Consider the following 55,484-nt stretch of genomic DNA (forward strand, 5'->3'; position numbering starts at 1 on the left):
GGCCCCCGAACGCCCCGTACGGGGCCCTCTCGGCGTCTTCGGGTGCTCAGGCGCGGCTGCGTGCCGACGTGACCCGGTACACGTCGTAGACGCCCTCCACGCCGCGGACGGCGCGCAGGACGTGGCCGAGGTGCTTGGGGTCGCCCATCTCGAAGGTGAAGCGGGAGGTGGCGACGCGGTCGCGGGAGGTCTGGACGGCCGCGGAGAGGATGTTGACGTGCTGGTCGGACAGCACCCGGGTGACGTCCGAGAGCAGCCGGGACCGGTCCAGCGCCTCGACCTGGATGGCGACCAGGAAGACCGAGGACTGGGTGGGCGCCCACTCGACGTCGAGGATGCGCTCGGGTTCACGGGAGAGCGACTCCACGTTGACGCAGTCGCTGCGGTGGACCGAGACGCCGCTGCCGCGCGTGACGAAGCCGATGATCGGGTCGCCGGGGACGGGCGTGCAGCAGCGGGCCAGTTTGACCCACACGTCGTCGACGCCTTTGACGACGACGCCCGGGTCGGCGCTGGAGCGGCGCTTGCGGCCCCGCCCGCGCGCGGGCGGCACGCTCTCGTCGATCTCCTCGGTGGCCGCCTCCTCGCCGCCGAGCGCCTGGACGAGTTTCTGCACGATGTTCTGCGCCGAGACGTGGCCCTCGCCGATCGCCGCGTACAGCGCGGAGATGTCCGAGTAGCGCATCTCGTGCGCGAGCGTGACGAGCGAGTCGCCGGTCAGGATGCGCTGGATCGGCAGGTTCTGCTTGCGCATGGCGCGGACGATGGCGTCCTTGCCCTGCTCGATCGCCTCGTCGCGGCGCTCCTTGGAGAACCAGGCCCGGATCTTGTTGCGGGCGCGCGGCGACTTGACGAAGCCGAGCCAGTCGCGGGAGGGGGCGGCGCCCGCCGCCTTGGAGGTGAAGACCTCCACCAGGTCGCCGTTGTCCAGGGTGGACTCCAGCGGCACGAGGCGGCCGTTGACCCGGGCACCTATGGTGCGGTGGCCGACCTCGGTGTGGACGGCGTAGGCGAAGTCCACGGGGGTGGCGCCGGCCGGAAGCGCTATGACGTCGCCCTTGGGCGTGAAGACGAAGACCTCGTTGCGGGAGAGGTCGAAGCGCAGCGACTCCAGGAACTCGCTGGGGTCCTCGGTCTCCTTCTGCCAGTCGAGGAGCTGACGCAGCCACGCCATGTCGTTGATGGCGGCGTCCTTGCCGGCCTTGCCGGTGGAGCGGGGCGCGTCGGTGCGGACCTTGGAGGCGCCGGCGACGGCCTCCTGCTTGTACTTCCAGTGCGCGGCGATGCCGTACTCGGCGCGGCGGTGCATGTCGAACGTGCGGATCTGCAGCTCGACGGGCTTGCCGTTGGGGCCGATGACCGTCGTGTGCAGCGACTGGTACATGTTGAACTTGGGCATCGCGATGTAGTCCTTGAACCGGCCGGGGACCGGGTTCCATCGCGCGTGCACGGTACCGAGGGCCGCGTAGCAGTCGCGGACCGTGTCGACGAGGACACGGATGCCCACCAGGTCGTAGATCTCCGCGAAGTCGCGGCCGCGGACGATCATCTTCTGGTAGACGCTGTAGTAGTGCTTGGGGCGGCCGGTGACGGTCGCCTTGATGCGGGCGGCGCGCAGGTCGGACTGGACCTCGTCGGTGACGATGGCCAGGTACTCGTCCCGCTTGGGTGCGCGCTCGGCGACCAGGCGCACGATCTCGTCGTACATCTTGGGGTAGAGGATCGCGAAGGCGAGATCCTCCAGCTCCCACTTGATGGTGTTCATGCCCAGGCGGTGGGCGAGCGGCGCGTAGATCTCCAGGGTCTCGCGCGCCTTCTTCTCCTGCTTCTCGCGCTTGAGGTAGCGCATGGTGCGCATGTTGTGCAGGCGGTCGGCGAGCTTGATGACCAGGACGCGCGGGTCCTTGGCCATGGCGACGACCATCTTGCGCACGGTCTCGGCCTGCGCGGCCTCGCCGAACTTGACCTTGTCCAGCTTGGTGACGCCGTCCACGAGCAGGGCGACGACGTCGCCGAAGTCGCGGCGCAGGTCCTCCAGGCCGTACTCGGTGTCCTCGACGGTGTCGTGCAGCAGGCCGGCCATGAGGGTGGCCGGGTCCATGCCCAGCTCGGCGAGGATGGTGGTGACGGCGAGCGGGTGCGTGATGTACGGGTCGCCGCTCTTGCGCTTCTGGCCGCGGTGCCAGCGCTCGGCGACCTGGTAGGCGCGCTCGATCTGGCGCAGCGTGGCCGTCTCGATCTTCGGGTCGTTGCTGCGCACTATCCGCAGCAGCGGCTCCAGGACCGGGTTGTACGGGTTGGCGCGCTGGACGCCGAGCCGGGCGAGGCGGGCGCGGACGCGGTTGGAGGAGCCGGAGCGGGCGCTCTGGCCGGTGGCCGGGCGCACGGGAGGGGCCGGCTTGGGGCGCACGGACTCGGCACTCTTCTCGACGGGGGCGGAGGAGGCGCGCTCGACCGGCCCGCGGGCGTCGTTCGTCGCGTTCTTCGCGTTCGGCGCGGGCTTCGCCGCGGCTGCCGAGGCGGACTCGGGCTTGGCGGCGGTCAGTGGCTGGGCCTCGTCTGGCAAGAGGACTCCTCGTGCGCGGTCCGGGTCCCCCGGTCAGGCTCCGGAGGTCCCATGGTAGCGATCCCGGGCTGCCGGATCGCCTCCAGCCCGCTGTGCGGGCCGTTCACCTGTGAAACGCGGGAGACGGGCACCGGATTCCTCCGGGCCCGTCTCGTCCGCCGTGCCGTGGGTGTGCGCGGCCGGGTGCGCAGGGTGCTCAGACCCGCAGCAGCGCCTCCAGCGGGGCGCCGTCCAGGACTGCTTCCAGGCGGGCACGCCCGGCCAGGAACCCCAGCTCCATCAGGACCGCGACGCCGGCGACATCGGCGCCGGCGCGGCGGATCAGCTGGAGGGACGCCTCGGCGGTGCCGCCGGTGGCGAGGACGTCGTCAACGACCAGGATCCGGTCGGCGGCGGTCAGGTCCTCGGCGTGCACCTCGATCTCGGCGGAGCCGTACTCCAGGTCGTAGGCCTGGCGGAGCGTCGCGCCGGGGAGCTTGCCGGCCTTGCGCACGGGGATGAAGCCGAGCCCCGCGCGCAGGGCGACCGGTGCGCCGAGGATGAAGCCGCGGGCCTCCAGGCCGACGATCTTCGTCGCGCCGGTCCGCTGGGCGATCTCCGCGAGGGCGTCGGTGAGGACGGTGAACGCCGCCGGGTCCGCCAGGAGCGGGGTGATGTCCTTGAACATCACCCCGGGCTCCGGGTAGTCGTCCACGTCGCGGATGCGGCTGAGCAGGAGTTCCTCGATGCCGGTCATCGCGGTCACCTGCGCTTGCCGGAGGGGCGGCCACGGCCGCGGCCGCGGGAGGCGGGCTGGTTGCGCGGGCCGACCACGGCGGCTGCGGCGTCCTCGGGCTCGTCGTCGAAGTCCGGGGCGTCCTCGGGCGCGCCGGCCACCGGGGCGCCTTCGGTGCCGGCCTGCGCCCGCTTGGCCAGAACGCGCTTCTTGAGGGCCTTCATCTGCGGCTCGCGCTCCTTGAGGTCGGCGACGAGCGGCGTGGCGATGAAGATCGAGGAGTACGCACCGGCGGCCAGACCGACGAACAGGGAGAGCGAGATGTCATTGAGCATGCCCGCGCCGAGCGCGCCGCCGCCGATGAACAGCAGGCCCGCCACCGGCAGCAGCGCGACCACGGTGGTGTTGATGGAGCGCATCAGGGTGCCGTTGATGGAGCGGTTGGCCAGGTCGCTGTAGGTCCAGCGGCTCTGCTTGGTGATGTCCTTCGTCTGCTCCTTGAGGCTGTCGAAGACGACGACCGTGTCGTAGAGCGAGTAACCGAGGATCGTCAGCAGACCGATCACCGTGCCGGGTGTGACCTCGAAGCCGACGAGGGCGTAGATGCCGGTGGTGATCGTGATGTCGTGGATCAGGGCGACCAGGGCGGCCACGGCCATGCGCCACTCGAAGGCGATGGCCAGGTAGATCACGACGAGGACCATGAAGATCGCCAGGCCCTCCCAGGCCTTGCTGGCGATCTGCTCACCCCAGCTGGGGCCGACCAGGTCGGCGTTGATCTGCTCGGCGTTGACCTTCAGGTCCTTGGAGAGCGCGTCCTTGATCTGGTCGGACTTGCCGGTGTCGATGCCGGCGATCTGGATGCGCAGGCTGCCGTCGCCGAGCTTCTGCACGATCGCGTCGTGGCCGGATGCGTCCTGCGCGAACGTCTCGGTGTCGGCGACCGAGGCGCTCATGTGCTTCGGCGTGGTGAAGACCGCTCCGCCCTGGAACTCGATGCCCATGTTCAGGCCGCGCACCGCCAGGCCGAGGATGGCCGTGATGGTGATCAGGATGGAGATGCCGTACCAGATCTTGCGGTTCTTGACGAAGTCGTAGCCGACCTCGCCACGGTGGAGTCGGGCGCCGATGCTGCCGATCTTCGACATCTCACGCCTCCTTCGGGTCGACGGGGCCGGTGGGACGGTTGGGGCGGCGGGTGCGGCGCAGCGGAGGCTTGGCACCCAGGGCCTTGGGGTCGAGGCCGGACCACTTGTGGCCGTTCGCGAAGAACTTCCTGCGGGCGAGGATCGTCATCAGCGGCTTGGTGAACAGGAACACGACCACCACGTCGAGCACGGTGGTGAGCCCGAGGGTGAACGCGAAGCCCTGCACCTTGCCGACGGTGACGATGAAGAGCACCGCGGCGGCGAGGAAGGACACGAAGTCGGAGACGAGGATGGTGCGGCGGGCGCGCGGCCAGGCGCGCTCCACGGAGGGCCGCAGCGACCGGCCCTCGCGGATCTCGTCCCGGATGCGTTCGAAGAACACGATGAACGAGTCCGCCGTGATGCCGATCGCCACGATGGCACCGCACACGGCCGGCAGGTTCAGCGCGAAGCCGATGGCCGGGCCGAGCAGCGCCATGATCACGTAGGTGAGGATCGCCGAGACCAGCAGCGAGGGGATCGCGATGACCGACAGGCCGCGGTAGAAGATCAGCAGGTAGATGACGACCAGGGCGAGGCCGATGGCGCCCGCGATGAGGCCGGCGTGCAGCTGGTCTCCGCCGAGCGCGGCGGTGACGGTGGTGACGCTGTCCTCCTTGAAGGTCAGCGGCAGCGCACCGTAGGACAGCATGTTGGACAGGCCCTGGGCCTCGGACTGGGTGAAGCGGCCCGAGATCTCCGCGTTGCCGCCGGTCAGCGCCTGCTGGACGTACGGGTTGGAGACGACGTTGCCGTCCAGGACGATGGCGAACTCGTTCTGCGGCGTCTGGTTCTGGGCCAGCTTGCCGGTGACGTCCGCGAACTTCTTGGCGCCCTTGGAGGTGAACTCCATGGTGACGGTCCAGCCCGAGCCGTTCTGCGTGTTGAAGACGGCCTGGGCCTTCTTCACATCGGTGCCGTCCACGGCGGCGGGGCCGAGGAGGAACTTCGACCACAGGCCCTGCGAGTCCTTGCCGCAGGCGACGGTCGGCTCGGTGGGCTTGACGCCCTTGCCGGCCGTGGCGCGGACCGACTCCTTGGAGCAGTCCAGGGCGGCGTACTGGGCCTGGAGCTTGGCGTTGGCGTCGCCGCCCGCCGACGGGGAGGCGGAGCCCTTCGGGGGCGTGGACCCCTTCGGGGTGGTGGACGTCTTCGGGTCCGGGCTCCCCGTGGCACCGTTGGTGGGGGTGGCGTCGGCCTTCAGGCCGTCGGTGACGGCGCGGCCCTGCTTGGTCGCCGAGGGGCTGCCGGAGCCGGAGGGCGTCTTGTCCTTGCCGCCGGTCTTGTCCGTGGCCTTGTCACCAGTGGCACCGGGCTTGCCGGAGGCGCTGGAGGAGGGGTTCGGCGTCGGGCTGGGTGGGGCCTGCGCACCGGAGGGCTCGGTGGCCAGCACCGGGCGGAAGTACAGCTTCGCGGTGGTACCGACCTGCTCCCGGGCCTGCTTGGAGTTCGTGCCCTTGGGGATGTTGACGATGATGTTGCGATCGCCCTGGGTCTGGACCTCGGCCTCCGAGACACCGAGACCGTTGACACGGCGGTTCATGATGTCGACCGCGGTGTCCATGTTGGTCTTGTTGATCGCGGATTCCTGACCGCGCTCGGGGACCGCCCGCAGGGTGATGCTCGTACCGCCGGCCAGGTCGATGCCGAGGCGCGGGGTGGTGTGCCCTGAGGCGAACATGCCTCCGGTGAGCGCCACGATGGCGATCAGGATGAGGGCCAGCGAGCGCCATGGCTTGCTCTGGGCGCTCGCGCTCCGGCCCTTCTTAGGTGCTGCCACCTTCTCGTACTCCCTCTCGGGCCGCTCCGCGCCGGTGGGCCCGGTGGGCGGCCATGACATGGTGTCGGGATCCCGCGCGAAGTGAACACGTCCCAGGGCGCGCGGGCGGTGCCGCGCGCCCTGGGTGGTGACTACTTCGCCTCGGAGTCGCCGTCGGTCTTCTTCGGCTCTGCGTCCGTCTTCGCCTCGGTGGGGGCGTCGGCGGGCTCCTCCGCCTCGGCCGCGTCCTTCTTGCCGAGGTCGATGGGCTTGTCGTCGGAGGCGGCGGAAGCGTCGGCGGCGGGCTCGTCGGTCTCGGTGAGGGAGGAGGCGTCGTCGGGGACGATGTCGGCGTCGGACTTCAGGTCGTGCTCGATGCCGTGGACGATGCGGTTGTACTCGTCGTCGGACAGGACGGTCGCGATCGCGTTCTTGGCGAAGAGCAGTTCGACGCCCGGCCCGGCGTCGACGAGGACCGTGTCGTCGTTGACCTCCTTGACCGTCGCGTACATGCCCCCGATGGTGCGGATTCCACTACCGGGCTGCATCTGGTTCCGCATGGTGGCGGCCTGCTGCTGCTTGCGCTTGGCCGACCGGGTCATCAGGAACATGGCCCCGATGAGCACGATGAACGGGAGGAGGGTCACGAGACTCACGGGTCGGAACTTCCTTCACACGACCGCGATGGGGAGCGGCCTGATGGTTGGGGGTGTGCATGGTGCCGACAAGGGCGGCATCGGCGGAGTCTAAGGGAGTCCGCGCGCAAGGAACAACGCTCAGCATGGCACCTGGGTTCCTCCCCGGGCCAATGGATCGCCGTCACGCCCCGAACAGGTCTTGTTGTCCGTTTCCCCCGCCCGGCGCACCGGGCGGGGTGAGGCCGAGATGCGCCCAGGCCGCCGGGGTGGCCACCCGGCCGCGGGGGGTGCGGGCCAGCAGGCCCTCGCGGACGAGGAAGGGCTCGGCGACCTCCTCGACGGTCTCGCGCTCCTCCCCCACCGCGACGGCGAGCGTCGACAGGCCGACCGGGCCGCCGCCGAACAGCTTCAGCAGCGCCTGGAGGACCGCCCGGTCGAGCCGGTCGAGGCCGCGGGCGTCGACCTCGTAGACGGCGAGGGCCGCCCCGGCGATCTCGCGGGTGATGATCCCGTCGGCCTTGACCTGCGCGTAGTCCCGCACCCGGCGCAGCAGGCGGTTGGCGATGCGGGGCGTGCCCCGGGAGCGGCCGGCGATCTCGGCGGCGCCGTCGGCCTCGATCTCCACGTCGAGCAGTTGCGCCGAACGGTGCACGACACGCTCCAGTTCGGCGGGCTCGTAGAACTCCATGTGCGCGGTGAAGCCGAAGCGGTCGCGCAGCGGGGGCGGCAGCAGTCCGGCCCGGGTGGTGGCGCCGACCAGGGTGAAGGGGGGCAGTTCGAGCGGGATGGCGGTGGCGCCGGGGCCCTTGCCGACGATCACGTCGACGCGGAAGTCCTCCATCGCCATGTACAGCATCTCCTCGGCGGGCCGCGACATGCGGTGGATCTCGTCGAGGAAGAGCACCTCGCCCTCCTGGAGGGAGGAGAGGATGGCGGCGAGGTCGCCGGCGTGCTGGATGGCGGGGCCCGAGGTGATGCGGATGGGCGCGCCCATCTCCGCCGCGATGATCATCGACAGGGTGGTCTTGCCGAGGCCGGGGGCACCGGAGAGCAGCACGTGGTCGGCGGTGGCACCGCGCGCGCGTGCGGCGCGCAGCACGAGGTCGAGCTGTTCGCGGACCTTTTCCTGGCCGATGAACTCGCCCAGGTCCTTGGGGCGCAGGGCGGCCTCGACGGCCTGGTCCTCGTGGTCGGCGACAGAGCCCACCAGCCGCTCGGCGGGGGGTCCGGCGGGCCGCTCGGCGGCGTCGGTGTCGGGCGTGTCGTCCCAGTTCACTGCGGATGTCTCCTAGCGGGGGCCCGGTGCGTCAGCGGGCTCGGTTCAGGGTCTGCAGGGCCGCCTTCAGGAGCTGCCCCACCTGGGGGGTGCCTCCGGCGGCCTCGGCCTGCGGTGCGACGGCTGTGACGGCCTCGTCGGCCTCCCGGGTGGCGTAGCCCAGTCCGATGAGGGCGGCGTGCAGCTGGTCGCGCCAGCCCTGGGTGACGGGTGCGCCGACCGCGGGCGCGCCGACCGGTTCGCCGAGGCGGTCCCTCAGTTCGAGGAGCAGCTTCTGGGCGCCCTTCTTGCCGATGCCGGGGACGGCGGTGAGGGCTTTCTCGTCGCCGGTGGCGACGGCGCGGCGCAGGGCGTCGGGGGCGTGCACGGCGAGCATGGCCTGGGCGAGGCGGGGGCCGACGCCGCTGGCGGTCTGGAGCAGTTCGAAGACCTGACGCTCGTCGTCGTCCGCGAAGCCGTACAGGGTCAGCGAGTCCTCGCGGACGACCAGCGAGGTGTGCAGCTTGGCGGGCTGTCCCGTACGGAGCGTGGAGAGGGTGTTCGGGGTGCACAGAACGGCCATCCCGACGCCGCCGACCTCGATCACCGCGGTGTCGGGGGCGAGTGCGGCGACCGTGCCGCTGACGAAGGCGATCATGCCGTCCGGCCTTTCGTGTGCGGAGCTGTCTCGGGGGGCGGTGCTGTCTGCCGCGGCGGGGCGCTCGTGCGCGCTGTGGCGGTGTGCAGGGCCACGGCACGCTGGAGCCGGTTCTGCGCGGGGGCGCGCCAGATGTGGCAGATGGCGAGCGCGAGCGCGTCCGCGGCGTCGGCGGGTCTCGGGGGCGCGGCGAGCCGGAGCAGGCGGGTGACCATGGCGCCCACCTGGGCCTTGTCGGCCCGGCCGCTGCCGGTGACGGCGGCCTTGACCTCGCTCGGGGTGTGCAGGGCGACGGGGATGCCGCGGCGGGAGGCGCACAGGATGGCGACGGCGCTGGCCTGGGCGGTGCCCATCACCGTACGGACGTTGTGCTGGCTGAAGACGCGCTCCACCGCGACGTACTCCGGGCGGTGCTCGTCCAGCCACTGCTCGATGCCCTGCTCGACGGCGACCAGGCGGTGGCCGAGGTCGGCGTCCGCGGGCGTGCGGACCACGCCTACGCCGACCATGGTCAGCGGCCGGCCCGCGACGCCCTCCACGACACCGACCCCGCAGCGGGTCAGCCCCGGGTCCACCCCCAGTACGCGCACGCGATCTTTCCCTTCGATCTCCTGTCCGCGCAGGCTATCGGGTGCCACTGACAACGGCGGCGGGCCGGGGGACGTGTCCCTCCGGCCCGCCGGGACCGCCGTGCGTGCGCAGCGTCAGGCGTCGACCTTCTCCATGACCTCGTCGCTGACGTCGAAGTTGGCGAAGACGTTCTGCACGTCGTCGCTGTCCTCCAGGGCGTCGATCAGCTTGAAGATCTTCTTGGCGCCCTCCTCGTCCAGCTCGACCTGCATGGTCGGGACGAAGTTGGCGTCGGCGGAGTCGTAGTCGATGCCGGCGTCCTGGAGGGCGGTGCGGACCGCGACCAGGTCGGTGGCCTCGCTGAGCACCTCGAAGCTCTCACCGAGGTCGTTGACCTCCTCGGCACCCGCGTCCAGGACGGCCGTAAGGACGTCGTCCTCGGTCAGCTCGCCCTTGGGGACGATCACGACGCCCTTGCGGTTGAACAGGTACGACACCGAGCCCGGGTCGGCCATGGAGCCGCCGTTGCGGGTCATGGCGACGCGGACGTCGGAGGCGGCGCGGTTGCGGTTGTCGGTGAGGCACTCGATGAGCACCGCGACGCCGTTCGGACCGTAGCCTTCGTACATGATCGTCTCGTAGTCGGCACCGCCGGCCTCGAGACCGCCACCGCGCTTGATCGCGGAGTCGATGTTCTTGTTCGGGACCGACTGCTTCTTGGCCTTCTGCACGGCGTCGTAGAGCGTCGGGTTGCCGTCCAGGTCGACGCCGCCCATACGCGCCGCGACCTCGATGTTCTTGATCAGCTTCGCGAAGAGCTTGCCGCGCTTGGCATCGATGACGGCCTTCTTGTGCTTCGTCGTGGCCCATTTAGAGTGGCCGGACATCTGCCTGTCTCCTTCGCGTAAACCCATCCTGTACGAACGCCCCCGTGCCTCAAGCAGCCGGGAGGTACCCCCGGAGATCCTACAAGGACTCCGCCGCCCGCATCGCGCGCACCATGTCGACGAACAGGGCGTGCACGCGGTGGTCGCCGGTCAGCTCCGGGTGGAACGACGTGGCCAGCGCGTTGCCCTGCCGGACCGCGACGATGTGGCCGCCGTGCTCGGCGAGCACCTCGGCCCCGGCGCCGACGGACTCGACCCAGGGTGCGCGGATGAAGACGCCCTCCACGGGATCGCCCTCGACGCCCTTGACGTCCACGGCGGCCTCGAAGGACTCGTTCTGCCGCCCGAAGGCGTTGCGGCGCACGATCATGTCGATGCCGCCGACGGTCTCCTGGCCGGAGCGCGGGTCGAGGATCTTGTCGGCCAGCATGATCATGCCGGCGCAGGTGCCGTAGACCGGCATGCCGTCCCGCACGCGCGCGCGCAGAGGCTCCATCACGCCGAAGAGGACGGCGAGTTTGGAGATGGTGGTGGACTCGCCGCCGGGCAGGACCAGGCCGTCCACCTCGGCGAGTTCTTCGGGGCGCCTGACCGGCCTGGCCACGGCGTCGGCCGCGGCCAGGGCGATGAGGTGCTCCCGTACGTCGCCCTGGAGGGCCAGGACGCCGATGACAGGGGCTTCGCTGCTCATGGGGTGTTACCAGCCGCGGTTGGCGTAGCGCTCGGCCTCGGGGAGGGTGTCGCAGTTGATGCCGACCATGGCCTCGCCCAGGTCGCGGGACGCGTCCGCGATGATCTTCGGGTCGTCGTAGAAGGTGGTGGCCTTCACGATGGCTGCGGCGCGCTTGGCCGGGTCGCCGGACTTGAAGATGCCGGAGCCGACGAAGACGCCCTCGGCGCCGAGCTGGCGCATCAGCGCGGCGTCGGCGGGGGTGGCCACACCGCCGGCCGAGAAGAGGACCACCGGGAGCTTGCCCAGTTCGGCGACCTCCTTGACCAGTTCGTAGGGGGCGCGCAGCTCCTTGGCGGCGGCGTACAGCTCGTTGTTGTCGCAGCCGCGCAGCTTGGCGATCTCGCCCTTGATCTGGCGCAGGTGGCGGACCGCCTCGACGACGTTGCCGGTGCCGGCCTCGCCCTTGGAGCGGATCATGGCCGCGCCCTCGGCGATGCGGCGCAGGGCCTCACCGAGGTTGGTGGCGCCGCAGACGAAGGGGGTGGTGAAGGCCCACTTGTCGGAGTGGTTGACCTCGTCGGCCGGGGTGAGGACCTCGGACTCGTCGATGTAGTCCACGCCGAGCGACTGCAGGACCTGCGCCTCGACGAAGTGGCCGATGCGGGACTTGGCCATGACCGGGATGGAGACGGCCTCGATGATGCCCTCGATCATGTCCGGGTCGGACATGCGGGCCACGCCGCCGTCCTTGCGGATGTCGGCCGGGACCCGCTCCAGGGCCATGACGGCGACGGCGCCCGCGTCCTCGGCGATCTTCGCCTGCTCCGGCGTGACGACGTCCATGATCACGCCGCCCTTGAGCTGCTCGGCCATGCCGCGCTTGACGCGCGCGGTGCCGGTCTCGGGAGCCTGGGCGGATTCGGGAAGCGTGGTGGACACGGGTGACCTCACTCGGGGGGAAAGAGGGGGTTGATGCACCCCAGAGGAAACGCGAGTGGACCAGTCCACGGCAAGGGCCAATGGTGAGTGGGTGGATCCTTTTCGGCGCTGCCCTTCGGCGGGACGGCCACCCGCGGCCGTCGCGCCGGGGTCCAGATCGCCGACGTCACCTCGCCGCCCTGGGCGCGCCGGCGCCGGGGGCCGCTAGGCGACGCGCTCGACCAGTGCCTGCGGCGGTTCGTCGTCCATCTCGAAGGCAAGGGGGAACGGGGCGTGCCCGGCCAGGCGGAACCAGCGGACCTTGCGGTGCTGGCGCAGTCTGCGGGCCGCGCCGACAGCGTCGTTGTGGAAGCGGCGGGCCATCGGCACGCGGCGCACCGCCTCGGCCAGTTCACGCGCCGCCGCCTCCCCGCCGGGGACGGCACGGACCGCCTCCACCTGCTGCGTCTCGGCGAACACCACCCGCAGCGCCTGGCTCAGCTCGCTCTCGGCGACCTCCCGCTGGTCCTCCTCGGTCTGCCGGGCGGCGTGCGCGGCCTCGTAGAGCACGATCGAGGCGGCCGGGTCGAGCACTCCCGAGGTGGCCAGTTCCTGGGCCACGGAGGCACGGCGCAGCAACTGGGCGTCGAGCGCGGCCCGGGCGGCGTCGATCCGTGCGTGCAGCCGGTCCAGCCGTCCCGCCGTCCAGCTCAGGTACAGCCCGACGGCGACGAGCGCGACAAGGATCCAGATGAGCGTTGCGGTCACGGGCGGCAAGGCTACCGGGGCGGGGAGGGGCGGCTGCCGCCGGTGGGGGCGGCTCGTCGTGGGCGGGGGGCGCTGGTCCCGTACGAGGGGGCGCCTGTCCCGGGGTGTGCGGTCCCGTACGGGTGTGTGCTGGTCCCGCGCGTGAGGTGCGCCGGCCGGCACGGGGCTTGCCCCGGTCCCGTTCGGGAAGTGCGCCCGCCCGGCGCGGGGCCCGGTCCCCGGAGTGCGCGCCCTCGGTCGTACGGGAACCGTGCCCCGCGCACACCGGAGGACGTTTCCGGGGGGCGTGCCCTGCTGAGGGACGCGCCGGCCCTCGGTCAGCGGGGCCTACGACGGTTCCTCACGTGCATCCCCGTGTTCGCACCGGAGCCGTGCCCCTCACACACCTGGCGGGCACACCCGACCCGGCCCCGACGCACCGGCGGACCCCGGCGAACCCCGGCGACGCCGCACACGCTGCACCTCCACTCGGAGCCCGCCGGACCGCCTGCTCATCCGGCCGGAGCCCGCCGGACCGCCGGCTCAGTCGCGCGCCAGGCCCAGGCGGGCGCGCAGGCCCGTGGTGCGGTCGTCGGCGGCCACCGCCGCGGCGCCCGCGGTGACCGTCTCGTAGACGGAGAGGATGTCCGCGCCGACCGTCGACCAGTCGAAGCGGCGGACGTGGGCGCTGCCGCGGGCGCGCAGTTCGGCCCGGCGGGCCGGGTCGGCGAGCAGGCGTACGGCCGCGTCGGCGAGCGCGTCCGCGTCCTCGTTGGCGAACAGCTCGCCCGCCTTGCCCTGGTCGAGGACCTGGGCGAAGGCGTCGAGGTCGGAGGCGAGGACCGGCGCACCGGCGGACATCGCCTCGACGAGGATGATGCCGAAGCTCTCTCCCCCGGTGTTGGGGGCCACATACAGGTCGACGCTGCGCAGGAAGCGCGCCTTGTCCTCGTCGCTGATCATGCCGAGGAACTGCACGCGCGCGTGCAGTTCCCGCGGCAGGCTCGCCACGGCCTCCTCCTCGTCGCCGCGGCCGGCGACCAGCAGCCGGGCTCCCGGGTGGGCGGCGAGGATCTTCGGCAGGGCCCGCATCAGCACCGGCAGGCCCTTGCGGGGCTCGTCGATGCGGCCCATGAAGCCGATCGTGCGCCCCTGCCACTCGGGCCGGGGCTCGGCCCGCGCGAAGAAGTCGACGTCGACGCCGTTGGGGATGACCACCGCGTCCCCGCCGAGGTGCTCGACCAGGGTGCGCCGGGCGTACTCGCTCACGGCGATGCGGGCGCTGATCTTCTCCAGGGCGGCCTGGAGGATGGCGTACGCGGCGACCATCGCCCTGGACCGGGGGTTGGAGGTGTGGAACGTGGCCACGATCGGCCCCTGCGCCGCCCAGCAGGTCAGCAGGCCCAGGGACGGCGAGGTGGGCTCGTGGATGTGGATCACGTCGAAACGGCCCTCGTGCAGCCAGCGCCGTACCCGGGCCGCCGAGAGGAAACCGAAGTTCAGGCGGGCCACCGACCCGTTGTACGGCACCGGGACCGCGCGGCCGGCCGAGACGACGTAGGGCGGCAGCGGGGTGTCGTCGTCGGCGGGGGCGAGGACGGACACCTCGTGGCCGAGGCGGACGAAGTACTCGGCGAGGTCGCGGATGTGGAACTGCACGCCCCCGGGGACGTCCCAGGAGTACGGGCAGACGATGCCGATCCTCACGCGCGCTCCCCGTCCCCGGGCCGGGGTTCCAGGTCCGCGAGCCACAGTCGCTGCAGCATGTGCCAGTCCTCCGGATGGTCGGCGATCCCCGAGGCGAAGGCATCGGCCAGCGCCTGTGTCATGGCAGACGTCTTCTCGGGCCGCGTACCTGTCTCGGGTACCTCGATCGGGGGATGGACGCGCCCCTGCATGACGGACGAGTCGTCGTACCAGAGGGTGACGGGCAGGAGCAGGGCGCCGGTCTGCTGGGCGAGCAGGGCGGGCCCGGCCGGCATGCGGGCCGTCTCGCCGAAGAACTCGACCTCGACGCCGGAGGCGGACAGGTCGCGGTCGGCGACCAGGCAGACCAGGCCGCCGTCGCGCAGCCGCCGGGCGAGCGTGCCGAAGGCGGAGCCGCCGCTGTGCGGCAGGACCTCCATGCCGAGGCCCTCGCGGTAGGCGACGAACCGGTCGTAGAGCGTCTCGGGCCTGAGGCGTTCGGCGACGGTGGTGAAGGGCGTGTCCAGTTCGGTGGTGACCCAGGCGCCCGCCAGGTCCCAGTTGGCCAGGTGCGGCAGGGCGAGGACGACGCCCTTGCCGGAGGCGAGGCCGTCGGTCAGGTGGTGCACGTCCTTGGGGGCGAAGCCGCCGCGCACCCGCTCGGGGCTCCAGGCGGGCAGCCGGAAGGACTCCATCCAGTAGCGCAGGTAGGAGCGCATGCCCGCGCGGGACAGCTCGGCCAGCCGCTCGGGGGACGCGTCGGGCACCACGCGCGCGTAGTTGCCCTCCAGCCGCAGGACGCCCTTTCCGCGCCGCTTCCAGGCGAGGTCGGCGATGGTGCGGCCGAGCCGTACGGCGGCGGGTTCGGGGAGCTTCTTGACGGTGCTCCAGCCCAGGCCGTAGAGGGTGTCGGCGAGCCGCTCGCGGGCGCTCATGCCGACGCCCCGCTCCCCTGGTTCTCCTGCCGGGCGGCCTCGGCGTCCGCCTCGGCCGACTCACGGCGCACGGTGACGACGCGCTGGACGAGGGTGACCAGGCTGCCGGCGGCGACGATCCACAGGGCGATCGGCAACAGATACTGGATGCCGGGCACGCCGAACTTGTGCAGGCCCGCGAAACCGGCCGCCACCAGGGAGATCACCAGCCGCTCGGCGCGCTCGACGAGCCCGTTGACGGCGACGGGCAGCCCGATCGACTCGCCCCGCGCCTTGGTGTACGACACCACCTGGCCGCTGGCCAGGCAGAAGATCGACACCGCGCACAGCATGTTGTCGTCGCCCCGCCCGGCGTACCACAGGGCGAAGCCGCCGAAGATGGCGCCGTCGGCGACCCGGTCCAGCGTGGAGTCCAGGAAGGCGCCCCAGCGGCTGGAGCGGCCGAGCTGGCGGGCCATGTTCCCGTCGACGAGGTCGGAGAAGACGAAGAGCGTGATCACGACCGTGCCCCAGAAGAACTCGCCCCGGGGGTAGAAGACCAGCGCGCCCGCGATCACCCCGGCGGTGCCCAGGAGCGTGACCGTGTCGGGGCTCACTCCCCGGCGGATGAGAAACGCGGCGAACGGTGTGAGGACACGCGTGAAGAATGCACGCGCGTACTTGTTCAGCATGGCCTTCCCGAGGGTCGCTGTCGGCGGGCGGCCCCTGCTGGCCACCGGCTGGCCCATCGTAGTCACGCGCGCGCGTGGGCGGTGTCCGGGCACCCGCGGGCACCCGCCGGGGGCCTGCCGAGGGGTGCCGGAGCACGCCCGGGAGGCGGGATCGGGTCCTTCGTATGGACGCGGCGTGACGGGAGTGGAAAGCTCGAATGACCGCGGGCGTCGCAGGAGCCGCCGGTGACGCGGTGCCGCGAGTCCGCGCCCACAGTGACCTCACCGTGCACGGGAGGCAGGACCATGGGCGACAAGGCGCACACACATCCCGGGGCCGCCGGCAGGGCAGCGGCGGTCGACCGACCCGCGTCCCTACGGAACGTGGTGCTGGTCGGCCACTCCGGAGCGGGCAAGACGACCCTGGTGGAGGCCCTCGCGCTGACAGCGGGAGCGGTGAACCGGGCGGGCCGCGTCGAGGACGGCGGCTGCGTCTCGGACCACGACGAGATCGAGCACCGGCAGCAGCGCTCGGTGCAGCTCTCCCTGGTGCCCGTCGAATGGGACGGCATCAAGATCAACCTTCTGGACACGCCCGGCTACGCGGACTTCGTCGGGGAGCTGCGGGCCGGCCTGCGGGCCGCGGACGCGGCGCTCTTCGTCGTCTCCGCCTCCGACGGCGTGGACGGCTCGACCCGCATGGTGTGGGAGGAGTGCGCGGCCGTGGGCATGCCGCGGGCCATCGTGATCACGCACCTGGAGGCCGCCCGCGCGGACTTCGAGGAGATGACCCGGGTGTGCGCCGGGGCGTTCGGCGCGGACGACCCCGACGCGGTGTTGCCGCTCTACCTGCCGCTGCACGGCCCCGAGGGCCCCGACGGGCACGCGCCGGTCACCGGCCTGGTCGGGCTGCTGACGCAGAAGCTGTTCGACTACTCGACCGGGGAGCGCAAGGAGTCCGAGCCGGGCGAGGACGAGCTGCCGCGCATGGACGAGGCCCGCGGCCGGCTCATCGAGGGGATCATCGCCGAGAGCGAGGACGAGACCCTCATGGACCGCTACCTCGGCGGCGAGCCGGTCGACGTCGAGACCCTGGTCAAGGACCTCGAGCGGGCCGTCGCACGCGGGGTGTTCTTCCCCGTGCTCGCCGCCGCCCCGGCCGCCGAGGGCGCCCGGCAGGGCATCGGCACGGTGGAACTGCTGGAGCTGATCGTCCGGGGCTTCCCCACCCCCCTGGAGCGCGAGGCGCCCGGGGTGACCACGGTCGACGGCCGCCCGCGCGAGCTGACGCCGTGCGCCCCGGACGGGCCACTGGTCGCGGAGGTCGTGAAGACCTCCTCCGACCCGTACGTCGGCCGGGTCTCCCTGGTGCGCGTCTTCTCCGGCACCCTGCGCCCGGACGAGACGGTGCACGTCTCCGGGCACGGGCTGGCCGACCGGGGCCACGAGGACCACGACGTCGACGAGCGGATCGGCGCCCTGTCCACGCCGTTCGGCAAGCAGCAGCGCCCCGTGTCCCACGCCGTCGCGGGCGACCTGGTCTCCGTGGCCAGGCTGAGCCGCGCCGAGACCGGCGACACGCTCTCCGCCAAGGACGACCCGCTGCTGATGACCCCGTGGGAGATGCCCGATCCGCTGCTGCCCCTCGCCATCCAGGCGCACAGCAAGGCGGACGAGGACAAGCTCTCCCAGGGCCTGGCCCGGCTGGTCGCCGAGGACCCGACGATGCGCCTGGAGCAGAACCAGGACACCCACCAGGTGGTGCTGTGGTGCCTGGGCGAGGCCCACGCCGACGTCGCCCTGGAACGGCTGCGCAGCCGCTACGGCGTCCAGGTCGACGTCGTCCCGCACCGGGTCTCCCTGCGGGAGACGTTCGCGAACCGGTCGGCGGGCCGGGGCCGGCACGTCAAGCAGTCCGGCGGCCACGGGCAGTACGCGATCTGCGAGATCGAGGTGGAGCCGCTGCCGGGCGGCTCGGGCATCGAGTTCGTCGACAAGGTCGTCGGCGGCGCCGTGCCCCGGCAGTTCATCCCCTCCGTGGAGAAGGGCGTACGGGCCCAGGCCGCCAAGGGGGTGGCCGCCGGCCATCCGCTGATCGACGTCCGGGTCACGCTCCTGGACGGCAAGGCGCACTCGGTGGACTCCTCGGACGCCGCGTTCCAGACGGCGGGCGCGCTGGCGCTGCGGGAGGCGGCGGCCGACGCGAAGATCCATCTGCTCGAACCGGTGGCCGAGGTGAGCGTCCTGGTCGGCGACGACTACGTGGGGGCCGTGATGAGCGACCTGTCCGGACGGCGCGGCCGGGTGCTGGGCACCGAGCAGGTCAGCGGCGGGCGCACGCTGGTGCGGGCCGAGGTGCCGGAGATCGAGATCGGCCGGTACGCGATCGACCTGCGGTCCCTGTCGCACGGCACGGCCCGTTTCGACCGCCGCTACGCCCGGCACGAGCCGATGCCGCCGCAGGTCGCCGACCGGTGGCGCCAACAGGAGCGTGAGGCCTCCTAGTCGGCGCGCCGGGCGCACAACGGAGCGACGGCACAGGGACGTACGGAACTCTTCGCTCCGAACAGGTGGGCGGCTTCGGCCGTCCACCTCCGCGCGCCGGCCGGTGCCGATACGCTGATGACCTGATCAACAGGTGTGCGGGGCAGGGAAGTCGGGAAGGCCGCAGGTGCAGAGGCGGCGGCAGTGGGGGCGGCGGTGACGGACGGATTCGATTTCAGTCCAGGGGCTCAGATTCCCCTGTCGGGTGCGGCGGGGCAGACGGCGGCGACGTTCGCGCTGGCCGCCGCGGCCTACCGGGACGACGAAGTGGACAAGATCAAGGAAGCCGACAACGAGTGGCACCAGTCCACGGTCAAGCCGCCCCGCCCGTGGGCGAGGATCCTGCGGCCGCGGCTCGGCGAGGCGTTCTCCCGGGCGGTCATCGACCGCATGCTCGGCGCCGGCCGCAAGCCGCTGATCCAGTCCTTCGGCCTGGAGCCCCAGGTGGTCGTGGAGCACTGCCTGGCGGCCCACCGCATCCGCCGCGAGCGTGACAACTGGCTCGCGGCGGTGACCGTGCTGTGCGGGGTGCTGTTCCTGCCCGGCTTCCTGGTGTGGCTGCTGGTGTTCGTGCTGCGCACCACGATGAGCCGCCGGGAGGACAGGCGCGCCGGGGTGCTCGCCACCACCCTGCTGGTCGCCATGGGCGCGCTCGCCGCGCTCTTCCTGGTCAAGATGCCGTTCCACGGCTTCTGGGCGTGGTACGCCCGCGCGGCCGTCGTCATGCCGGTCGTCGGCTGGTTCTGGGCCAAGCAGATCTGTGAACGCACCGCGCGCGACCTGCGCGAGCGCTGGGAGGGCCTGCTCTCCGGCGGCGGCGTCGGCGCCAAGATCCCGGAGGCGGTCCCCGGCAACCCGGGCGACGCCGCCGAGCAGGTGCGCAAGGAACTCGCCCGGCTCAGCGCCGAGCAGCGGTCCAACTCGGTCTTCTACGCCGGCCCCAAGGGCATACTCGGCATGGGCACCCGCTGGGGCAGCTGGCAGCTGGCCGAGGACCTGGTGTCGGCAGAACCGGGCAAGGAGTTCCACCCGTTCCGCAGCTGGGACGTGATCACCGCCATCCAGGGCGGCCTCGGCATGCTGGAGCGCACGTCCATCAACACCGGCGGCTTCCCCAAGCCCACGATCACGCACTGGATCGTCACGCCGATCGGGGAGAACGCCAAGGAGGTCGCCCGGCCGGGCGGCACGGACGTGGACGCGTACACCATCCGCAGCCACGCCGTCCAGGACATCTGCAACAAGCAGCAGTTCGGCAGCGGCGACCGCCACTACCTCGGCGTGCAGTGGACGCTGTGGGACGGCCACCTGGTGATCACCATGCTCATCACGGTCACCGTGCTGCACGACACCCTGCGCATCGAGGTCACCGGCCACGCCCTGGGCCCGGTCCACCCGCTGTTCAACGGCAAGCCCGCGGCCAAGGAGAAGGAGGTGCAGAAGGCGTTCCGGTTCTGGGAGACCCGTAAGGTGAAGCTGCCCCTGATCGACGCCGACGAAGTGGTACGCCTCGCCGCCCGCGCCCCGCTGACCTGGTATCCGCCGCTGCTCAACTGGCTCGGCGGCAGCCTGGGCCTGCCCGAGCCGTTCGGCCTGCGACACGCCTGGGCCGACCAGCCCTGGCGCCACCGCTTCATGGCCGACGACGCGCTGCGCGCCGCCACCCCGGTGCTGCGGGTGGTGCACGCCGCCGCGCTGAAGGTCCTCAGGGAGAACGGCGTGAACGTGGAGAAGTTCGGCAACCGCTCGTCGGTGCTCAGCGGCGCGGTCCAGGACGCCTCGCCGAGGAAGGCCGACCTGTACGACGCGTAGGGCCGGCCCGCGGGGGCCGGGTCTACTCGGGCCAGGCCTCCGCGAGCATCTTCCGGGTGTCCGCGAGCAGCTGCGGCAGGACCCGCGTGTGGCCGACCACCGGCATGAAGTTCGTGTCCCCGCCCCAGCGGGGCACGATGTGCTGGTGGAGGTGGGCGGCGATGCCCGCGCCCGCCACCGTGCCCTGGTTCATGCCGATGTTGAACCCGTGGGCGCCCGAGGCGGCCCGCAGCGCGCGCATGGCCTGCTTGGTCAGCTCGCCCAGCTCCGCGGTCTCGGCCCCGGTGAGGTCGGTGTAGTCGGCGACGTGCCGGTACGGCACGGTCATCAGGTGGCCGCCGTTGTACGGGTACAGGTTGAGCACCGCGTACACCTGCTCGCCCCGCCGGACGATCAGGCCGTCCTCGTCCGACTTGGCCGGGATGGCGCAGAAGGGGCAGCCGTCCTTGGCCCCCGGACCGGTCGGCTTGTTCTCGCCCTGGATGTAGGCCATCCGGTGGGGCGTCCACAGGCGCTGGAACGCGTCCTGCGTCCCCACTCCGATCTGCTGCTCCGGCTCACTCGTCATGCAAGGCAGCATATGGCTTCGGCTGTTCGCGGCGTGTCGGCGGGGCGCCCGGGGCGCGGGATGCGGCCAAGCTGGGCCGGTGGATGACGACAGCCCTGTGACCCGCTGGGAGCGGCGGGTGGACGCGCCGCTCGCGGTGGCGTCCCTGCTCTACCTCGCCTCGTACGCGGTGCTGGTCCTCGGCGAGGGCCTGCCCACGGCCGTGGCCGTCGGCTGCCGGGCGGTGCTGGCCGTGAGCTGGGCGGTGTTCGCCCTCGACTACGGCGTGCGCTGGCGGCTGAGCGGCCGGGGCGCGCACTTCGTGCGCCGGCACTGGCTGGACACGCTGGTCGTCCTGCTGCCCCTGCTCAGGCCGGTGCGGATCGTGCGGGTCTACGACGCCGTGCAGCGCCGGCGCGGGGGTCCGCGGTGGCCGTTGCAGGCGCGGGTGATGCTGTACGCGGGCCTGTCGGCGCTGCTGCTCGGACTGGCGGCGTCCCTGAGCGTGTACGGCGTGGAGCACCGCGCCCCGCACGCCACGATCCGCACGTTCGGCGACTCGGTGTGGTGGGCCTGCTCGACGCTGGCCACGGTCGGCTACGGCGACGTCGTGCCGGTCACGGCGACGGGCCGGGTGGTGGCGGTCGGCCTGATGGGCTGCGGGCTGGCGCTGCTGGGCGCGGTGACGGGCTCGTTCTCGTCGTGGCTGATGCAGCGTTTCGCGCAACCGGGCGACGAGCGAAGGCCCCCGGGGAGCTGAGTCTCCCGGGGGCCTACGGCGTGGCGGATCAACGGGGCCGGATCAGACCTGTGTCCGCTCCTCGACGACCTTCGCGATCTTCGCGATGGCCTCGTCGAAGGGGATGCCGTTCTCCTGGGAGCCGTCGCGGTAGCGGAAGGAGACGGCGTTGTTCGCCATGTCCTCGTCGCCCGCGATGACCATGAAGGGCACCTTCTGCTTCTGGGCGTTGCGGATCTTCTTCTGCATGCGGTCGGAGGACGAGTCGACCTCGACCCGCAGGCCCTTCTTCTTCGCCGCGGCGGCGAACTTCTCCAGGTACTCCACATGCCCGTCGCCGATCGGGATGCCGAGCGCCTGCACCGGCGCCAGCCAGGCCGGGAACGCGCCCGCGTAGTGCTCCAGGAGCACGGCGAAGAAACGCTCGATGGAGCCGAAGAGCGCGCGGTGGATCATGACCGGGCGCTGCTTGGAGCCGTCGGCCGCCGTGTACTCCAGGTTGAACCGCTCCGGCAGGTTGAAGTCCAGCTGGACCGTGGACATCTGCCAGGTGCGGCCGATCGCGTCCTTGACCTGGACGGAGATCTTCGGGCCGTAGAACGCGGCGCCGCCCGGGTCCGGGACCAGCTCCAGGCCCTGCTTCTCACCGACCTGGCGCAGGGTCTCGGTGGCCTCCTCCCACACCTCGTCGGAGCCGACGAACTTCTCCGGGTCCTTGGTGGACAGCTCCAGGTAGAAGTCGGTCAGACCGTAGTCGCGCAGCAGGTTCAGCACGAAGGTGAGCGTCTTGTCGAGCTCCTCGGCCATCTGCTCGCGGGTGCAGTAGATGTGCGCGTCGTCCTGGGTGAAGCCGCGCGAGCGGGTCAGGCCGTGCACGACGCCCGACTTCTCGTAGCGGTACACGGTCCCGAACTCGAACAGGCGCAGCGGCAGTTCACGGTAGGACCGGCCGCGCGCGTCGAAGATCAGGTTGTGCATCGGGCAGTTCATGGGCTTCAGGTAGTAGTCCACGCCCTCGTCGAGCTGCATGGGCGGGTACATGCCGTCGGCGTACCAGTCCAGGTGGCCCGAGGTCTCGAAGAGCTTCCCCTTGGTCGCGTGCGGGGTGTAGACGAACTCGTAGCCCTCCTCCTCGTGGCGGCGGCGCGAGTAGTCCTCCATGACCCGGCGGATCGTGCCGCCCTTGGGGTGGAAGACGGCCAGGCCGGAGCCGATCTGGTCGGAGATCGAGAACAGGTCCAGCTCGTTGCCCAGCTTGCGGTGGTCGCGCTTCTCGGCCTCGGCGAGGAAGTCGAGGTGCTGCTTCAGCTCGTCCTTGGACGGCCAGGCGGTGCCGTAGATGCGCTGGAGCATCGGGTTCTTCTCGCTGCCGCGCCAGTAGGCGGCCGCGTTGCGCATCAGCTTGAACGCCGGGATCAGGCGGGTGGAGGGCAGGTGCGGACCGCGGCAGAGGTCCTTCCAGCACAGCTCGCCGGTCTTGGCGTCCAGGTTGTCGTAGATGGTCAGCTCGCCGGCGCCGACCTCGACGTCCGCGCCGTCGTCGGCCGAGGCCGAGCCCTTGAGGCCGATCAGCTCCAGCTTGTACGGCTCGTCGGCCAGCTCCGCGCGGGCCTCCTCGTCGGTGACCACACGGCGGGCGAACTTCTGCCCGCGCTTCTGGATCTCCTGCATCTTCTTCTCGATGGCCTTGAGGTCATCGGGGTGGAAGGGCCGCTCGACGTCGAAGTCGTAGTAGAAGCCGTCCCGGACCGGCGGGCCGATGCCCAGCTTGGCCTCGGGGAACAGCTCCTGCACGGCCTGGGCCATGACGTGCGCGGTGGAGTGGCGCAGGATGTTCAGGCCGTCCTCGGAGGAGATCTCGACGGCCTCGACGGTCTCGCCGTCCTGGACCTCGTACGCCAGGTCCCTCAGTTCGCCGCCCACGCGCGCGGCGACGATCGAGCGCTCGCCGGCGAAGAGGTCGGCGGCCGTGGTGCCCGTCGTCACCGTGCGCTCTTCCCGCTCGGAATCGCGTTGGATGATCACACGGACGTCTGACACCGGTCTCTCCTGACTGAAGGTGGGTGCGGCGCCATACCGGGAGCGCGCGCATGACTGGGATGGTACCGAGACACGGGTGCGCTCCGCGAAGCGGTTGTCCCTCAGGCGTCCGGGGCGGGCTCCTGCCCCGGGTCCGGGTCCCCGAAGAAGTCCGTGTCCTTCGGCTCCTCCTGCAGCGACTTCATCAACCGGTCCCGCTCCTCGTCGTCCACGTGCACGGGGACGACCTCGCAGGCGCCCGTGAGACGGCGGAAGCCGCCCCGGCTCTCCAGCCGGCCGAGCACCCGCACCGGCAGGCCGACGAGGTGGGCGTGCCCGGCGGTGCGGTAGTCCTCCTCGTCCAGGGTCACGCGGACGTAGGGCACCTCGGCGCCCGAGAGCACCCGCAGCCGCACCGTGCCCTCGCCGTGCGGCTGGGTCCTGCGCATCCGGACCACGGCGCCGGTGACACGTACGGGTACGGACGGCTCGGTGCGCAGGTAGCGGGCGCCCGCCTCGCGCAGGACGGGCAGGTCGCCGGGCGAGAACTCGACGGCCTCGGCGGCGGCGCAGTCCGCCGGGACGCCCGCGGCCGGTGCCCAGTCGACCGCGATCCGGGCACCCTCGGTGCCGCGCACCAGTGCGACCAGGGCCTCGGTCAGCTCGCGGCTGGCGCCGGCCCGGACCGCGCCGTCGAAGACGTCCAGGGCGCCGGTGGCCCGCCGGTAGTCGATGGCCTCGCGGACGGCGTGGACCGCTTGGTGGAGCCGTACGGCCAGCGGCCGGGCTGGATCGACGGGCACGAGCGCGGTCAGGCTGCCGCCGCCGGTCGCGGAGCCGACGAGGACGTGACCGAGGCAGGCGGCGGCCGGGCGGCGGTGCCGTGCGCCGTGGTACCCGGCACGCGCGCGCGTGGCGAGCGCGGCGGCGAGCAGCGTCTGCCGGGCGGCGGAGCGCAGCCGCTCCTCGACGGTCCAGGGCGCGGTCCCCGCGGGGCCGCCCGGCACGTCCCGCCACCAGTGGATCTCGTCACTGGGCACGGCGAGGGCGACCAGCACGGCGCGCGCGGACGGCGTCCGGCTGCGGGCCAGTGCGTCCAGCGCCTCGCCGAGCAGGTCGTCGCTGTCGGGGAAGGCCCGGCTGACGGGCACCAGCAGGCTCGTCGCGGCGCCGCCGGGCCCGGGCGGTGTCCAGCGGCCGTACTGTCCGGCAGCACCGCCGTGCCGCAGCCAGCCGTGCCGGTGCAGCAGGGCGGCGAGCACGGCCGGGTCCACGTCGGCGGGGCGGGGGGTGCCGGTGTCGACGGGGTGCGGTCGCACCGGCCGCAGGGGCTCGTCGAGGGGGCGGTGCGTCATGGTCTGCCTCCCGTCCCGACCCGCGTCATGATCTCGCACAGGGCCCGGTCGTCGAAGATGCGCGCGGTCGGTATGCGCACGGTGGTGCGGTGCCGGCCCGTGACGGGGTGGCCGGCGAGGTTGACCCAGTAGCAGCAGTGCCTGAGGTCGAGCCGGTCGTGCCCGGCCCGCAGCCACTGGCCCTGGGAGCGCGGCACGATCATCACGACAAGGATCTTGTGGACCGAGACCGGGGTACGGGCGAGCTTCGCCAGGTGGGCGTTGTCCAGGGTGAAGGAGAAGTACGGGCCCGGCGGGTGGGGCGGGATCTGGTACGTGCACTTCAGCTGCACCTTGATGGTCACCTCGTCGTCGACGGTGTGTCCGGGGGCACTGTGGCTGACGTGCCAGTCGATGCCGTTGTCCGGGAAGGGCTGGGACAGCGAGCAGCCGGCCGCGGCGGCGACCGCGTGGAGGTAGCCCACCTGCAGGGTCTCCATGCAGGCGGTGGTGGCGAGCGTGCCGCGCCGGGTGCCCGCGCGGTCGGGCAGCAGCCCGCCCCGCTCGGGCTGCGCCATCACCATGACCAACAGCCTTCCGAACCAAGGTGATTACCGAGTGAGATGCCGAGTGCAGTGCTGAGCGAACTGCTGAGTGCGTGCCGAAGTGAATGCCGGGTGGTTGCCGGGTGAGTCGTCGGGGCGCGGGCCCCGGTCCCCGCGGCGGGTCCGTGAACTGCAAAGACCCGTACTCCTGTTGTCTCCTTCCGGCGTACGGCGCAAACGGCCCGGGTATCACCGGATCGGGCGGCGGACGGCACGTCAGCCGCCCGGGTGGAGCGAGGAGTTGGTCGACATGACGTGCTGCTGGTACGAGGGGCCGCTGGCCGCCTTCGACACGGAGACCACGGGCGTCGACGTCGAGACCGACCGCATCGTGTCGGCCGCCGTCGTCGTCCAGGACGCCCCGGGGGCCCGGCCGCGCACGGTGCGCTGGCTGGTGAACCCGGGGGTGCCCGTGCCCGAGGCCGCGACGGCGGTGCACGGGCTGACGGAGGACCATCTGCACCGCAACGGGCGCTGGCCCGCCCCGGTGATGCACGAGATAGCCGAGGAGCTGGCGGAACAGGCCGCGCTGGGCCGCCCGCTCGTGGTGATGAACGCGCCGTTCGACCTGACGCTGCTCGACCGGGAGCTGCGCCGGCACCGCGCGTCCTCGCTGGGCCGCCGGCTGGAGGCGTCTCCGCTCTGCGTGCTCGATCCGCGGGTGCTGGACAAGCACCTCGACCGCTACCGCAAGGGCCGGCGCACCCTGACCGATCTGTGCGCGCACTACGAGGTGGCGCTGGCCGACGCGCACGACGCGGCGGCGGACGCGCTGGCCGCGCTGGAGGTCGTCCGGGCGCTCGGCCGCCGCTTCGCGGCCCGGCTGGAGCGCCTGTCCCCCACCGAGCTGCACGCCCTGCAGACCGGCTGGCACGCGGCACAGGCCCGCGGCCTGCAGGCGTGGTTCGCGCGCACCGGCACGGAGGAGACGGTGGACCCGTCCTGGCCGCTGCGCCCGCAGCTGCCCGCGGCGGCATGAAGAAGGCCGGTCCGACGATGCGGACCGGCCTTTCCCGGTGGGCGATACTGGGTTCGAACCAGTGACCTCTTCGGTGTGAACGAAGCGCTCTCCCACTGAGCTAATCGCCCGGGAACGCACTGAACAATACAGGGCCCCGGGGCCTTCCTTCAAACCGCTTCGAGGTGCGCCGCCAGCCCGCGCCGTCCGGCGCGCATCATGAGCCGGTGGTTGAGCCGGAAGACGGGCCTGCCCGGTACGGCCAGCCGCCTGAGCAGCGGTTTGTGCACGTCGACGACCTGGTCGTAGCGGACCAGGGTGCCGGTGCCGCGCGCGGCCAGGGTCCAGCACGCCCAGCCGTCGACGTCCCCGCTCATCGCCACCTCCAGGACACCGGCCGCCGGATCGCGACGCACCTCGCGGGCGGTGAAGGTCATGTCGTACGGCAGGAGGGAGCGGATCCGGATGACGCCGGTGACGTCGTCGGTCCGCCGGACCTCGCGCACCTGGCGCCACCACCGCGGGTAGTCCTCGACCCTCTCCAGTGCCGTGTACACGGTGGCGGGCGGCGCGGGCAGGGGCCACAGGCTGCGGAAGCGGTAGTGCGTCCAGTCCATGGACCCAGTCTGCCCGACGGCGCGGCCGGGACCGCCCCCGGCCGGAGGACGTCGCCTGTTCCTGTCGTACTGCCGAAGGGAAGTGACGGGGTTTCGGAAAACGCCCGGTGGATTTACGCCGGAGTCCCGGGGCCGGAACTCCTCCCGAAAGAAAGCGGTCTCAAAAGTCCGCCGGTCCCAAAAGTCCGTCTTCACTGATCTTCGGATACTTCTTCTCGAAGAGAGCAATGATGCGGTTGATCCCTGCGGTGCGCTCCCCGGCACACCGTCGCAAGTAACGGACCGTCACCGCACTGGCGGCCGCCCCGCTTTCGGTGCCGCCCCGCAGGACACGAAAACGGCCCGCCTGCGTGTTCGCAGACGGGCCGTCGTCCGGGTGGGCGATACTGGGTTCGAACCAGTGACCTCTTCGGTGTGAACGAAGCGCTCTCCCACTGAGCTAATCGCCCGGGCACAGGAAGAACATTACCGCATGTCAGGCAGTGCCCGGGACCAGGGGGCCGGAAGGGGCCGCGGGCGGACCGGACCGCCTTGCGCCGGCCCGGTCCGGCCCGGTCACTGGTTCCTGATCTCCCAGGGCATGACGAGACCGAACTTCCACAGGTAGACGCCGAGCAGGACGGCGATGATCACGACGCCGGTCACCGTCAGGATGATGTTGCGGCGGCGCACCTCGGGGTCGAGGGCCCGCTGGGCCGCCTCGGTGACCTTGCGCTTGGTCCAGCGGAGCACCAGCTGGGCCCAGACGAACTCGGTCGCCCAGATCGCCATGCCGCCGAAGATCACCACCCAGCCCGGTCCGGGCAGCGGGAGCAGGATGACGCCGGTGACGACGACCGCCAGACCGACGACGAAGACACCGACCTGCCAGCTCACGTGGAGCACGCGGCGTGACCGGATGAATTCCGGCGCCCGGGAGCCGAGGCCCCGCCGGCCCTGCCCCTCGTCCGCCTCCGCCTCCGTCTTCGCTCCGTCCGACGCCCCGGCAACCTCACCCCGCCGGTCACTCCCCGTATTCATACGGCTGAACCCTACCGGAGAGAAACCCGTCACCGGAATGGGCGTACCGCCCGAACGGGTTCTCGGCCGGAAGAGTTACGTAAAGCCAGGCAAAACACTCAGAGGGGTTTACAACGGCACCGTAGGTGGCATGTCGATTTCGCCGACGTGCGAATCCCCGAGCGCACACTGAGCGAAAGGCCCTGGCGCTTATGAACACCACGGTCAGCTGCGAGCTGCACCTGCGCCTCGTTGTGTCGAGCGAGTCATCCCTGCCTGTCCCCGCAGGCCTGCGGTACGACACGGCCGACCCCTACGCCGTGCACGCCACCTTCCACACCGGAGCCGAGGAGACCGTCGAGTGGGTGTTCGCCCGCGACCTCCTCGCCGAAGGGCTTCACCGTCCCACGGGAACGGGCGACGTCCGAGTCTGGCCGTCGCGCAGTCATGGTCAGGGCGTCGTGTGCATCGCCCTGAGTTCCCCGGAGGGCGAGGCCCTGCTCGAGGCCCCTGCGCGGGCCCTGGAGTCCTTCCTGAAGCGGACGGACGCGGCCGTGCCCCCCGGCACGGAGCGCCGGCACTTCGATCTCGATCAGGAGCTGTCGCACATCCTCGCGGAAAGTTAGCGGTAGGCCGTCGAGGCCCTTCGAGCTGCCCGTTGCCGTCCACTCGGGGAGACGGCTCGGGCCAGGACAACCGCACACAGGACGCACCGGTTTTGGACCTCCCGCCGGGGGGCCGTCGCCGGTGCGTGCCCGTGCGCCCGCGCATGGGGTGACGGCGCAGCCACTACCATCGGCCTGCATCGGCGGGCGTGTGCCCGATCCCCAGGCCAGGGAGCGAAACGTGCTGATCACCCACGACACCCGGTGCGCGCTCGACACCGTGGTCGATCTGGTGAACACCGCGCCGGAGGACGACGCGGCGCCGGACGGGCTGGCGGACGTCGCGGCGCTCGCGGACTTCGTACGAAAACACGAGATGAGCGATGTGGGGATCCTCTCGGCCTTCGATCTCTCGTCGGTGCGCCGCATCCGCGGCCGGTTCGCCGGGATCTTCGCGGCCCCGGACCCCCGTACCGCCGCCGGGCTGATCAACGAGCTGGTGGCCGCCGCGGGTACCACTCCCCGGCTCACGGACCACGACGGCTACGACTGGCACGTGCACTACTTCGCCCCCGGAGCCTCGGTCGCCGACCACCTGGCGGCGGACTGCGGCATGGCGCTCGCGTTCTTCGTGGTCGCTGGGGAGCAGGAGCGTCTCAGGCGCTGCGAGGCGCCCGACTGCCGACGGGCCTTCGTCGACCTCTCCCGCAACCGCTCGCGGCGCTACTGCGACAGCCGGACCTGCGGCAACCGGCTGCACGTGGCCGCGTACCGGGCGCGGCGCAAGGAAGCGGCGGGCTGACGGCCCACATCGCTCCCGGTGGTGCCGTGGTCCCCGGCGGGTGACGCCGAGGAGCCACGCGTACGGCTCACAGCAACAGCAGGTCGTGCAAAGCAGCCATGAGCAGCAGACTCCCGATCACCGCCAGGAAGATCATCAGCGGTGGCTGGGAAAGGGCGAAGAGGCACCCGCGCGGCTTGTCCTTCTGCGGCGCGGCCTCACTCTGGGTCGTGTCCACCATTTCGCGGCGATGATGACGCAGTCGGCACCCGGCGCGCGATCAACACGCACGGAATGTCCGGGACGTCGCCGGATTCCATGATCTTCGCTTCGGATCGGGCTCGGGCCTGATCGTTTCCGGGATCACTTGGGGAAGCGGGGCCGGGGCCCTCCGTCGACCAGGGCGCCTCACGGACCCGTCATATGCCGTGCTTCTTCAGGATCGCCTCGATGTCGCTGAAGTCCTCCTCCGCGCGGGGCGCGGACGCCGGGCGGGAGGCAGGGGTGCCGGCCGGGCGGGCAGCAGGCCGGCCGGACGCTCCGAGGGAGGGCGCGGAGGCGGCCGGAGCCACCGCGTCGGGCGCCGCGGCGCGGGCCGCCGCCCGGCGCTCCTTGCGCGTACCGCCCCGGCGGCGCTCGACCGCACGGGTGGTCGCGAAGAGCACCCAGGCGCAGCCGAGCAGGCCGAAGCCCGCCCAGGCGGTCGGGCTGAAGGCGGTGGACGCCAACCAGCCGACGACGCCGGTCATCACGAGTGCGACCGGGACGAGGGAGTAGGCGGCGACGCGGGCCGCCGCGAGGAATCGCCTGCGGTACGCGGTGACCGCGGCGATGCCCAGGCCGGCCGCGGAGACGGCGGAACAGACGGTCTCGGCAATCATCCGGTCCTCCATGCGGCGCTCTGCGGTCGGGGCGGTTCGTCCCTTCCATCCTGCACCGTCCGCGGGCCGGGAGGCCACGGCCGGGACGGACATCAGGGAGATCTCCGGGTCGCCTCCTCCGCAGGTGCCGCTCGACGCCGCCCCGGACGGTGATCGTCCCGGACGGTGCTCACCCGGGCGCGGGTGGGCCCCGGACAGTGCTCGCTCCGGACGCTCATGGGCCCGGACGGTGCTCGCCCCCGGCGCGGACGGGCCAGGACGGCGCTCGCCCCGGGCGCTGCTCGCTTCCCTCTGTGATTGGGCCCCGCGCGGCTGGCCTGGAAGACTGGGGGGCATGAGCGACTCCTCCCCCGCACGCACGGTCCCCGTTCTCGAGGTCTGGTGCGAACTGCAGTGCCCGGACTGCCGCACCGCGCTGGACGACCTGCGCGCGCTGCGCGCACGCTACGGCGACCGGCTGGAGCTGCGGCTGCGGCACTTCCCGCTGGAGAAGCACCAGCACGCCTTCGCCGCCGCGCAGGCCGCCGAGGAGGCCGCCGTGCAAGGGCAGCTGTGGCCGTACGTCGAGGCGGTGCTCGCCCGGGTCGAGGAACTGGGCCGTGCGGGAGAACCCCTCCTGGTCGAGGTGGCCCGGGAACTGGGCCTGGACGCCGACGAGTTCGACACCGCGCTCATCGACGGCCGGCACATCCTGATCGTGGACGCCGACCAGGCCGAGGGCAAGGCGATCGGCGTGACGGGCACGCCCACGTACGTGGTGGACGGCGAGCGCCTGGACGGCGGCAAGAGCCAGGAGGGGCTGCGCGAGCGCGTCGAGGAGATCGTCGACCGGCTGCTGGCGGGGTCCGGACCAAAGGACTGACGGCCGCCGGCCGCCCTACGGCCGTTCCCTCACGGCGGTTCCTCGTCGTCCCACGGTCCCTCGTTCCTTCACAGCAGTTCCTTCACAGCGGTTCCTTCACAGCAGTTCCTTGTAGAAGGAGTGGAGGACCGGGCGGTATCCGAGGGAGTCGTACAGGCGCTCCGCGGGGGTGTTGCCCGCAAAGACGTTGAGGCCCACGACCCGTTTGCCCGCGGCCACCGCCTGCGCCTCGGCGAGGAGCATCAGGGAGCGGCCGTGGCCCCGGCCGCGGAAGCGCGCGTCGGCCTCGACGTCGTAGACGTAGGCCCTGTCCTCCTCGATGGCGACCCACAGGGTGCCGACCGGGGTCCCTTCGTGCTCCAGGACGCTGAGCAGCACGCCGGGGGACGCCGGTCCCCGGGGCAGTAGCCTGGCGTGGTCCGCCTCCGACTTGGCGCGGGCCTCCTCGGGGGGCACGCCGCGGTCGATCCAGGTCTGCGCGTAGGTGGCCTTGCCCCGGGCGATCCACGGCCCGTACTCGTCCTCGGTCAGCGGTCTGCCCCGGGTTCCGGCGGGCAGTTCGGGCGCGGTCGTGCCCAGTTGCTTCTCCATGCCGCGGTTGCGCTGGACGTAGCCGAGCGCCGTCACCAGCCGGAGCCCGGCCGCCTCACCGGCCGGCACGGCGATCTCGATGCGCCGGCAGCCCCAGCCGCGCGCCACCTCCTCGGCGGCCAGCGCGGCCACGGTGCCGCGGCCCCGCCCGCGATCCGGTGCGTCGATGCGCAGTTCCTGGATCCGGGCCACGGCCGGTCCGAAGACGGGGTGGGTCGACAGGTGGGTCACGCCGACGGGGCGGCTGTTCACGCAGACCTGGTAGCGGCGCGAACGGGTTCCGTCGGCGTGGTGCTGGAGCGGCTCGGTGGGCCGCAGGGTCGTGGTCATCACGGGATTTCTACCCGCCACGACCGCCCGCGTCAGCCCATTTTCCGCACCCGGTCCGCCGGGCCCGTACGGGGACGGACGCCGGGCCGGCGCGGGCCCGGGCACGCCACCGCTCGCCTACGGGTCCAGGTCGTCGCCGGAGCGTTCGGTGAAGATCCGCATGGCCTTCGCCGTCACCGGGCCCGCCGTGCCGGGCAGCGCGCGCTCGTCCACGCGGTGCACGGCCTGGACGTCGCGCAGGGTGGAGGTCAGGAAGACCTCCTCGGCCCGTTCCAGGACGTCGAGCGGCAGGTCGGTCTCCTTGGCTCCCGTCCACTCGATCGCCAGCGCCCGGGTGATGCCGGCGAGGCAGCCCGAGGCGAGCGGCGGGGTGTGGATCTCGCCGTCCAGGACGACGAAGACGTTGGAACCGGTGCCCTCGCAGAGCCGTCCGGTGGTGTTGCCGAACAGAGCCTCGGAGGCGCCGTGTTCGCGGGCACGGGCCAGGGCGACGACGTTCTCGGCGTAGGAAGTGGTCTTCAGGCCGGTGAGAGCGCCGCGTTCGTTGCGGGTCCAGGGGACCGTGACGGCGGCGGTGGAGTCGGGGCGGGGGGTGGTCGCGCCGAGGGCGACGACGAGGGTCGTGCCGTGCTCGCCCCGGTCGGAGCCGAGGGGGCCGTCGCCTCCGGTGTAGGTGATGCGGAGGCGGCCGAGCGGCGCCGGGTCGGCGTCCAGGACGGCGGCGCAGGCGCGGCGGATCTCGTCGTGATCGGGGTCGGGCAGGCCCAGGCCGCGCGCCGAGCGGGTCAGCCGGTCCAGGTGGCGGGTGAGCGCGAACGTCTTCCCCCCGGTCGCCTTGACCGTCTCGAAGACGCCGTCGCCCACGGTCAGCCCGTGGTCCAGGACGGAGACGCGTGCGGACTCGGTGTCCCGCAGCCCGCCGTCGAGCCAGATCTTCATTCCCGCAGGTCCTCTCCGCCGTCCTCGTACGCCCCTGACGCTACCGCGAGCAGCCGGCCCGCCTTCAGTTCGGTCTCGTGCCATTCCCCGTCCGGGTCGGAGTCCCAGGTGATGCCGGCTCCGGCACCGAAGCGCAGCACGGCCGGGGCGCCGGGTCTCCCGCCGGGCCGGTCGATCCAGAAGGTGCGGATGCCCACGGCCAGCTCGCCCGTGCCCCGGTCGGCGTCGACCCAGCCGACGGCGCCGCAGTAGGGGCCGCGGGGGGCGGTCTCCAGGGAGTCGATCAGGCGCAGGGCGCTCGACTTGGGGGCGCCGGTGATCGAGCCGGCCGGGAAGGCGGCGGCGAGCAGCTGCGGCCAGCCGGCGTCCGCGCGCAGCTCGCCGCGGACGCAGGAGACGAGGTGGACGAGGCCGGGGTACTTCTCCACGGCGCACAGGTCGGGCACGGTGACACTGCCGGTGGTGCAGACGCGTCCGAGGTCGTTGCGGACCAGGTCCACGATCATCACGTTCTCGGCGTAGTCCTTGGTGAGGAGTTCCGCCTCGGTGCGGGCGGTGCCCTTGATCGGACCGGACTCCACCGCGCGGGCGGCGCGGCGCAGGAACAGCTCCGGGGACGCGGTGGCGATCTCCACGCCGTGCCCCGGCAGGCGAATCGTTCCCGCGTACAGGCCGGGGTTGCCGCGGGCCAGCACGGCGGTCAGCGCGTCCACGTCGGCGTCGGGGGTGACCGGCGCGGACAGCACGCGGCAGAGGTTGACCTGGTAGACCTCGCCGACCGCGATGTGCGCGCGGATGCGGCGCACGGCCGCCGTGTACGCGGCGCGGTCGAGGGAGGACGTCCAGTCACCGGCGGCCGGACCGCGCCATGCGCCGCGCGCCGGGGCGGGCACGGGTTCCTGGCGTACGTCGCGGAAGCGGGCGCAGGTCAGGCGGCCCTCGTAGTCGGCGGCGACGGCCCAGAAGCCGGTGGAGTCCAGGGCTGCGGGATCACTGGTGACGTCGGTCAGGCCGGTGGCGACGCGGTCGCCGAACCGGGCCAGCGGGGGGAGGTCGAGCACGCCTTTGAGTCTAGGTCCGGAGTCCGGCTGGTGGTCCCTGTGCGTCCCGGCGGGGGCCTGACCAGGTCCTCCCGGGGACGCGCCGCAGCACGCTGCGCAAACGCGTTTTTGTGCTGGCCCGGGAATCCGCTAGAGTTCAACACGTCGCCGGGACGCGCAAGCGGACCGAACCGACAGGCGGACGTAGCTCAGTTGGTAGAGCGCAACCTTGCCAAGGTTGAGGTCGCGAGTTCGAGCCTCGTCGTCCGCTCGCAGGAAGAGGGGACTCCCGGTCCCCTGCACTCCTGGTGGAGTGGCCGAGAGGCGAGGCAACGGCCTGCAAAGCCGTCTACACGGGTTCAAATCCCGTCTCCACCTCCAAGGACGATTAGCTCAGCGGGAGAGCGCTTCCCTGACACGGAAGAGGTCACTGGTTCAATCCCAGTATCGTCCACTGGACCAGTCGGCTCGTACGGCATGGTCCGGACCCGCGCGATTAGCTCAGCGGGAGAGCGCTTCCCTGACACGGAAGAGGTCACTGGTTCAATCCCAGTATCGCGCACGCACAGCCTGTGACCTTCGGGTCACGGTCCCGAGGACGATTAGCTCAGCGGGAGAGCGCTTCCCTGACACGGAAGAGGTCACTGGTTCAATCCCAGTATCGTCCACATCGCGCAATGCCCCCGGTCGTCTCGTACGACCGGGGGCTTCTTCGTGCCGCCCGGGCCCGGGCCCGGGCCCGGCGCCCCGTGCCCGATACTCCGAGGCGGGTGCTCCGGGGGCCGGGTTCAGCTGGAGAACAGCATGTGGCCGAAGCTCTTGTGCCGGTGGCCGTGTCCGTAGTGGCCGTGGTGGCCGCCGCCGTGCGGTGCGCCCCACGCGGGCGCGGGCGGGGCCGGATAGGCCTGCGGGGCGGGCGGGGGCGGCGCAGGCTGCGACCACTGGGCCTCCAGCCGGGTCAGCGCCTCCAGCTCGCCGTAGTCGAGGAAGATGCCGCGACAGCCGCTGCACTGCTCGATCTGGATGCCGTTGCGGTTGTAGGTGTGCATGGGCGCGTGGCACTTCGGGCACTGCATGCTCGGCTCAACTCCTCACCGGTGGGTCCTGCTTCGGGTACCGCCTGGACAGACTCCGTCCGGTCGCGGTCGGTTGCACCCTACTTCGGCAGGCCGTCGGCCAACTGGGCGGGGATCGCGGCCATTCGGTCGCAGGCGTCCACCACGGCCTGCTCCACCTCGTCCAGCGGGCGGCCCGCCGCGTCCGCCTTGGCCACGGCCCGTGCGGCGGTCTGCACGGTCAGGGCGCGGGCGGCGGTCTCCAGCGCCGCCCACGGGTCGCCGTCCACCGCAACGGCCGGGCCGCCCGCCGCCCGGTAGGCGGTGAGGAACCGCGTCCAGTCGCCGGGCGGCAGCAACCCGCAGGCGAACCAGGCCGCGGGGCGGGCCAGGTCCCACGCCGGTACGCCGGTGCCCAGGTCGTCGACGTCGATCAGCAGCCAGGGGCCGCCGGGGGCCGGGTGGCGCACGAGCTGGCCCAGGTGCAGGTCACCGTGGCAGACGGTGTGCGCGTCGGGCATGGGCGCCTCGGCACGGGCCCAGGCGGGCAGCGTGGTCCAGGCCCTCAGGACCGGGCGGGCCGCCGGGTGGCCGGGCGCCGCGGCGCGGAGCCGGGTGACGGCCAGGGCGGCCTTGACCGGGCCGCGCATGGGCGGCAGGCCGGCGGGCGCCGGGCTGCGGTGGAGCCGGGCGAGGAGCGTGGCGGCCGCTTCCCAGGGGGCCGCCTCGGGGGCGTCGGGGTCCACGGGTGTCCCGTACGGCCAGAGGGTGACGAGTCGGCCGGCGAGGGCCGTGGGGGCCGGGTCGAGCGGCGGGAGCAGGATCCCGGGCAGGCGGGCGGCCGTGGCGAGGCGGAGGGCGAGTGCGGTGGGGTCCGTGCCGGGTGCGTGGGCCTTCGCCACGGTGCCGCAGTGGCGGACCACCGTGGCGTCGGGGCGGTCGGCCAGGACGGTGCTCGCGCGGGGGCAGCCGGCCACCTCCGCGTGGGCCGCCTCGACTACCCGCGCGGTCAACTCGGGCAGCAGGACGTGGGCATCGACGACGGCGTCGGCATCGGCTTCGGCGGCTGTCACGGATTTCCCTGGAGGACGTACGGCGTGGTGGCGGTGAGCGTACGGGGTCGGCCTGGCGGCGGGTGCGCGCGGTGGGTGTGCGGGGGCGTGGTGTGTGCGGGGGCGTGGTGTGTGCGGGGCCCGCAGGATGTGCGGGCGCGGCACAGGGAGGGTTCCGGACACGACAATGCCGGCGCAGCTCCCCAGCTGCGCCGGCATTCTGCCGTCCGCCGCACCCCCGTCCCCACGGGGTTTCATGGGTCGATGTCCCCGCCCGGACCGCTCTTCCGGGCCTGGGGCGCCGCTCAGCGCCCCAGCATCACTCCCACGGACGACGCCTGTGTGGCCACTGTGTCCCAGCCGTCGAAGACGAGCAGGAGCAGGGCCGCCAGGGGAAGGGCCATCACGGTCGCCACCAGGGGGTGGCGGCGGCCCGTGCGGCGGGGACGCGTGAGGCGTCCCTGCGTGCGGAGCAGTGTCCGCGGTGCCGTGTGGGCCATGGTCCCTCTCCTGACCTTTTCGGTTGTCGTCGGCAGCGGCGAGTGTCTGACCTCGGGGGACGAGTGCTGCACCCGCCGCTTGACCTCAAATCTAGGCGTGCGACGGATGCCGGGCGTCATGCCCTCGTACCGATTGGCGGGCCTCCCGGAGGATGAGCCGTCGGCCGGGGCGTACTCCCCTGGGTGGAGACGCGCTCGCTCGTCTCGGGGTCTTCCCTGAAGGGGTGCCCCAACTGCCCGGCTTTTCCGGACACGGGCGGTGACATCGCTCACTTCCGTCTGCCGGACGGACGTCCTTCTCCCGCGCTCGCCGTCCTTCCCGGCCGCCGCCTTCCCCCTCTCTCCCACGGCATCCCCCGTGCCGCTCGTCGTACGTCTGTGCTGGTCCTGGCGGTGCCCAATCCCCCTCCCGGAGCGGGCGGTTGGGATCTCGCAGGGAGAGCGGTGGGCGCGTCGCCCGAACCACTGACCGCCCCTCAACTCTCGCGCACGGCACTGACAATCGATCGCGTCGAGAGGGCGCGGCCTCTGCGCGTGAGCGGTCCCGGAAACGTAAGCTGTGGCTCGTCACAGGGACCGGGCAGCGGGGATGAACATGGCGATGATGCGCCTGAGGCGCGAGGACCCGCGCGTCGTCGGCTCGTTCAGGCTTCACCGACGGCTCGGCGCGGGCGGGATGGGCGTGGTCTACCTCGGCTCCGACCGGAAGGGCCAGCGGGTCGCGCTGAAGGTCATCCGGCCGGATCTGGCGGAGGACCAGGAGTTCCGCTCCCGGTTCGCGCGCGAGGTGTCGGCGGCCCGGCGGATCCGGGGCGGCTGCACGGCGCGGCTGGTGGCCGCGGACCTGGAGGCGGACCGCCCGTGGTTCGCCACGCAGTACGTGCCCGGCCCCTCCCTGCACGACAAGGTCGCCGACGAGGGCGCGCTGTTCGCGGCGGAGGCCGCCGCCATCGGGGCCGCCCTGTCGGAGGGACTGGTCGCCGTCCATGAGGCCGGTGTGGTGCACCGGGACCTCAAGCCGTCCAACATCCTGCTGTCGCCCAAGGGCCCGCGGATCATCGACTTCGGCATCGCCTGGGCGACCGGCGCCTCGACGCTCACCCATGTCGGCACGGCCGTCGGCTCACCCGGGTTCCTCGCCCCGGAGCAGGTGCGCGGCGCCGCCGTCACCCCGGCGACCGACGTGTTCTCGCTGGGAGCGACGCTCGCCTACGCGTCGACGGGCGACTCGCCGTTCGGGCACGGCAGCTCCGAGGTGATGCTGTACCGCGTGGTGCACGAGGAGCCCCAGCTGCACGGTGTACCGGACGCGCTGGCTCCGCTCGTCCGGGCGTGCCTGGCCAAGGACCCCGAGGTACGGCCCAGCACCCTGCAGCTCTCGCTGCGGCTCAAGGAGATCGCCGCGCGCGAGGCACAGGGCCTGGGCGAGCTGCGGCCGCCGGCGCCGCGCGCCGCAGAGGCGGACCGGCCGACCGGCCGGATGGCCGACACGTACCCGGACCAGCAGCGCGCCACCTACCCCGGCCGACAGCGCGCCCCCCGTCCGGAACCGCAGCGCGCCCCCTACCCCGAGCAGCGGCGCGGCGGAGAGCAGCAGCAGGTCACCCCCTCCCCCGCACGCGGCCGGCGGCGTCCGCAGGCCGCCTCCCCGGCCTCGCCCCGTACGCCCGCACCGCGCGGCAGCGCGCCGTCCTCGCGCGGCGGTGCTCCCTCCTCGCGGGGCGGCGCACCGTCGCGGGACGGCGGGGCACCGCGCGGGACGGGCGCGTCCTCCCGCGCGGGTGGCGGGCGGTCGATCCCCGCGTCCCGGAGCGGTTCGCGGACGGGCGGCGGGCGGCCCGCTGCGCGCGGCGGCCCGGGGCGGCAGCGTCCGCGCGGTACGTCCACCGGTCTGCGGCCCGCCAACCCGCGGCTGCTGCGACAGCGGCTGTTCGTGTTCGTGGTGGTGACGCTGCTGGTGGCGCTCGGTATCGCGGCGGCGCAGGGCTGCCAGGGCCCCTCGCGGGGGCTCGGTGACGACGGGGGCGGCGTACGGGTGGGGCAGGCGCACGTTCCGGGGGGCGTCTCGGCCTCCGGTGTCCGGCCCGGGGCGGACTAGCGTTCCGCCGCGTTCGCCACAGAACCCGGCGGACGGGCCGGACCGCCGGGTCGGCAAGATCCGGTGATCCGCCGGACCGCCGTATCCGCCTGATTGCCGTACCCGCCGGATTACCGGACCTGCCGGATTGCCGTACCCGCCGGACGGATCGCCGTTCTAGGCGCCCGCGCGGCCCGTGGCGACGGCGTAGAAGGCGACCGCGGCGGCGGCGCCGACGTTCAGGGAGTCGACGCCGTGGGACATGGGGATGCGCACCCACGCGTCGGCCGCGGCGAGCGCCCGGCGGGACAGGCCGTCGCCCTCCGCGCCGAGCATCAGCGCGACCCGGTCCATCCGGTGCGGGGCTACCTCGTCCAGGGCGCGGGCCTGCTCGTCGGGGGTGAGGGAGAGCAGGGTGAATCCGGCCTCGCGGACCGCGCCCAGGCCCATGGGCCAGGTGTCGAGCCGGGCGTACGGGACGGAGAAGACCGCGCCCATCGAGACCTTGACGCTCCGGCGGTAGAGGGGGTCGGCGCAGTCCGGTGAGAGCAGGACCGCGTCCATGCCGAGGGCGGCGGCGGAGCGGAAGATCGCGCCGATGTTGGTGTGGTCGTTGACCGCCTCCATGACCGCGACGCGGCGGGCGCTGCCCAGCAGGTCGGTGGCCGTGGGCAGCGGCTTGCGCCGCATGGAGGCTAGGGCGCCGCGGTGCACGTGGTAGCCGGTGACCTGCTCGGCGAGGGCGGGGGCGACGACGTAGACCGGCGCGTCGAGCGCGTCGACGACGTCGCGCATGGCCTCGGCCCACTTGGCGGACAGCAGCATCGAGCGCATCTCGTACCCGGCGTCCCCGGCCCGCCGGATGACCTTTTCGCCCTCGGCGATGAACAGGCCCTCGGCGGGTTCGCGCCGACGGCGCAGTTCCACGTCGGTCAGGTCCGTGTAGTCGCGCAGACGCGGGTCGTCGGGGTCCTCGACGGTGATGAGATCGGCCACGGGAAGACACTGCCTTGTCTGGTGCGGAGGGTTCCTGGTGCGGGGGTTCCTGGTGCGGTGGGTTCCCGCCGGCGGGGCTTCGGCTGCGGGCGGCCCGGATCAGGCCGGGCGGGGGCCCACGGCGACGACCGGGCCGACGACGATGACGGCCGGCGGCTTCACCTGCTGGGCGCGCACGGTCTCGGCGACGGTCGCGAGGGTGGCGTCGACGCGGCGCTGTGCGGCCGTCGTGCCCTCCTGAACCAGGGCGACCGGGGTGTCCGGGGACTTGCCGTGGGCCACCAGCGCCTCGGCGATCCGGCCTATCTTGTCGACGCCCATGAGGATGACGAGCGTGCCGGTCAGCTTCGCCAGGCTGGGCCAGTCGACCAGGGAACGTTCGTCGTCGGGGGCCACATGGCCGCTGACCACCGTGAACTCGTGGGCGACTCCCCGGTGGGTGACCGGGATGCCCGCGGCGCTCGGTACGGAGATGGAGCTGGAGATGCCGGGCACCACCGTGCACGGGATGCCCGCCTCGGCGAGCGCCTGGACCTCTTCCATGCCGCGGCCGAAGACGTAGGGGTCGCCGCCCTTGAGCCGCACCACCGCCTTGCCCTGCTTGGCGTGCTCGACGAGCGCGTTGTTGATGGCCTCCTGGGCCATGGAACGGCCGTAGGGGATCTTCGCGGCGTCGATCACCTCGACGTGCGGCGGGAGTTCGGCGAGCAGGTCGCGCGGGCCGAGCCGGTCGGCGATGACGACGTCCGCCGCCGCGAGGAGGCGGCGCCCGCGGACCGTGATCAGGTCCGGGTCGCCGGGGCCGCCGCCGACCAGGGCGACGCCGGGGGTGCGGTTGCGGTGGTGGGGGGCGACCAGCGTGCCGTCGCGCAGGCCCTCGACGACCGCGTCACGGACGGCGGCGGTGTGGCGGGGGTCGCGATCGCTCGCGCTGGTGGTGAGCACGGCGACGGTGACGCCCGCGCTGTGGCCGGTGGCCGGGGTCCAGGCCGTCGCCTCGTCGGCGTCGTCGGCGCGCACGCACCACACGCGCCGGCGCTCGCCCTCGGCGGAGGCCTGGGTGTTGGCGTCGTGGTCGCCGGTGGCGATCAGCGCGTACCAGGCGTCCGCGAGGTCGCCGTCCCGGTACGGCCGACGCTGCCAGGCGATCTCACCGGCGTCCGCCATGGCCTCGACGGAGGCCGTCGCCTCGGGCGAGACGAGGACGATGTCCGCGCCGGCCGCGATGAGCGCCGGCAGGCGGCGCTGGGCGACCTGGCCGCCGCCGAGAACGACCACACGACGGCCGGTCAGGCGGAGGCCTACGGGGTAGGCGGGGTGTTCGGCCATGGGTGTGCGGCTCCTCGTCCGGGCGGCGGTCGCGGCGGCGGTGCGCGGCGTGGGGAAGCGATCGAAGCAGTCGAGCGGTGCTGAGGGGTACGGAGGGGGCGCTGCGGCTCCGGAGCGGCCCTGACGTGCGGATCTTAGACGTGGGTTCAGGGTACGGCGGGGCCGGGGGGCGCGCAGGAAGCGTCCGTCCCGGCCCCGGCCGTTCCCGTCACTTCTCGGTGACGCCCGCCGAGTCGAACGTCGCCACCTCGTGCATCGCGCGTGCCGTGCTCTGCACCAGTGGCAGGGCGAGCAACGCGCCCGTGCCCTCGCCGAGGCGCAGGTCGAGGTCGACCAAGGGGCGCAGGCCGAGCTTGTTGAGCGCGGCGACGTGGCCCGGTTCGGCGCTGCGGTGCCCGGCGATGCAGGCGGCCAGGACCTCCGGGGCGATCGCTCGGGCCACCAGCGCCGCGGCGCCGGCGCTGACGCCGTCCAGGATCACCGGTGTACGCAGCGACGCGCCGCCCAGCAGCAGACCGACCATGGCCGCGTGCTCGAACCCGCCGACCGCGGCGAGCACGCCGATGGGGTCGGCGGGGTCGGGCCGGTGCACGTCGAGGGCGCGGCGGACCACCTCGGTCTTACGGGCCAGCGTCTCGTCGCTGATGCCGGTGCCCCGGCCGGTGACCTCGGCCGGGTCGGCGCCGGTGTAGACGGAGATGAGAGCCGCGGACGCGGTGGTGTTGGCGATGCCCATCTCGCCGGTGAGCAGTGCCTTGTTGCCGGCCGCCACCAGGTCGCGGGCGGTCTCGATGCCGACCTCGATGGCCTGCTTGGCCTCTTCGCGGGTCATCGCGGGACCGGTGGTCATGTCGGACGTGCCGGCGCGGATCTTGCGGGGCAGCAGGCCCGGGGTGGCCGGGAGGTCGGCGGCCACGCCCACGTCGACGATGCAGACCTCTGCGCCCACCTGGCTCGCGAAGGCGTTGCAGACCGCTCCCCCGCCCAGGAAGTTGGCCACCATCTGGGCGGTGACCTCCTGCGGCCAGGGGGTGACGCCCTGGGCGTGCACGCCGTGGTCACCGGCGAAGATCGCCACGGCCGCCGGCTCCGGGATCGGCGGCGGGCACTGCCGGGACAGGCCCGACAGCTGCGCGGAGATGATCTCCAGCATGCCGAGGGCACCGGCCGGCTTGGTCATCCGCTTCTGCCGCTCCCAGGCCTCGCCGAGCGCCTTGGCGTCCAGCGGGCGGATCTGGGCGACGGTCTCGGCGAGCAGGTCGTGCGGGTCCTCGCCGGGCAGGGCGCGACGGCCGTACGTCTCCTCGTGGACCACCCAGGACAGCGGGCGGCGCTTGGACCAGCCGGCCTGCATCAGCTCGGGCTCGTCCGGGAACTCGTCGACGTACCCGACGCACAGGTACGCGATGATCTCCAGGTGCTCGGGCAGGCCGAGGGCGCGGACCATCTCCCGCTCGTCGAAGAAGCTGACCCAGCCGACGCCGAGGCCCTCGGCGCGGGCGGCGAGCCACAGGTTCTCGACGGCGAGCGCGGCGGAGTACGGAGCCATCTGCGGCTGGGTGTGCCGGCCGAGGGTGTGCCGGCCGCCGCGGGTCGGGTCGGCGGTGACGACGATGTTCACCGGGGTGTCGAGGATGGCCTCGATCTTCAGTTCCTTGAACTGCTTGGCGCGGCCCTTCGGCAGCGACTTGGCGTACGCGTCGCGCTGTCGCACGGCCAGTTCGTGCATCGCCCGGCGGGTGTCGGCGGAGCGGATGACGACGAAGTCCCAGGGCTGGGAGTGGCCGACGCTGGGGGCGGTGTGGGCCGCCTCCAGAACGCGCAGCAGCACCTCGTGCGGGATGGGGTCGCTGCGGAAGCCGTTGCGGATGTCGCGGCGCTCGCGCATCACCTTGAGCACGGCCTCGCGCTCGGCCTCGTCGTAGCCGGGCGCGGCGGGGCCCGTGGGCAGCGGTGCCTCGGCCGCGGCGGACGCGTTCCCCACCTGGGTCTCCTCCGGGTGCTCCACCTCGGAGCCTTCCTGGCCGGCGACCCGTGTGTCCAGGTCGTCCGCCCGCTGGACCACGTCGGGGTCCGGCTCGTCGGGCGCGGCGGGGACGGCGTCGCCCGCGCGGGGTGCCGGGACGGGGACGGCGATCGCGGGCTCCTGCGGCTCCTGGAACTCCTGGGGCCCGTGGGGCTGCTGGGCCTGGGGCTGCTGGGCCTCGGGCTCCTGCGGGGCCTCGGCGGTGGGCAGCGGGTGCGCCTGCTGGTCCGTCGGGGCCTGCTGGGCCAAGGGCTGGTCCTGCTGGGCCAAGGGCTGGTCCTGCGGGACGACGAGCGGGTGCGGCGGGGTCGGGGACAGGTGCGGGGCGGTCGGCACCGTTCCCTCGACCGGTACGAACTGCCCCACGGGCGCGTCGGCCGCCGGGGCGGCGATCGGTTCGGCGGGCTGGAGCTGCTCGGGGGCCTCGGCGGGCTGGGGCGCTGCCGCGCCGGGGGCGACCGCCGAGGCGGCGATCGGGTCTCCGGCGGGGGCTGACCCTTCGGCGGGAACCGCTGCGGGGGCGTCGGCGGGGTCCGGAGCCGGGGGCGTTTGCGGGGCATCGGCCGGGGGCAGGGCATCGGCGGCTTCGGGCGCGGCGGCGGCTTCGGGCACGCTCGGTGCGTCGGGTGTGTGAGGCGCTTCGGGCGCGTGAGGCGCTTCGGGCTCCTCCGGAGCCGGGGGCGCCTCGGTGGCCTGGGTGGGGTGCGGGGTACCTGGTTCGGTCGGCGGGGTGACCGCCTCGGCGACGGGCTGCACGGGGGCCGGCACGGCTTCTTCCTGCTGAGCGGCCTGTGCCTGTGCCGGTGCCTCACCGGTCGGGGCCTCGTCCTGGGCGGCTGCGTCGGGCAGGGGCGCCGCCACCTCCGACTCGGCGGGCGCGGCCTCTGCCTCGACCGCCTCGACCGCCTCTCCCACGCCGGGGGCGCCGGGGGTCTGCGTCTGCGGGTCAGCGGCCTCCTGCGGGGCCGCCGGAACCGGCGTGGGGCCCTGCGGTGTCTGCGGGGCCTCGGCGGCCTGCTGGGACGCGGAGGGCTCCTCGGCGGGCGCGGTCTCCTCGGGGGCGGCCGCCTCCTCGGCGCCAGGAGCCTGTGCGACGGCGGGAGTCCCGTCGGCGACGCCGTGCTGGACGGCCTGCGGGAGACCGTCCGTACCGGGGGCCTGGGCGGCCTCCGGCACGTGCGGAGCTCGGGCGGCCGCCACGGCCTCCACGGCGTGGCCGTTCTCCGCAGCGGCCTCGCCCTCGGGGGCCTCGCCCTCCCCGGGCGCCGTCGCCGACGGAGCCTGGTCGGCCTCCGTGGCCTGGACGGCCTCGGCGGCGGGCGCCACCTGCGGAGCGGGAGCCCCGGGCGCAGGCGCGGACGTGGCTTCGGCCGTCGCGACCGCTTCGGAGGCGCCGCCCGTCTCCGCGACGGGGGCAGCTTCACCGGAGTCGCGGGACGGTACGGCCGCCGAGTCGCCCTCGGAGACCTGCGCGGCGGCGACGGTCTCGCCGTCCTCGGGCGCCTGCCCGGTCACCGGACCCGCGGGATCGGTCACGCCGTCGGCGCCGGAAGCGGGCAGGTGAGCCGTGGCGGGAGCCGCCCCGCCGGCCGCCGGGCTCGCCGTGCTCTCCTCGCGCGGCTCGTTAGGCCCGCTCGCCTCGGCGTCGTCGCCTTCCGGTGCCTGCCCGTCCGCGGGCTGCTGGACGCCCTCCGGCTCGGGCGTGGCCTCGGGGGCGTGCTGCGCATCGGGAACCGCTGTCCCCGCCTGGGCCGTGATCCGGGCCACGGCGGCCTGGGCCGCACCGGCCGGCTCGGCATCCGGAACAACCGTTTCCGCAGCCGTCGCCCGCGCGTCCGCCTGCGGGACAGCGGGAGCGGGCGCGGGCGCCTGGAGGGTCGGCACGGCCTGCGCGCCCCAGGGAGCCGCGCCCTGCGGCGCCCCCTGGGGAGCCCCGTGCGACTGCGGCACGGCTGCCTGCGCGCCCGCCTGCCGGCCGTCGAAGTGCTCGGGCGCCGCACCGGTCGCGGCCGGTACGGGCTGGCGGACCGGCGCGCCCGCCGGGCCGCGGTCGGCCAGCGACCGCACCGGACTCGCGGAGGCGTCCGGGGTCGGCGGACCGAGGTGCAGCGGCCGGCGCGGAGGCGACGCGGGCGCGGGCGGCCCGGCCGCGGGGTCGGGGTGCAGGACGCCGGTCAGGTCGACGGAGCCGCTGTCACGGCCGGACGTCTCGTGCGGGCCCGGCTCGTGGACGGCCTCGACGACCGGCTCCGGGGCGGGCGGCGGCACTTCGTTGCCCCATGCGCCCTGGGAGCCCGGCAGCAGCAGGTCTTCGTCCTCGGCGGGAGACTCGGAGAGGTAGGTGTACGCGCCGTGTGCGGGGACGCCCGGCTGCTCCACCATGCCTGCGCTCTCCGGCAGTCCCTCGGCCGGGACCTGGCCGGTGTCGGTCATGCGTACCCCTCGCCCATCGGTTAGTGCTCCTACGACCAGCTCACCGGGGACGGCGCACCGACCGCCCCCAGTGAAGAACGAGCGTCCGTGCCCAGCGGCACGAACGACCCGCCCAAAAAAGGCGACAAAGCCATTGAGTGGCATTGTGGCGGTCGATCGCCCGCCGCGACAGCGTCATCCGTCACGGTCCGCTGTGGACTGCGCCACGTTGCGCGTCCTCCGGTTCTGCCGTACCACACCCCTCGCAAAACGGGCGGGTTTTCCGGACATTGACGAACGAAGCTCCGGAACCCCCAGTGCGGTACAACGATCGGCCAGCCTACCGCGCGCGGTACGACAACCCGATCACGGGGCGCGCTCCGAAAGGCCCGGCCGGGTGACCCGCCGCCGGCCTTCAGCGCGTGGCTTCCCCGCGCGGCATCTCCCCGCCGAGCAGGAACGCGACGCTCCGCTCGGTCTCCGTCCAGGCCCTGGTGTCGAGTTCGACGGACTGCAGCAGGGCGCACTCGACGCGGTAGCCGTGCTCGGTGAGGCCGCGGCCGACGCGTTCGGCCTCGTCGCGGGTCGCGGCGTGCGCGACGATGCGCTGCGGGCGCCGGTCGGCGACGGCTTCGACGACGGCCGCTCCCCCGCCGCCGACCCGGACCACGTCCGGTTCGGGCAGGTCCTCCAGGACATGCGGGGCGAGGCCGTGCACGACCTGGAGCTGGACCCCGAACCGGCGCGCGGCGGCCTCGGTGCGGGCGCAGGCCTGCGGATCGCGGTCGACGGCGATGACGGCGGCGCCGCCGCGGGCCGCCTCGGTGGCGAACGCCCCGCTGCCGCAGCCGATGTCCCAGACGAGGTCTCCGACGCGCGGGCCCAGGCGGGCGAGTTGGGCGGCCCGCAGCAGGTCCGCCTCCCCCTCGCCGAGCGGTGCGCCGTAGGCCTCGGCGGGCTGGGTCCAGCCGCGCGGCCCGTCGGCCGGGTCGCGTCCGGCGATCCAGCCGCCGCCCTCGCCCGCGCCGCTCCGGCCGCCGTTGCCGCCGATGACGATGACGACGTTCGGGTCGCGCCAGGTGTGGTCGGCGGCCTTGTCCGAGGTGACGACGGTGACCTGTTCGCGCTCGGTGCCGAGTTCCTCGCAGATGACGAAGGTGCGGTGGACGCCGTCGAGGAGCAGGCCCAGTTCCGCGGGTCCGGCGCCGGGCGCGGTCAGTACGGCGACCTTGGTGTGGGCGCGGCACACGTTCACTGCGCGTCGCAGGGTGCGTTTGTGGGCGACGACCACTTGGGCGTCGTCCCAGGGCATTCCGGCGCGGGCGAAGGCGGCGGCGACGGAGGAGACGGCGGGGACGACCTCGACCTCCAGGCCGAACTCGGGCGCGCGCAGGGTGCGTACGACGCCGAAGAAGGCCGGGTCGCCGTCGGCGATGACGACGGCGGTGCCGCGGTGTCCGGCGATGCGCCGGGCGGCGAGGGCGACGCTGCCGAGGCGGATGCGTTCGGCGGCGGGGGGCACCTCGGGCAGTGCGAGGTGGTGCGCCGCGCCCGCCACGAGGGTGGCGGCGCCGAGGGCGCCGCGCGCCGCTTCGGTCAGCGGCGAGCCGTCCCAGCCGATCACCGTGACCCGGTCGGCCATCGTTGTCAGTCTCCAGGGGGATGAAGCAGGTCGTCAGGGGCGACGCCCGAGTGCGGGCTCCGTGAGGTTACCTGGTGGAGCCGCGGGGCGCGCGGTGGGGCAGCGGTGCGCCGGGGCCCCGTACGGTCAGTTCCAGTCGGTGAACGAGGTGAAACCGCTGCTGTCGGCCAGTTCCTCGTCGGTGCCCTCCAGGTCCTCCGGGAGCAGGCTCCAGACGATGAAGTCGGTGCGGACGTCGGTCCAGCCGCCGTCCTCGGCGCGGACGTGGGCTATGCAGGCGTTGCGCAGCACACCCTCGCTGATGCAGCCGATCTTCTGGGCGACCTGCTGGGAGGCGGTGTTGCCGGCGGCGGTGCGCAGTTCGATGCGTTCGAACTTCTGGTCGCCGAACAGCCACTGGGCGGTGGCCCTGGCGGACTCGGAGGCGTACCCCTCGCCGCGCGCCCAGGGGGCGATGACGTACGACAGTTCGGTGGCGCGGACGTGCCAGTTGGTCTTGGTCAGCTGGACGATGCCGACCAGGCGCTGGGTGAGGAACTCGGTGACCGCGAGGTCGAGGCCGCGGCCCGCGGTGCGCTCGGCGGGGGCGTGGTCGCCGATCCAGCGGCGGGCGGCTGCCTCGGTGAAGGGCTGGGGGACGTCGGTCCAGGCCGCGACCTGTTCGTCGTTCATCATCTCGGCCAGCGCGGGGACGTCGTCCTCGTCGAGAGGGCGCAGCACCAACCGCTCCGTGCTGATGGAGATGTTGGGGAAGGTGCTAGTCATGGCGCCGCTCCGTAACCTTCGGAAATACCGTCAGGGCCTGCTGAACTGCCCAGCATGCAGCATCGGCGCCGCGTGGCGCACCACGGGGTCCGCCCCCTGTGCGGAAGCGGACCCCGGGTGCGGCGGCGCCGGGCGGATCAGAACGCCGGTACGACGGCTCCGTTGTACTTGTCCTCGATGAACTTCTTCACCTCGGGCGAGGTGAGCAGCTTGGCGAGCTTCTTGACCCGCGGGTCGCTCTCGTTGCCCTTCTTCACGGCGAGGAAGTTGGCGTACGGGTTGCCCTTGGCGGACTCGGCGGCGAGCGCGTCCTTGGCGGGGCTGAGCTTGGCCTCCAGGGCGTAGTTGCCGTTGATCACCGCGGCGTCCACGTCACCGAGGGAGCGCGGCAGCTGGGCCGCCTCCAGCTCCTTGAACTTCAGGCCCTCGGGGTTGTCGGTGACGTCCTTGGGGGTGGCCTCGTAGCCGACGCCGGCCTTCAGCTTGAGCAGGCCTTTGGCCTCCAGCAGCTTCAGGGCGCGGGCCTCGTTGGTGGTGTCGTTGGGCAGGGCGACGGTGGCGCCCTTCTTCAGGTCCGCGAGCTTCTTGACGCTCTTGGAGTAGACGCCGAGCGGCTCCAGGTGCACGGTGCCGCCGGGCACCGGCACGATGTCGGTGCCGTTCTTCTTGTTGAAGTCGTCGAGGTACGGCTTGTGCTGGAAGTAGTTGGCGTCGACCTGGCCCTGCTGGACGGCCGTGTTGGGGGTCACGTAGTCGGTGAACTCCTTGACCTCCAGCTTGAGGCCGGCCTTCTGCGCCAGGTGGTCCTTGACGTAGCCGAGGATCTCGCCCTGCGGGGTGGGGGTGGCGGCGACGGTCAGCGTGGCGTCGGCGTCGCTCTTGCCGGAGTCGGAGCCGCCGCAGGCGGAGAGCCCGAAGGTGAGGGCTCCGACGGCCAGGACGGCAGAGGTGATCTTGGCGGTGTTACGCACGAAAAGTGCCTTTCCTTGGGTGGTGCGACCCCGTAGGGGGGAACGGGGAGTCTGGTACGAGCGGGGGGCGGGCGCGGCGGAGGGGCCGGGCCGCCCGGTCAGGCCACCTTGCTCACGTCGGCCGGCGCGGGATCGCCGGCCGGCCCGAGGCCGTCGGTGGTCGCGGAGCTGCCGGCCTTGAGCAGCCGCAGCCGGGGCGCCTGCCCGGAACGGCCGCCGCGCCGGTGCAGGGCGCGTGCCGCGAAGTCGCCGGCGAACTGGATGAGCGAGATGACCACGGCGAGGATCGCCACGGTGATCCACATCAGCTGGGTCTCGAAGCGCTGGTAGCCGTAGCGGATGGCGATGTCGCCGAGGCCGCCCGCGCCGACGGTGCCGGCCATCGCGGAGTAGCCGATGAGTGCGACGACGGTCGTGGTGGTGCCGGCGATCAGGGAGGGCAGGGACTCGGGCACGAGCACCTTGCGCACGACCGTCCAGGTGTTGCCGCCCATGGACTGCACGGCCTCGACGAGCCCGCCGTCCACTTCGCGCACGGAGGTCTCCACCAGCCGCGCGAAGAACGGGATGGCGCCGATGGCGAGCGGCACGATGGCGGCCTCGCGGCCGATGGTGGTCCCGGTCACCCAGCGGGTGAAGTTCATCAGGGCGACCATGAGGATGATGAACGGCATCGAGCGGGCGACGTTCACCGTCTGGCCGATGACCTTGTTGGCCAGGACGTTCTGGAGCAGGCCGCCCCGGTCGGTGAGGACCAGCAGGACGCCGAGCGGGAGCCCGCCGACGACGGCGATCAGGGTGGACCAGCCGACCATGTAGAGGGTGTCCCAACAGGCCTGGGACAGCAGCGGCTGCATCTCGGACCAGCTCATCGGGCACCTTCCTTCACCAGCGGGTTCTCCTGGCCGACGACGTCGATCTGCAGGCCCTGCTCGCGCAGGAAGCCGACGGGCACGACGTTGTCCTCGTAGCGGCCGGGCAGTTCGATGCGCATCCGGCCGACCTGGAGGCCGCCGACGGTGTCGATGGCGGCGCCGAGGATCGATATGTCGATGTTGTAGGTACGGGACAGCTGGGAGATGACGGGCTGGGTGGCCGCCTCGCCGTGGAAGGTGACGTCCACGACGGTGCGGTCCTCGCCGGTGGCGTCGCCGCCCACCGGGAAGAGGGCCGACGCCAGCTGGGAGCCCGGGGTCGCGAGCAGTTCGCTCACCGTGCCGGCCTCGACGATGCGGCCCCGCTCCATGAGCGCGGCGGAGTCGCAGATCGACTTGACGACGTCCATCTCGTGCGTGATGAGCAGGACGGTCAGGCCCAGCTGCCGGTTCAGGTCGCGCAGCAGCTGGAGGATGGAGCGGGTGGTCTCCGGGTCGAGCGCGCTGGTGGCCTCGTCGGACAGGAGCACCTTGGGGTCGCCCGCCAGGGCGCGGGCGATGCCGACGCGCTGCTTCTGGCCGCCGGAGAGCTGGGCGGGGTAGGCGCCGGCCTTGTCGGCGAGGCCGACCAGGTCGAGCAGTTCGAGCGCCCTGCGGGAACGTTCCTTCCCCGACTTGCCGAGGATCTCCAGGGGCAGTTCGACGTTGTCCCGGACCGTGCGCGTGGACAGCAGGTTGAAGTGCTGGAAGACCATGCCGATCCGGCTGCGCGCCTGCCGCAGCTCCTTGCCGGCCCGGGGCCCGCGCCCGGCGAGGGCGGTGAGGTCCTGCCCGGCGACGCTGACCGTGCCCGAGGTGGGTCGCTCCAGCAGGTTGACGCAGCGGATCAGGGAGGACTTGCCGGCGCCGGACTGGCCGATGACGCCGTACACCTCGCCTTCGCCGACGTGCAGGTCGACGCCGTCGAGGGCGGTGACCTCGCGGCCGCGCGAGCGGTAGACCTTGGTGAGGCCCGATGTGGTGATCACGTGGGTTTCCGTCACTGTCGAGTGCGCGGCGCGTCGTGGGCGCCGGGCACGGCGTTCATGGTCGGGTGCGGCCGGAACGCGGCACGTCCCAGAGCGGAAGGAAGGGGCGCGCGCGGGGCACGGGGCTCAGTCGCCTGCGGCGGACGGGCCGGACGCGGGCGCGGACATGAGCGGGCACTCGCTTCGGGGCGCGAGGCTCAGACGGTGCAGGGGCCCTCTAGAAGGCGCACATTCGACGCACAGGACACATACAACGAGCACCGGGCGTCATCGTCGCCTCGGTCGCAGGGATGCGGCAGCTCGTCGTGGTCATGCGATCAGTAAACCAGACCCCTGACGCCGAACCGGCACCGCTGTCCGCATCGTGGACGTTCATGGACGTCTCCCGGCAGCGGCCGGCTACGGCCTCGCCCGCGCCGCTGACCAGCGGCGACAGGGGCGTGCGGGGTGCGGCCACGGCGGCGCGCGGCGCCGGTCGCGGGGCGGGCTGTGGTCAACGCCACGGCCCTCGCGCCGCACGGCCGGCGTCGGCGCCGGGGCGGGCGCGGTGGGGTCTTCGCCCCGTAATAGGGTCACAGGCATGCTTGATGCCCTGACGCTGGTGACCGGCGTCGCCGCGTTGCTCCTCGCCGCCTGGTGCGGCTGGGCCGCCTACCGTGACCAGCCGACGAAGGACTGGCACTTCATCGGCATGGCCGTGGTCACGGTGCTGGCCCTGGTCCAGCTCGTGATCGGGGTCGTGCAGCTGGCGCGGGGCGAGAAGCCGGACCAGGGCGCGACGATCTTCGTGGCGTACCTGCTGGGCGCCTTCGCCTGCGTCCCGGCGGCCGGCTTCATGTCGCTGGCGGAGCGCACGCGCTGGGGTTCGGTGACGGTCGCGGCCGGCGGGATCGTCCTCGCCGTCCTGGAAGTGCGGCTCTACGACATCTGGGGAGGCTGAGGTGGCCACTGTCGAGGAGAAGCCGGCCGAGGCGGCGAAGGCCCGGCTCATCAGCGGACCGGGCATCCTGCTCGTCTGGCTGTACGGCGTGATGGTCGTCGGCGCGGTCTCCCGCTCCGTCTACCAGATCGCGACCGACTTCGACCGGGCGCCGCTCGCCTACTCGCTCTCGGCGGTGGCGGGCGTGGTCTACGGCTTCATCACGTACTCGCTGGTGCGCGGCGGGGAGCGGGCCCGCAGGGCGGCGCTGGTGTGCTGCGCCGCCGAGCTGGTGGGCGTGCTCACGGTCGGGACCTGGACGCTCGTCGAGCCGTCCGCGTTCCCCGACGCGACCGTCTGGTCCGACTACGGCATGGGGTACGTCTTCATCCCCGTACTGCTTCCGCTGTCGGCGCTGTACTGGCTGCGCAAGGCCCGCAGGCAGGCGCCGGCGGCCGCCTGAGCCGCCGCCGGGGCTCCACCCGCCCGCGCGTCGGCGGAGACTCGGCAAAGACTAGGCGGTCGCCACGTACGTGCCGGCCGGCTTCTCCAGGAGGATCATCGGTACGCCGTCGGGGCTGTCGAAGGTGCCCACCGTCCGGTAGCCGACGCGGCGGTACAGGCGCAGGTTGCCCTCGCTGCGGTGGCCGGTGTGCAGACGGAAGCGGGTGGCGCCGCGCTCCTCGGCCAGGGCCGCCTCGACGGCGCGCAGCAGCCGGGCGCCGATGCCGTGCCCCTGGAGCCGGGGATGGACGCAGAGCTTGCCGATGGAGGCGGCTCCTTCCTCCGTCGTGCTGCCGCGCACCGAGCCCACCACCTCGTCGCCGAGCCGGGCCACGTAGACGCAGTCCCCGGCGACCTCCCGGCGCAGGGAGTCGAGGCTCTGGACGAGCGGGTCGATGCGGTAGTTGCCGTACAGCGCCGCCTCGCTCTGGAAGCACAGGTACTGCAGCTTGAAGATCTGCTCCGCGTCCTGCTCGGTCGCCGCCGAGATGGTCACGCTCATGCCCATGTGCGCACGCTCCCCGCTCACCTGATCATCTGTCGTCCCCACTCCTATCCCCGGGCCCGGCGGGCCGCAACCTCCGGTGCGAGCAAACGCCGCAGACATCCCAGACATCGGGAGCGTTCCGGGCCGAGGCTGCCCTGTGAGATACCCAACTCCCCCGCGATCTCCCGGTAGGTGAGGTCCCGGGGAGACAGCAGCGCCTCCAGCAGCCGGGGGCAGCGTCCCGGCAGCCGGCCCACCGCCTCGCGCAGCGCGCGCCCGCTGGCCGCGGCCAGCGCCATGGGTTCGGGTCCGCGCTCGCTGTCGTCGGCGGGCTCCAGCCCGTAGGGGCGCTCGATGGTGACGGTGCGTCGGGTGCGACGGGCCTCGGAGCGGACGGCCCTGCGCAGCCAGCCCTGGGGATCGTGCGGCGGCCCGTCCGCCTCCAGGCGTTCCAGCAGCCGGAGCCACACCGCCTGTTCCAGGTCGCCCGGCTCCGTTCCGGCGGCATGTGCCTCCGCCGAGGCCTCCGCGACGAGCAGGGGACGCAGGGCGGTGAGCAGGTCGTGTGTCATATGCGGCACGACGCGACCGCCCCGGCACCGGGTTGCCGGGGCGGTCCGCGGTTCACCCTGACGAGGGTGGGCGGGTTCAGCGGTTGACGGCCCGGCTGCTCAGGAAGTCCTCGCGGGCGAGCAGGCCGGTGTCGGCGTTGTCGGTGAAGATGCCGTCGATCCCGGTGGCGAAGTAGGCCTGGAAGAGGCCGAAGGCGTCACCGTAGGCGTCCTTGGCGGTGCCCTTGCGGAACTTCGGCGGCAGGAACGGGTTCTCGTTGCGCATGGTGTAGGGGTGCAGGACGAGACCGGCGGCGTGCGCGTCGCGCACCAGCGTGCTGGGCCTGCCGAGGTTGCCGTCCGCCTCCTTGGGGACGACCAGGTCCACGGTCGGGCCGATGCCCTGCGCGTAGGCGGCGATCTCCTTCAGGCCCCTGGGGGTGACGAGGTCGGCGACCGTGCGCGGGTCGCCCGCCTCGACGAAGTCGTACGGCCGGCTGTCGGCGCCCGAGAGCAGCACGGCGAGGGGGTTGTCCACGAGCCGGCGCAGCCGCTGGATGCTGGTCGGCTCGAAGGACTGGAGGATGACCGGCGAGTCCTTCCGGTCCTTGCCGTGCCTGCGCAGCAGCTTCGCCACCCGCTCCTCCAGGCCGAGGCCCAGCTTGCGGAAGTAGGTGGGGTGCTTGGTCTCCGGGTAGATCCACACCTGCCGGCCCCGGCGGCGGGTCTGCTCGTCCTGCCACTTCAGGACCTCTTCGAAGGTGGGGATCTCCCAGCGGCCGTCGTAGAGGGTGTTGTGCGGGCGGTTGGCCGGGATGCGCTCGACCGCACGCAGCGTCTTCAGCTCGGCGAGGGTGAAGTCCTCGGTGAACCAGCCGGTGGTGGGCACCCCGTCGAGGACCTTGGTGGTCCGGCGGCCGGCGAACTCGGGGTGGGCGGCGACGTCCGTGGTGCCGCCGATCTCCGGCTCGTGCCGGCACACGAGGTGACCGTCGCGGGTGGGCACCAGGTCTCCGGCCTCGACCACGTGCGCGCCGAGATCGAGGGCCAGTTCGTAGGAGCCGAAGGTGTGCTCGGGCCGGTAGCCGCTGGCGCCCCGGTGGCCGATGATCGTCGGCACGGGCAGGCTCTTGAGACCGCCGCCCCGGCGGCCGGCCGCCCCGGCCCGCTCGGCCTCCTGCGGTGCGCCCCCCTGCGGTGCGGCGCCGCCCTGGGCGGCTCTGGCCGCGCCGGGCGCCGCGAGGACCGCTCCCCCGGCACCGAGCACGGCGGCGCCGAGCAGAGCCCTGCGTCCGGTCCCGCCCGTCCGCTCGCCGGACCCTTCCGCCCGCGCCCGCCCCTGCGGCTGCTGCGTCCCCATGGCCGCCTCCTGCTCTCGTGTCGTCGGTGCGCGCCGATCGTAGGGGGGCCGGGGTGACGTCCGGGAGACCTCGTGCGGAACGGGGGGATGACGCCGGATGGCGCGACGGGGGGCGGGAGTGACGCGGGGTGCCGGCCGGGCGGGCCGGGGCGTACGGCCGGGTGACGGCCCGTAACCTGTGTCACACCGTTGCGTGCGGTTCACCGGGGCGCGACGTGTCTCCCGCGCAGGTAAACGTACGTCAACAGTACGTAAGAGGTCGTGTGCCCGATGTGCATTCGGGGCCGCGCCGCGAGTATCGTCCTCACCTGCACAGACTTCATAGAGAATCCCTTGACACCGGAGGGCCCGTTGTCCCGCTTCGCGCTCATCAAGGCAGTGCTCGGTCCGATCATGCGCCTGATGTTCCGCCCACAGGTGGAGGGCGCGGAGCGCATTCCCGGCGACGGGCCGGTCATCCTGGCCGGCAACCACCTGACGTTCATCGACTCGATGATCCTTCCGCTGGTCTGCGACCGTCAGGTCTTCTTCATCGGCAAGGACGAGTACGTCACCGGCAAGGGGTTCAAGGGCCGTCTGATGGCCTGGTTCTTCACCGGCGTCGGCATGATCCCGGTCGACCGCGACGGCGGCCGGGGCGGTGTCGCCGCGCTGATGACCGGGCGCCGGATCCTGGAGGAGAACAAGATCTTCGGCATCTACCCCGAGGGCACCCGCTCCCCCGACGGCCGGCTGTACCGGGGACGCACCGGCATCGCCCGCCTCACGCTGATGACCGGCGCCCCGGTCGTGCCCTTCGCCATGATCGGCACCGACAAGCTCCAGCCGGGCGGCGCGGGCCTGCCCCGGCCGGGCAAGGTCACCGTGCGCTTCGGTGAGCCGATGGAG

At 72.8% G+C, this 55,484-nt stretch carries 51 protein-coding genes and 7 tRNA genes (1 of these 58 running past the window's edge); 16 read left to right on the top strand and 42 right to left on the bottom strand.

The window, feature by feature from the left end; genetic code table 11:
• Nucleotides 1-46: 46 nt before the first annotated feature.
• The 15 genes from ACFC02_RS01525 to pgsA all read right to left on the bottom strand — a co-directional run bounded on the left by ACFC02_RS01525 (nt 47) and on the right by pgsA (nt 15,922).
• A complete protein-coding gene (locus ACFC02_RS01525; RefSeq protein ID WP_376350620.1) occupies nt 47-2,566 on the bottom strand; it encodes a RelA/SpoT family protein in 2,520 nt (839 codons plus the stop codon).
• 196 nt (nt 2,567-2,762) lie between these two features.
• A complete protein-coding gene (locus ACFC02_RS01530) occupies nt 2,763-3,302 on the bottom strand; it encodes an adenine phosphoribosyltransferase (protein WP_376350622.1) in 540 nt (179 codons plus the stop codon).
• 5 nt (nt 3,303-3,307) lie between these two features.
• Nucleotides 3,308-4,429 (bottom strand): protein translocase subunit SecF, encoded by a 1,122-nt coding sequence (secF, locus tag ACFC02_RS01535; RefSeq protein WP_376350625.1) that lies wholly within the window; start codon nt 4,427-4,429, stop codon nt 3,308-3,310.
• Nucleotide 4,430: 1 nt separating this feature from the next.
• Nucleotides 4,431-6,248: a protein translocase subunit SecD gene (secD, locus tag ACFC02_RS01540; RefSeq protein ID WP_376350628.1), complete on the bottom strand. Its 1,818-nt coding sequence runs from the start codon at nt 6,246-6,248 to the stop codon at nt 4,431-4,433.
• 131 nt (nt 6,249-6,379) lie between these two features.
• Nucleotides 6,380-6,883, bottom strand: coding sequence for a preprotein translocase subunit YajC (gene yajC / locus ACFC02_RS01545; protein ID WP_376350630.1), 504 nt, complete (start codon nt 6,881-6,883; stop codon nt 6,380-6,382).
• A 163-nt stretch (nt 6,884-7,046) separates the two neighbouring features.
• Entirely contained in the window at nt 7,047-8,141 is a 1,095-nt protein-coding gene (ruvB, locus tag ACFC02_RS01550; protein WP_376350633.1) for a Holliday junction branch migration DNA helicase RuvB, read from the bottom strand.
• A 31-nt stretch (nt 8,142-8,172) separates the two neighbouring features.
• On the bottom strand, nt 8,173-8,778 hold the full coding sequence (gene ruvA / locus ACFC02_RS01555; protein ID WP_376350636.1) for a Holliday junction branch migration protein RuvA: 606 nt from the start codon (nt 8,776-8,778) through the stop codon (nt 8,173-8,175).
• On the bottom strand, nt 8,775-9,368 hold the full coding sequence (gene ruvC / locus ACFC02_RS01560) for a crossover junction endodeoxyribonuclease RuvC (protein ID WP_376350639.1): 594 nt from the start codon (nt 9,366-9,368) through the stop codon (nt 8,775-8,777). Before ruvC ends, ruvA begins: the two co-directional genes overlap by 4 nt.
• A 114-nt stretch (nt 9,369-9,482) precedes the next feature.
• On the bottom strand, nt 9,483-10,235 hold the full coding sequence (locus ACFC02_RS01565) for a YebC/PmpR family DNA-binding transcriptional regulator (protein WP_360965355.1): 753 nt from the start codon (nt 10,233-10,235) through the stop codon (nt 9,483-9,485).
• A 79-nt stretch (nt 10,236-10,314) separates the two neighbouring features.
• Nucleotides 10,315-10,926 (bottom strand): pyridoxal 5'-phosphate synthase glutaminase subunit PdxT, encoded by a 612-nt coding sequence (gene pdxT / locus ACFC02_RS01570; protein WP_376350644.1) that lies wholly within the window; start codon nt 10,924-10,926, stop codon nt 10,315-10,317.
• Nucleotides 10,927-10,932: 6 nt separating this feature from the next.
• A complete protein-coding gene (pdxS, locus tag ACFC02_RS01575) occupies nt 10,933-11,781 on the bottom strand; it encodes a pyridoxal 5'-phosphate synthase lyase subunit PdxS (protein ID WP_376350915.1) in 849 nt (282 codons plus the stop codon).
• 270 nt (nt 11,782-12,051) lie between these two features.
• Nucleotides 12,052-12,594 (bottom strand): hypothetical protein, encoded by a 543-nt coding sequence (locus tag ACFC02_RS01580; RefSeq protein ID WP_376350646.1) that lies wholly within the window; start codon nt 12,592-12,594, stop codon nt 12,052-12,054.
• Nucleotides 12,595-13,116: 522 nt separating this feature from the next.
• On the bottom strand, nt 13,117-14,280 hold the full coding sequence (locus ACFC02_RS01585) for a glycosyltransferase family 4 protein (RefSeq protein ID WP_376350649.1): 1,164 nt from the start codon (nt 14,278-14,280) through the stop codon (nt 13,117-13,119).
• Nucleotides 14,277-15,194, bottom strand: a complete 918-nt coding sequence (locus ACFC02_RS01590; protein WP_376350652.1) for a phosphatidylinositol mannoside acyltransferase — start codon at nt 15,192-15,194, stop codon at nt 14,277-14,279. The genes ACFC02_RS01585 and ACFC02_RS01590 overlap by 4 nt, the downstream gene beginning before the upstream one ends.
• A complete protein-coding gene (pgsA, locus tag ACFC02_RS01595) occupies nt 15,191-15,922 on the bottom strand; it encodes a phosphatidylinositol phosphate synthase (protein ID WP_376350918.1) in 732 nt (243 codons plus the stop codon). The genes ACFC02_RS01590 and pgsA overlap by 4 nt, the downstream gene beginning before the upstream one ends.
• Before the next feature lie 228 nt (nt 15,923-16,150).
• On the opposite strand from pgsA, the gene ACFC02_RS01600 reads away from it, so the two are divergent.
• Together ACFC02_RS01600 and ACFC02_RS01605 are read left to right on the top strand one after the other, a co-directional pair.
• Entirely contained in the window at nt 16,151-18,349 is a 2,199-nt protein-coding gene (locus ACFC02_RS01600; RefSeq protein ID WP_376350655.1) for an elongation factor G-like protein EF-G2, read from the top strand.
• Between the two features lie 195 nt (nt 18,350-18,544).
• On the top strand, nt 18,545-20,200 hold the full coding sequence (locus ACFC02_RS01605) for a hypothetical protein (protein ID WP_376350658.1): 1,656 nt from the start codon (nt 18,545-18,547) through the stop codon (nt 20,198-20,200).
• A gap of 22 nt (nt 20,201-20,222) precedes the next feature.
• On the opposite strand, the gene ACFC02_RS01610 is transcribed toward ACFC02_RS01605, so the two are convergent.
• The gene (locus tag ACFC02_RS01610) at nt 20,223-20,780 is read right to left on the bottom strand and encodes an HIT domain-containing protein (protein WP_376350660.1); all 558 of its coding nucleotides are present in this window, start codon (nt 20,778-20,780) and stop codon (nt 20,223-20,225) included.
• 67 nt (nt 20,781-20,847) lie between these two features.
• Here ACFC02_RS01610 and ACFC02_RS01615 point away from each other — a divergent pair, with 67 nt between their 5' ends.
• The gene (locus ACFC02_RS01615; protein WP_376350663.1) at nt 20,848-21,507 is read left to right on the top strand and encodes a potassium channel family protein; all 660 of its coding nucleotides are present in this window, start codon (nt 20,848-20,850) and stop codon (nt 21,505-21,507) included.
• A gap of 42 nt (nt 21,508-21,549) precedes the next feature.
• On the opposite strand, the gene thrS is transcribed toward ACFC02_RS01615, so the two are convergent.
• The 3 genes from thrS to ACFC02_RS01630 form a co-directional block, all read right to left on the bottom strand.
• Nucleotides 21,550-23,526 (bottom strand): threonine--tRNA ligase, encoded by a 1,977-nt coding sequence (thrS, locus tag ACFC02_RS01620; protein ID WP_376350666.1) that lies wholly within the window; start codon nt 23,524-23,526, stop codon nt 21,550-21,552.
• Nucleotides 23,527-23,627: 101 nt separating this feature from the next.
• Nucleotides 23,628-24,860: a hypothetical protein gene (locus tag ACFC02_RS01625; protein ID WP_376350668.1), complete on the bottom strand. Its 1,233-nt coding sequence runs from the start codon at nt 24,858-24,860 to the stop codon at nt 23,628-23,630.
• Nucleotides 24,857-25,423 carry a DUF4365 domain-containing protein gene (locus ACFC02_RS01630; RefSeq protein ID WP_376350671.1) on the bottom strand — a complete coding sequence of 189 codons (567 nt, stop codon included), beginning with the start codon at nt 25,421-25,423 and terminating at the stop codon, nt 24,857-24,859. The genes ACFC02_RS01625 and ACFC02_RS01630 overlap by 4 nt, the downstream gene beginning before the upstream one ends.
• 271 nt (nt 25,424-25,694) lie before the next feature.
• Here ACFC02_RS01630 and ACFC02_RS01635 point away from each other — a divergent pair, with 271 nt between their 5' ends.
• The gene (locus ACFC02_RS01635) at nt 25,695-26,423 is read left to right on the top strand and encodes a 3'-5' exonuclease (RefSeq protein WP_360965392.1); all 729 of its coding nucleotides are present in this window, start codon (nt 25,695-25,697) and stop codon (nt 26,421-26,423) included.
• A 38-nt stretch (nt 26,424-26,461) separates the two neighbouring features.
• Here the strand turns inward: ACFC02_RS01635 and ACFC02_RS01640 are convergent.
• The 4 genes from ACFC02_RS01640 to ACFC02_RS01655 form a co-directional block, all read right to left on the bottom strand.
• Nucleotides 26,462-26,533: transfer RNA gene (locus ACFC02_RS01640), tRNA-Val, on the bottom strand.
• 39 nt (nt 26,534-26,572) lie between these two features.
• Nucleotides 26,573-27,019, bottom strand: coding sequence for an SRPBCC family protein (locus tag ACFC02_RS01645; protein WP_376350673.1), 447 nt, complete (start codon nt 27,017-27,019; stop codon nt 26,573-26,575).
• 377 nt (nt 27,020-27,396) lie between these two features.
• A tRNA-Val gene (locus ACFC02_RS01650) sits at nt 27,397-27,468 on the bottom strand.
• 106 nt (nt 27,469-27,574) lie between these two features.
• On the bottom strand, nt 27,575-28,039 hold the full coding sequence (locus tag ACFC02_RS01655; RefSeq protein ID WP_376350676.1) for a TIGR02611 family protein: 465 nt from the start codon (nt 28,037-28,039) through the stop codon (nt 27,575-27,577).
• A 191-nt stretch (nt 28,040-28,230) separates the two neighbouring features.
• Between ACFC02_RS01655 and ACFC02_RS01660 the strand changes: the two genes are divergently transcribed.
• The gene (locus tag ACFC02_RS01660; RefSeq protein WP_376350679.1) at nt 28,231-28,644 is read left to right on the top strand and encodes an SsgA family sporulation/cell division regulator; all 414 of its coding nucleotides are present in this window, start codon (nt 28,231-28,233) and stop codon (nt 28,642-28,644) included.
• A 220-nt stretch (nt 28,645-28,864) separates the two neighbouring features.
• Nucleotides 28,865-29,425: a CGNR zinc finger domain-containing protein gene (locus tag ACFC02_RS01665; RefSeq protein WP_376350682.1), complete on the top strand. Its 561-nt coding sequence runs from the start codon at nt 28,865-28,867 to the stop codon at nt 29,423-29,425.
• Nucleotides 29,426-29,492: 67 nt separating this feature from the next.
• Here the strand turns inward: ACFC02_RS01665 and ACFC02_RS01670 are convergent, their stop codons facing one another.
• The gene (locus tag ACFC02_RS01670) at nt 29,493-29,645 is read right to left on the bottom strand and encodes a hypothetical protein (protein ID WP_199811652.1); all 153 of its coding nucleotides are present in this window, start codon (nt 29,643-29,645) and stop codon (nt 29,493-29,495) included.
• Between the two features lie 178 nt (nt 29,646-29,823).
• Entirely contained in the window at nt 29,824-30,285 is a 462-nt protein-coding gene (locus ACFC02_RS01675) for a hypothetical protein (RefSeq protein WP_376350685.1), read from the bottom strand.
• Nucleotides 30,286-30,619: 334 nt separating this feature from the next.
• Here ACFC02_RS01675 and ACFC02_RS01680 point away from each other — a divergent pair, with 334 nt between their 5' ends.
• A complete protein-coding gene (locus tag ACFC02_RS01680; protein WP_376350687.1) occupies nt 30,620-31,147 on the top strand; it encodes a DsbA family protein in 528 nt (175 codons plus the stop codon).
• Between the two features lie 96 nt (nt 31,148-31,243).
• Here ACFC02_RS01680 and ACFC02_RS01685 read toward each other — a convergent pair whose 3' ends face one another.
• The 3 genes from ACFC02_RS01685 to ACFC02_RS01695 all read right to left on the bottom strand — a co-directional run bounded on the left by ACFC02_RS01685 (nt 31,244) and on the right by ACFC02_RS01695 (nt 34,068).
• Nucleotides 31,244-32,068, bottom strand: a complete 825-nt coding sequence (locus ACFC02_RS01685; RefSeq protein WP_376350690.1) for a GNAT family N-acetyltransferase — start codon at nt 32,066-32,068, stop codon at nt 31,244-31,246.
• 117 nt (nt 32,069-32,185) lie between these two features.
• On the bottom strand, nt 32,186-33,007 hold the full coding sequence (locus ACFC02_RS01690) for an aminotransferase class IV (RefSeq protein ID WP_376350693.1): 822 nt from the start codon (nt 33,005-33,007) through the stop codon (nt 32,186-32,188).
• Nucleotides 33,004-34,068: a chorismate-binding protein gene (locus ACFC02_RS01695; protein WP_376350695.1), complete on the bottom strand. Its 1,065-nt coding sequence runs from the start codon at nt 34,066-34,068 to the stop codon at nt 33,004-33,006. Before ACFC02_RS01695 ends, ACFC02_RS01690 begins: the two co-directional genes overlap by 4 nt.
• A 177-nt stretch (nt 34,069-34,245) precedes the next feature.
• On the opposite strand from ACFC02_RS01695, the gene ACFC02_RS01700 reads away from it, so the two are divergent.
• The 5 genes from ACFC02_RS01700 (at nt 34,246) to ACFC02_RS01720 (ending at nt 34,715) form a co-directional block, all read left to right on the top strand.
• Nucleotides 34,246-34,318, top strand: a tRNA-Gly gene (locus ACFC02_RS01700).
• 36 nt (nt 34,319-34,354) lie between these two features.
• Nucleotides 34,355-34,428 (top strand) — tRNA-Cys (locus ACFC02_RS01705).
• Nucleotide 34,429: 1 nt separating this feature from the next.
• Nucleotides 34,430-34,501 (top strand) — tRNA-Val (locus tag ACFC02_RS01710).
• Nucleotides 34,502-34,537: 36 nt separating this feature from the next.
• Nucleotides 34,538-34,609, top strand: a tRNA-Val gene (locus ACFC02_RS01715).
• 34 nt (nt 34,610-34,643) lie between these two features.
• Nucleotides 34,644-34,715 (top strand) — tRNA-Val (locus ACFC02_RS01720).
• A gap of 120 nt (nt 34,716-34,835) precedes the next feature.
• Here ACFC02_RS01720 and ACFC02_RS01725 read toward each other — a convergent pair.
• The 3 genes from ACFC02_RS01725 to ACFC02_RS01735 form a co-directional block, all read right to left on the bottom strand.
• A complete protein-coding gene (locus tag ACFC02_RS01725; protein ID WP_360965418.1) occupies nt 34,836-35,123 on the bottom strand; it encodes a zf-TFIIB domain-containing protein in 288 nt (95 codons plus the stop codon).
• A gap of 80 nt (nt 35,124-35,203) precedes the next feature.
• Nucleotides 35,204-36,175: a phosphotransferase family protein gene (locus tag ACFC02_RS01730; protein WP_376350698.1), complete on the bottom strand. Its 972-nt coding sequence runs from the start codon at nt 36,173-36,175 to the stop codon at nt 35,204-35,206.
• Nucleotides 36,176-36,459: 284 nt separating this feature from the next.
• Nucleotides 36,460-36,654 (bottom strand): hypothetical protein, encoded by a 195-nt coding sequence (locus tag ACFC02_RS01735; protein WP_360965421.1) that lies wholly within the window; start codon nt 36,652-36,654, stop codon nt 36,460-36,462.
• A gap of 589 nt (nt 36,655-37,243) precedes the next feature.
• Here ACFC02_RS01735 and ACFC02_RS01740 point away from each other — a divergent pair.
• Complete coding sequence (locus ACFC02_RS01740) at nt 37,244-38,752, top strand: protein kinase (RefSeq protein WP_376350702.1); 1,509 nt, start codon at nt 37,244-37,246, stop codon at nt 38,750-38,752.
• 156 nt (nt 38,753-38,908) lie between these two features.
• Here ACFC02_RS01740 and ACFC02_RS01745 read toward each other — a convergent pair whose 3' ends face one another.
• From ACFC02_RS01745 to ACFC02_RS01780, 8 genes are all read right to left on the bottom strand, one after another.
• Nucleotides 38,909-39,727, bottom strand: coding sequence for a TrmH family RNA methyltransferase (locus ACFC02_RS01745; protein WP_376350705.1), 819 nt, complete (start codon nt 39,725-39,727; stop codon nt 38,909-38,911).
• 99 nt (nt 39,728-39,826) lie between these two features.
• Nucleotides 39,827-41,056: a uroporphyrinogen-III C-methyltransferase gene (gene cobA / locus ACFC02_RS01750; RefSeq protein WP_376350708.1), complete on the bottom strand. Its 1,230-nt coding sequence runs from the start codon at nt 41,054-41,056 to the stop codon at nt 39,827-39,829.
• Between the two features lie 208 nt (nt 41,057-41,264).
• A complete protein-coding gene (cobT, locus tag ACFC02_RS01755; RefSeq protein WP_376350711.1) occupies nt 41,265-45,515 on the bottom strand; it encodes a nicotinate-nucleotide--dimethylbenzimidazole phosphoribosyltransferase in 4,251 nt (1,416 codons plus the stop codon).
• Between the two features lie 394 nt (nt 45,516-45,909).
• Nucleotides 45,910-47,136, bottom strand: coding sequence for a precorrin-6y C5,15-methyltransferase (decarboxylating) subunit CbiE (cbiE, locus tag ACFC02_RS01760; RefSeq protein ID WP_376350714.1), 1,227 nt, complete (start codon nt 47,134-47,136; stop codon nt 45,910-45,912).
• A 126-nt stretch (nt 47,137-47,262) separates the two neighbouring features.
• Nucleotides 47,263-47,901 (bottom strand): GNAT family N-acetyltransferase, encoded by a 639-nt coding sequence (locus tag ACFC02_RS01765; protein WP_376350717.1) that lies wholly within the window; start codon nt 47,899-47,901, stop codon nt 47,263-47,265.
• Nucleotides 47,902-48,038: 137 nt separating this feature from the next.
• The gene (locus ACFC02_RS01770; protein WP_376350719.1) at nt 48,039-48,872 is read right to left on the bottom strand and encodes a MetQ/NlpA family ABC transporter substrate-binding protein; all 834 of its coding nucleotides are present in this window, start codon (nt 48,870-48,872) and stop codon (nt 48,039-48,041) included.
• A 98-nt stretch (nt 48,873-48,970) separates the two neighbouring features.
• Nucleotides 48,971-49,744 (bottom strand): methionine ABC transporter permease, encoded by a 774-nt coding sequence (locus ACFC02_RS01775; RefSeq protein ID WP_376350722.1) that lies wholly within the window; start codon nt 49,742-49,744, stop codon nt 48,971-48,973.
• On the bottom strand, nt 49,741-50,775 hold the full coding sequence (locus tag ACFC02_RS01780) for an ATP-binding cassette domain-containing protein (protein ID WP_360965448.1): 1,035 nt from the start codon (nt 50,773-50,775) through the stop codon (nt 49,741-49,743). The genes ACFC02_RS01775 and ACFC02_RS01780 overlap by 4 nt, the downstream gene beginning before the upstream one ends.
• A 580-nt stretch (nt 50,776-51,355) precedes the next feature.
• On the opposite strand from ACFC02_RS01780, the gene ACFC02_RS01785 reads away from it, so the two are divergent.
• Together ACFC02_RS01785 and ACFC02_RS01790 are read left to right on the top strand one after the other, a co-directional pair.
• Nucleotides 51,356-51,715, top strand: a complete 360-nt coding sequence (locus ACFC02_RS01785) for a hypothetical protein (protein ID WP_376350725.1) — start codon at nt 51,356-51,358, stop codon at nt 51,713-51,715.
• Between the two features lies 1 nt (nt 51,716).
• A complete protein-coding gene (locus ACFC02_RS01790; protein ID WP_376350728.1) occupies nt 51,717-52,157 on the top strand; it encodes a hypothetical protein in 441 nt (146 codons plus the stop codon).
• A 51-nt stretch (nt 52,158-52,208) separates the two neighbouring features.
• On the opposite strand, the gene ACFC02_RS01795 is transcribed toward ACFC02_RS01790, so the two are convergent.
• The 3 genes from ACFC02_RS01795 to ACFC02_RS01805 form a co-directional block, all read right to left on the bottom strand.
• On the bottom strand, nt 52,209-52,706 hold the full coding sequence (locus ACFC02_RS01795) for a GNAT family N-acetyltransferase (RefSeq protein ID WP_376350921.1): 498 nt from the start codon (nt 52,704-52,706) through the stop codon (nt 52,209-52,211).
• Between the two features lie 44 nt (nt 52,707-52,750).
• Nucleotides 52,751-53,257 (bottom strand): RNA polymerase sigma factor, encoded by a 507-nt coding sequence (locus ACFC02_RS01800; RefSeq protein WP_376350730.1) that lies wholly within the window; start codon nt 53,255-53,257, stop codon nt 52,751-52,753.
• Nucleotides 53,258-53,333: 76 nt separating this feature from the next.
• The gene (locus ACFC02_RS01805) at nt 53,334-54,596 is read right to left on the bottom strand and encodes a glycerophosphodiester phosphodiesterase (protein ID WP_376350733.1); all 1,263 of its coding nucleotides are present in this window, start codon (nt 54,594-54,596) and stop codon (nt 53,334-53,336) included.
• Nucleotides 54,597-54,866: 270 nt separating this feature from the next.
• On the opposite strand from ACFC02_RS01805, the gene ACFC02_RS01810 reads away from it, so the two are divergent.
• A protein-coding gene (locus ACFC02_RS01810) for a lysophospholipid acyltransferase family protein (protein WP_360965464.1) crosses the window boundary here: on the top strand, nt 54,867-55,484 show its 5' portion. 135 nt of this gene lie beyond the right edge of the window; the window shows 618 of its 753 coding nt (coding positions 1-618); its start codon is at nt 54,867-54,869; the stop codon falls past the right edge of the window.

Source organism: Streptomyces sp. NPDC056160 (assembly GCF_042268205.1).
Lineage (GTDB): Bacteria > Actinomycetota > Actinomycetes > Streptomycetales > Streptomycetaceae > Streptomyces.

Coding starts and splice junctions, on each gene's coding strand:
- ACFC02_RS01530 (WP_376350622.1), bottom strand. CDS start 3,302: ATGACCGGCATCGAGGAACTCCTGCTCAGCCGCATCCGCGACGTGGAC.
- secF (WP_376350625.1), bottom strand. CDS start 4,429: ATGTCGAAGATCGGCAGCATCGGCGCCCGACTCCACCGTGGCGAGGTC.
- ruvA (WP_376350636.1), bottom strand. CDS start 8,778: ATGATCGCCTTCGTCAGCGGCACGGTCGCCGCACTCGCCCCCGACACC.
- ACFC02_RS01565 (WP_360965355.1), bottom strand. CDS start 10,235: ATGTCCGGCCACTCTAAATGGGCCACGACGAAGCACAAGAAGGCCGTC.
- pdxT (WP_376350644.1), bottom strand. CDS start 10,926: ATGAGCAGCGAAGCCCCTGTCATCGGCGTCCTGGCCCTCCAGGGCGAC.
- pdxS (WP_376350915.1), bottom strand. CDS start 11,781: ATGGCCGAGCAGCTCAAGGGCGGCGTGATCATGGACGTCGTCACGCCG.
- ACFC02_RS01590 (WP_376350652.1), bottom strand. CDS start 15,194: ATGAGCGCCCGCGAGCGGCTCGCCGACACCCTCTACGGCCTGGGCTGG.
- pgsA (WP_376350918.1), bottom strand. CDS start 15,922: ATGGGCCAGCCGGTGGCCAGCAGGGGCCGCCCGCCGACAGCGACCCTC.
- ACFC02_RS01600 (WP_376350655.1), top strand. CDS start 16,151: ATGGGCGACAAGGCGCACACACATCCCGGGGCCGCCGGCAGGGCAGCG.
- ACFC02_RS01610 (WP_376350660.1), bottom strand. CDS start 20,780: ATGCTGCCTTGCATGACGAGTGAGCCGGAGCAGCAGATCGGAGTGGGG.
- ACFC02_RS01625 (WP_376350668.1), bottom strand. CDS start 24,860: ATGACGCACCGCCCCCTCGACGAGCCCCTGCGGCCGGTGCGACCGCAC.
- ACFC02_RS01630 (WP_376350671.1), bottom strand. CDS start 25,423: ATGGTGATGGCGCAGCCCGAGCGGGGCGGGCTGCTGCCCGACCGCGCG.
- ACFC02_RS01635 (WP_360965392.1), top strand. CDS start 25,695: ATGACGTGCTGCTGGTACGAGGGGCCGCTGGCCGCCTTCGACACGGAG.
- ACFC02_RS01645 (WP_376350673.1), bottom strand. CDS start 27,019: ATGGACTGGACGCACTACCGCTTCCGCAGCCTGTGGCCCCTGCCCGCG.
- ACFC02_RS01655 (WP_376350676.1), bottom strand. CDS start 28,039: ATGAATACGGGGAGTGACCGGCGGGGTGAGGTTGCCGGGGCGTCGGAC.
- ACFC02_RS01660 (WP_376350679.1), top strand. CDS start 28,231: ATGAACACCACGGTCAGCTGCGAGCTGCACCTGCGCCTCGTTGTGTCG.
- ACFC02_RS01670 (WP_199811652.1), bottom strand. CDS start 29,645: ATGGTGGACACGACCCAGAGTGAGGCCGCGCCGCAGAAGGACAAGCCG.
- ACFC02_RS01675 (WP_376350685.1), bottom strand. CDS start 30,285: ATGATTGCCGAGACCGTCTGTTCCGCCGTCTCCGCGGCCGGCCTGGGC.
- ACFC02_RS01680 (WP_376350687.1), top strand. CDS start 30,620: ATGAGCGACTCCTCCCCCGCACGCACGGTCCCCGTTCTCGAGGTCTGG.
- ACFC02_RS01685 (WP_376350690.1), bottom strand. CDS start 32,068: ATGACCACGACCCTGCGGCCCACCGAGCCGCTCCAGCACCACGCCGAC.
- ACFC02_RS01690 (WP_376350693.1), bottom strand. CDS start 33,007: ATGAAGATCTGGCTCGACGGCGGGCTGCGGGACACCGAGTCCGCACGC.
- ACFC02_RS01725 (WP_360965418.1), bottom strand. CDS start 35,123: ATGCAGTGCCCGAAGTGCCACGCGCCCATGCACACCTACAACCGCAAC.
- ACFC02_RS01735 (WP_360965421.1), bottom strand. CDS start 36,654: ATGGCCCACACGGCACCGCGGACACTGCTCCGCACGCAGGGACGCCTC.
- ACFC02_RS01740 (WP_376350702.1), top strand. CDS start 37,244: ATGAACATGGCGATGATGCGCCTGAGGCGCGAGGACCCGCGCGTCGTC.
- cobA (WP_376350708.1), bottom strand. CDS start 41,056: ATGGCCGAACACCCCGCCTACCCCGTAGGCCTCCGCCTGACCGGCCGT.
- cobT (WP_376350711.1), bottom strand. CDS start 45,515: ATGACCGACACCGGCCAGGTCCCGGCCGAGGGACTGCCGGAGAGCGCA.
- cbiE (WP_376350714.1), bottom strand. CDS start 47,136: ATGGCCGACCGGGTCACGGTGATCGGCTGGGACGGCTCGCCGCTGACC.
- ACFC02_RS01765 (WP_376350717.1), bottom strand. CDS start 47,901: ATGACTAGCACCTTCCCCAACATCTCCATCAGCACGGAGCGGTTGGTG.
- ACFC02_RS01775 (WP_376350722.1), bottom strand. CDS start 49,744: ATGAGCTGGTCCGAGATGCAGCCGCTGCTGTCCCAGGCCTGTTGGGAC.
- ACFC02_RS01785 (WP_376350725.1), top strand. CDS start 51,356: ATGCTTGATGCCCTGACGCTGGTGACCGGCGTCGCCGCGTTGCTCCTC.
- ACFC02_RS01795 (WP_376350921.1), bottom strand. CDS start 52,706: ATGGGCATGAGCGTGACCATCTCGGCGGCGACCGAGCAGGACGCGGAG.
- ACFC02_RS01800 (WP_376350730.1), bottom strand. CDS start 53,257: ATGACACACGACCTGCTCACCGCCCTGCGTCCCCTGCTCGTCGCGGAG.
- ACFC02_RS01805 (WP_376350733.1), bottom strand. CDS start 54,596: ATGGGGACGCAGCAGCCGCAGGGGCGGGCGCGGGCGGAAGGGTCCGGC.